The sequence below is a fragment of the Carboxylicivirga litoralis genome (genome assembly GCF_025499605.1).
Lineage (GTDB): Bacteria > Bacteroidota > Bacteroidia > Bacteroidales > Marinilabiliaceae > Carboxylicivirga > Carboxylicivirga litoralis.
Genome location: NZ_JAFMVC010000002.1, coordinates 345,174 through 402,844 on the forward strand (window position 1 = coordinate 345,174; position 57,671 = coordinate 402,844).

Sequence of the window (57,671 nt, forward strand, 5' to 3'; positions counted from 1 at the left end):
TTTGTGTATTAGGAGGCATGCCACCCGATTTACCGACCAGCTTACCATTAACAAATACTTCATCAGCATCATCGATGTTGCCTAATCGTAAAATTAAATCGTGGTCAGGGATAATATCCAGACGAATGGTTTTTCGGTACCAGGCAAAGCCGTTATAATCATTGTAGCCTTGCGATTCCCAACTGGCAGGTACACGTATATGTTGCCATTGACTATCGTCAAAGTCAGGGTTTTTCCATTGTTCATTATCGCCTATTGAAAACTTCCAGTTACCTTCAAGGTATTGTTCCTCCTGAAGAATCTGGGAGTTGACTAAAGCGCTGCCAGCTAGTAGCAGAATGGTTATCAGAGCGAAGTATTTTAGTGTTTTAGCGATCATAGTATTTATCGACGATTAAAAGTAAGGATTATCGGTAATTTTCCAAAAATCGTGAAAAAATCCAGGCGAATGGAGTTCTATTTTTCCACATGTTGGAAGTTAACAGGGAAACGAATCATTTTGCCCTGAAGCGATGAGTTAACCGCATAAATATCCTTGTCTTTCAAAGTGTCGGTTACATATTGCATCAACTGCTCGTCTTCACCAATTATTTTGTGGAAAATCAGTTTGTTGTCTTTATCAACTCTGAATTTAACTGTTACACTTTCGCAGCAGTCAGGTTTTAAATAATCAAAGCTAGGTCCGCGTAGTGATCTGCGCAATTCTTTGTTTAATTGCTTGCAACATTTTTTCATAGCTACTTCTTCTGGCGTGCGTGCCATAGTGGTTGTACTTAATCCGATTAAGATGAACAATACTGAAAAAAGATTTCTTGCTTTCATAATACAATTGTTTTTTGGTTAGTAAATCAATTACAAAAGCAAATGTAGAGGGGCGATAACACCGCATCGTCAAAAGGATGTCATCTGTTGTCATTAATTGTCATCAAATTGTCATGAATAATGTCGAATCGCTGAATTGTCGAACTGGTTAACTGTTTCCTGTTAGGGTACGTTATCACCTATCGTTTTCTAGTTCATTAGTTACTGTTTAAACCCGACAACTTCTAAACTCTTAAGTCCATTAGTAATTTTGCAGTTCATCAATTCACCAGTTTACCAGTTCGACAGAAATAACCAAGCAGTAAATTTCTTCTAACTACTGACTAGTCTATATCCCATCCCGTGCACGGTAATGATTATCTCCGGTTCATTGGGATTGTCTTCAATCTTTTGGCGGAGTTTAAGAATGAAATTATCAATGGTGCGCGCGGTTGGCTGAAAGTCGTAACCCCACACATTATCCAAAAGGCTGTCGCGACTAATAGTAGCGTTTTTGTGTTTAAGCAGGTATTGTAGTATTTCAAACTCTTTGCTGGTCATCTTTACTTGTTGCCCATCTACTGTTGCGGTGTAGGTGTCAAAATCAACGCTTAGCCGGCCAATTTCTATGTTGCTGGCTGCCGTGTTTGTTTCCTTCTTCTCAGTTCGGCGCAGAACAGCTTTGACGCGCGCTAATAATTCGCGCAAGCTAAAGGGCTTCGTTAGGTAGTCGTCGCCTCCTGATTCAAGACCAATAACTTTGTCAATTTCTTCGCCTTTGGCGGTTAAAAATATGATGGGCGTATCGTTGTTTTCGTGACGTACTTTTTTACATACATCAAAACCACTCATAAGTGGCAGCATCACATCCAGTAACACCAAATCGAAGTTGTTGTATAGTATTTTAACCAATCCTTCTTTTCCATCAGAAGCTGTATCTACTTCATAGCCTTCAAACTCAAGATTGTCTTTAATGCCCGATTGCATATCCGGCTCGTCCTCAACTATTAATATTCGCTTCATTGTTTGTTAAGTTTGTTGATTGGTAATAATATGCGGAAACAACTACCGTTTCCTTCTGTACTTTCCAGTTCAATTTTACCATTATGACCTTTGATAATGTGCATCACAATACTTAAGCCCAGGCCTGAACCTTTGGCATGGTGAGCTAATGCACCTTTAGTAACACGGTAAAACTTCTCAAAAATATGTTTTTGTTCTTTAGCCGATATGCCAAGGCCTTTATCAGCTACTTCAATGTATTGATACTGGCCTTTGGTACCTGTTGATAGCCTTATTTCTTTTACGTCAGCGCTGTATTTCATGGCGTTGTCAACCAGGTTAATCAAACTTTCGGTAATAGCTTGTTGGTCTCCATAAATAGGTTCAAGTCCATTGTTTGTATCAATATTAATGGCAAAGCCTCTTTCTTTAAAATGGTATTGATAATTATTTACCACTTCATCAACGATATCGTTTAGTTCAATGGTGGCGAAGGTCAGTTTTTGGCGTCCACTCTCAATGCGCGAGAAGTTAAGGATATTATTCACAATGCTCGATAAACGCTGCGTCTCACGATAAATAATGTCGTAGTATTTATTGCGCTTTGTTTCATCTTTAACACGACCCAACTGCAGTGTTTCAGCATACATACTTATCAGCGCCAATGGTGTTCTTATTTCGTGAGATACATTGGAGACAAAATCAGATTTCACTTTTGCCAAATGTAGTTCGCGTTTAACATTGCGGTAGAATAACCAGGCACCAACTATCAATAAAATATCAACCAGAATAAGCAATCCAATATTTTGGGTGGCACGTTTGTTGGCTAGTTCAGAGATGCTAATACCCACTGGTAAAATACCAAGGGAGTAATCTGGTAACAACCATATGGCTTGTTCTTTCACTACTTCGTCAGGGGCTTCATTCAATAGGCTGGATGCCATCAGTTCATTGGTTTTACTGTGGCGTACCACAATTACCAAGTCATCTCCAGCCGCCATTTGAATGCGCGGTGATAGCGCATTGCTGATAAAGTGCTGTGCATCCAATAACAGTATATTCAGATAGGTGGTTTTATCATTTTCAGTAATAAATACCAGCATGGTCAAATGCTTCTGGTATTCCAGGTCGATGCCAATCACTTTGCGGTAGCCACTTTTGATGTAACGTTTGAGCTGATCAATTTCCTTGGTATGTGCCAGCAGCTGATTGATAATTTCTCTTTTTAAGGTATCATTGGCAATAATAAACTTATCCAGTTTAAGAGAGGTAGAATCTATAGGATGCAACACAAAGGACTTAACATTCTGATTGTCATTAAGTTTTATTTCACTTGTACTAGCGTGATCCTTTAGATTGATATTTTTATAGACGTTGTCAATCCAGTTATTGGCGATATCATCAGTGTATTGATTGATGGAGAATAATACCGACTCTAGCTGTTTTGTGTAAATCGATTCAATCACTTCCTCCTGGTCATTTAGAGTTAATAACTCAATGGCCGTAAATAAGGAGGTTGGGATCACTAAAAGTAATCCAACAATTAACCAGGGTTTTATAATAAAGCGGTTTGACATTAATCTTTTTAATGGGTTTGGCAATAAAGTGTTTTAGTTATTAGTTGTAACAATTTAATCCGGCACTTTAATATGTTCCGGCTCTTCGTGCTGAAATTGTTTCATCTCGTCTATCACCAGTTGCATATCCTCCAAAAATACTTTGTTGCACCCTTTTTGCCTGGCAATTTCAAGGTAAGCTTCCATGGTTTCCACAGCACATACATCGGTTCCGGCAATCACAAAGGCTGGCCAGTCATGTTTTAGGCATTTATGTAATATGGCTTTCTGATCTTTCATTTTAATCCGTTTGACTTTAAAAGTACAAATTATTTTTAGCTGTTAGCTAATTGCTTTTTTTGAGTTCCATCTTCAAATGCGGAATCCCATCTTCCAAATACTCATCTGAGATAATTTCATAACCCAGACTCAGGTAAAATGCCTTCAGGTATTTTTGGGCACTAATCTGAATCACTTCTGCGTTCCAGTTGTCAAAAATCCATTGAGCGGCATCATGCATTATTTGTCTGGCTAATCCTTTAAAACGAAAATCTTTGTGTACTACCAAGCGACCAATGGATGTATGCGAGAAGCGCGTTCCTTCTGGTAACATTCTTGCATACCCAACCACTTGTTTATTTTCAATGGCAAAAAGGTGATAAGCCAGCTCATCATTGCCATCTAAATCATTATAAACACAATTTTGTTCCACTACAAAAATCTCGGCTCGTAGCTGAAGTGTGTTGTATAACTCTTTTAAATTTAATTCGTTAAAAGACTTGATTGTTATATTCATTTCTTATATTCATACTTAAATTAGCTTTTGAATATAAAATCTTTTAGCAGTGGACGCAACCTTAACCTCAAAAATTAGTCTAAGGCTTGGGGAATTGTATAACGACTTTGGAGCTGTTGGCACAGTTTATGATTAGCCAATGGACATTTAGTAAATAAGCATAACAATAATGGATAAAAGGTTTAAAGGTGTATCAGGTAAAATATATGCTATTGTCATATTATTGATAGCAACTAATTTCTTCCATGTTAGAGCTCAGGATCAATTTAAAGTAGATAGTCTATTAACAAAATACAATTCAAGTAACGAAACTGCTGATAAGGTAAACTTATTGATGAGATTAGCTCAAATGTATGAGCTTAATGATATTAAAAAGTGTTTTGAGTATGCTAATCAAGCTTACCTTGAATCGGAGGAATTAAAAAATTATGAAGTTAAAGCGCGTGCTTTAAGTTATATGGGTGTAGTTTTTTTGCGATCCGGCTCATATGATAAGGCGATGGAGATGTTTCTTCAGTCGAAAGCCGTGCTCAAAGAAAATGATGATGAAATGCGCGTTGTAGGACTGGAGCTCAATCTTGGTGCGGTGCATTTCGAACTGGAAGATTATGACGGTGCCTTGCAGCACTTTAATGAAGCCTTGCAGTTGAATTCAAAATTACTGGATGCCGGTATTGATATCTACATGAAGCAGATTCAGATATTTTACATCAATATTGGGAGTGTGTATCTGGAGAAGGGGAACTATTCGGCGGCCATTGAGTATTTTACCAAAGCACTGGATCAATCTCAAAAAAATAATGATTTAGAACAGCAGGGTATTGCCCACAATAATATGGCAGATGCCTATTTACGTCAAAAGCTATATGGTAAGGCGCATGCTCAGATGCTTGAGGCCCTGCAGGTTCGTCAGAAGGACAATAACCTGGTTGGCATAGCGAGCTCTTATAATTTGTTGACTAAATATTTTCTGGAGGTTGGAGAAGTAGACAGCGCACAGCAAGCCAATGATGAGGCTGTTAAATATGCTGAACGTGTTGAATCGTTAAGCTTTATGGAAGAAGCCTATGAGATGCAATCGCAAATATTAGAACTAAAAGGAGATTACAAAAAGGCCAATGCGTCGTTGAAAAAATACTACGATACAAAACGGCAAATTGTTAACGAATCGGTGGTTGAAAAAACAACCCGCTTGCAGTTGGAATATGATTTTAATGAGATGCGCGAAGAACGGGCAGAAGCCAACTACAGGCATATGGTTGCCATCTATTCTTTGCTTGGTATTGTAGCATTTTTACTGGTTGTTTTTGTGCTTTTGTATAACCTGTGGCGTAGCCGGGCTAAGCGTGTACATACCGAGAAAGAAAGCCTGGAGAAGGATTTGGAGTTGAAAAACAGGGAGTTGACAACCAATGTGATGTACTTGTTAAAGAAACACGAGCTTATTAATAATGTGTCGGAAAGGCTCTTAAGGTTGAAAACCAAAATGAAAACTGAAAATAAAGATGCCATTCAACGTATTATCTTTGATTTACAGGGAGGAGCCGAACCCGAAGTGTGGGAAGAGTTTGAGCTACGTTTCCAGAATGTACATACTGACTTTTATAAAAAACTGGAGAAAATAGCACCTGATTTAACACCATCGGAATTAAAGATATGTGCTTTCTTAAAGCTCAATATGAATTCAAAAGAGATATCAGCATTAATCCATCAGAGTACCAAAAGTGTGGAGGTTAAACGATCACGTATACGTAAGAAGTTAGGTTTAACCAATACTGATATCAACTTAATTAAGTATTTATCTGAGCTATAAATGCTGCCATATGTAGCTTTCTAATAGTTGGATTTCTCGTCGGATTGGCATTTGCAAATGAATTGGGCTTTCCTCTGTTCTCTCTCTCTATCTGCGATATTCCATATGATATCGAATAGTTGGTTGTTGCAGTCTGGGTTTTGCTTTAATTTCCTTTTTGTTGATGGATGCAAATGGGATTATCGACCTTCGTACACGGCGGTTATGACTTCGCCTTAAGAGAATCTGTTCAAATACGAATCTTGAATCATACCACAAGCAAACTCTGTTTTTAATTGTCGCTTTAATAGCCATAACTCCTGTTAAAATCCAACTATTTCACCTGTAAATCACTCTATAATGTAATGCAGAACTAAAGTTGTGTTGTTTGACGTAAGTAGTAGTTAGTCAGTATTATGGGTTATTGGAGAGTGGAAATATTACGGTGTGTAAAGGTAAAATAGCACTAACTCTATGGGGTGTTTTTACGATGATAGTAGTATCGCTGTGTTACAATAGTTTGTTCTCTTAATTCTAGCACTTAGATTGCAATATTCAAAAAAAGTTGTTCGGACAATTTTGCCAAAGCCATGAGAGCTTTTATATTTTTCGGGGAGAATGAAAGTATTAATCGGAGATGCGGCAAATGAAAATTGTATTAAGACGTTCGACTTAATTAAAAACCATTACAAATGAAACAAAAACTACTATTAAAACTCCATTTAGCCGTAATACTATTGGTTATGGCAGCTACTGCTGGGCATGCTCAACAGTTTATAGATGGGAAGTTAAAGGGGAAAGTGAGGGTGAAGCTGGAAGCATCGAGTCTTAAGTCATTCTCTAAGTTAAAATCAACTAAAGAAGGCATCGAAACGGGCATTGTGGCTTTTGATGCTGTTTCAGATCGCGTGGCCGCTAAAGGCATGAAACGGGTTATTCCTTATGCTGCTAAGTTTGAAGCGAAATATAGCCGTTATGGTTTGAATCAATGGTACGAAATTGAGTACGATACCGATTTTGACCCGCAGGAAGTGGCCAATGAGTATGCCAAGCTGGGGGAAGTGAAACATGCCGAAGTGATTCGTCAGGTATCTGTTGGCGATGTTCGTCCTGCCAGTGTATTTAGCTCATCACAGCTTAGTGAGATGCCTTTTGACGATCCGCGTTTGAAAGACCAATGGCATTACAAAAATGATGGAACCGTTTTGGATGGAGCTGTGGCCGGTGCCGATATTAACTTGTTTGAAGCCTGGCAACAACAAACCGGTTCACCCGACGTGGTGGTGGCCATTATCGATGGCGGAATTGATGTGCTTCATGAGGATTTAAAAGACGCCCTTTGGGTTAACGAAGCGGAGTTAAACGGTGAGAACGGCGTTGATGATGATGGTAATGGCTATATCGATGATATTTATGGCTATAACTTTGCTAAGGAACGAGCTGAAATTGAAGCCCATTTACACGGTACACACGTAGCAGGAACCGTTGGTGCCATTAACGGTAATGGCAAAGGCGTGAGCGGAGTGGCCGGAGGTGATGGCATTAATCCGGGTGTGAGGTTGATGTCCTGCCAGATTTTGGTTGAGGATGGAAATGCAGGAGGTATGGCAGAAGCACTTATTTATGCCGCTAATAATGGCGCCGTTATCTCCCAGAATTCGTGGGGATATGAAGATCCAGATGTATATGATCAGTTGACATTAGAGGCCATTGACTATTTTATTGCAGAGGCAGGGGCTTATCAGGATTCGCCAATGAAAGGCGGGGTAGCCATATTTGCAGCTGGTAATGAAGAGACCGAAGGTAAATTTTACCCGGGAGCTTATGAACCCACTGTAGCAGTTGCTGCCATAGACTATACCAACGAGCTGACTTATTACTCCAACTATGGCGAGTGGGTAGATGTATCGGCACCCGGTGGTGATTCTGGTTTAGGTGAAGCCGGCGCCATATTAAGTACACTTCCTAATAACTCCTACGGCTACTTGCAAGGTACCTCCATGGCTTGTCCACATGTTTCGGGTATTGCCGCCCTGGTAGTGTCTGAGTATGGTGGTTCCGATTTTACAGCCGATCGATTGAAGCGTCACCTGATTACTTCGGTTAATGATCTATCTCCTTATCTAACACCTAATCAGGTGGGCAAGGTAGGAAGTGGGTTTATTGATGCGGCAAAGGCTCTAAAGTCAGGCTCAGCCAGCAACCCACCGGCTCAGGTAAGCGATTTATTGGTGCGTACATCGCAGGATGAAGCACAGGTAGAATGGAGCATTGTGGCCGATGCGGATGATGAAATTGGTAGCTCGTATACCTTATATTGGAGCAAAAATGCTTTTGACGCCAGTTCACTGGCATCAGCCGCTTCTACCATAATAACGCGTTATTTTGCTCAGGTGGGCGATCGTGTTGAATATACGCTTGAAGATTTAGCGCCCAAAACCGATTACTATTTCGCGGTTAAAGCTTTTGACCGTTGGGGTAACGAGTCTGCCTTATCAGAAGTACAGGTGGTGGCTACCAATAATGGTCCATCCATGGAGGTGGTTGTGAATGAACCGGCTTTAAACATTGATGTCACGAGCAACTCTATTTCTAAGTCATCCATTCAGCTGAATAACAATGATGACGGTCTGTTAAAGTGGAGTTCATACATTGGTTTAGCAGCCACCGAGTTGGATGCGTATAACCTGGGAATCTATCAGCCGGTGAATGCGGCAAGAACCTTTGCGACCAATATTCAGGCCAGTTCTGTTGAAAGTTATGAAGTAGCAGAGGCGCCCGTAGCGATGGATATTGATGATCGTCTATCGCTTAAAAATTCAGGTTCTTATGTGTATATTGGAGAAGAAGATCTCAGCCTGACCAACTCGGCGGCAACTCGTTTCTATGTGGAAGAAGCGTTTAATGTGACCAACTTCTGGGTGGATCTGGATCTTGATCCGGAATACGGGCCGGCTACTGTTGAGTTTTACAAGGGACCACAAATACAGGATGCCCAGTTGATGACCTCGCAAACTTTTGAGTCGGTGGGATCTTATGCGATTGGCTATTATATTGAGATGGAAGAGCAGATTTACCTGGAACCCGACACCTATTACTGGGTGGTGGTGCATGCGCCTGCAGGTAACGATTACCCACTGGGTTTAACAAAAGAATCAGAGGAGCATTACTCAGAGGAGTGTTTATATAGTTCCAATGGAGGACAAACCTGGGAGTTTGTAAACGATGTTTATGGCGATACCGATGACTGGGTGTGGAGTTTAACCTTACGCAGCCTGTCGGCTCATCTGGGTGATTACATTACTTTAAGTCCTGCTGAAGGTGAAGTATCGGGTAATAGTAGTGAGACCCTGGAGCTAACAGTTGATGGAACTGCGCTTGTTGACGGAACATATACCGAGCATGTGATCTTTTCATCGAATGATACTCAAAATAAGCTGGTTAAGAAAACAATTACGATTGATGTCGATGGTCATGATCCAATACTTAAATCGCAGTCAATCATTGATTACGGTAATGTGTTTGTTGGCAAGAGTAAAACGTTGGATATCCAGGTTGTTAACGAAGGCTACGCCGGTTATTTATTAAGTAAATGGGATATCAAATCAGATAATGCTGATTTCGTTGTTAATAGCGTCAGCTCTGAATATGTGCCTGCACGCGGTGAAGCAACTGTTCGCATTTCGTTTACACCATCGGCAGCAGGGGCTCAGTATGCCAATATTGAGATGAATAATGGTGTTTATTCACATTCATTTAAACTGGCGGCTACAGCTGTTGATCCGGCGGAAGTCACCTTAACACCAGCTACGGCATCTATTGGAACCGGTTTAGCAGTTGGTGATGCAGTGGCACCTGTGTCATTTGATATAACAAACACCGGTAATTATCCGCTTAACTACATGATTCCGGCCTTTGCCGACGGTAACACGATTGAAGGACTGGAGCGTCCAGTCAACGAGTTTGGTTATTCGTACTCTTACGTTCTGGATCAGGGGCCTAGCTATCAGAATGTCATCGCCATAGAAAATGGCTGGAAAGACATTAGTGGGGCAAGCAATATTGTTGAGCAGTTGAAAGGGCCAAGCTTTGCTGTTGAAGTGGACTTAGGCTTTTCATTCCCTTTCTACGATCGTTTCTACGACAAGGTATGGATCAATGAACAAGGCGTACTAGTATTTGGCGACGATGGTGATGTTCGACTTAATAACTCTTATTATACTAACTTAAGTCGCTTAAGGGATATGGATATGATCTCAGCAGCTATGTTGGGAGCACAATTTGAGAGTCAGAATGCAGCAGTTTATTACGATCGCGCTGATGGAGAGTTCAGAGTTCATTATGAGTCTGTTCACCTTGACGGGCGTTTTGTGAATTTACAAATTGTACTGCATGCCGATGGTGACTTTGATATTCTGTTTCAACAGGTGGCAAGAGATAACGGCGAAAAACCAAACTACTTCGTTGGTATCACCGATAAGGTAAATGGGCAGCATGCTTATGCATCAAATAGTGAATATCCACTTTCGTTTGGTGTAAGTACCGACTATAATTCACATTTCCACTTCAAGCATCCTGGCGAAAACATGGTGGTTGCGGCAAGCAATGCCTATGGTACTTTGTTGCCCAATGAATCAGCAACCATTACTCTGGAGTTTGATACACAAAATGCCCTTCAGGGCGATGTATTCCAGCGTGTGCCTATTGTGAGCAATGATGTGAACACGCCAATGGCCATTTTTGAAGTGACCGCTAACTTTATTTCTGGAGGAAGTGCTGATTTGCAATTGCCAAAAGATACTGTTGATTTTGGCGAAGTATTAAAAACATCAGTAGTAGAGTTGCCTCTGCAAATTGTTAATAAAGGAACGGCGAGCGAAGATATTGTTAGCATTGAGTTCTCATCCACTGATTTTAGTACTACCAGTGTGACACCGTATGCAGTGGCTCCACGTCAATCAGTTTATTTGCCAATAGCTGTTAATACCACAACGGCTAAAGAGGCAACAGGGATTGCCACTATTACGTTTGAAGGAGGAACTGTTTTTGAAGTGGACCTGTTGGCAACCATTAATGAAAATCCAATCATTAGCGTGACACCAGCCGAGGGCTTTACAGAAACAGTGAATGCCCGTTCGACCAAGGACATTGATGTAACAATAGCTAATACGGGACTGGGACAATTGGAACTATCGGTATTACCAAACGACTGGTGTTATCCGGTGAGTGAAGGTTCGCAAGTAGGTGAAATAGATGATTACGACTATGTCTATTCAAAAGGCGGAGGTGCCGGCTGGGTTGATATTTTGGAAATTGCCAAAGAAACGAATCTGCTGGAGGAGTTCTGGTATGATGGCACGTTAACACCATATATTGCTGTTCCTTTAGGACATCCGTTCTATTATTATGGACAGGAATATAATACCATCTATATTAGTGCTATGGGCTGGGTCACATTCATTGAACCAGTTGATGTAACCAGTATATTTGATGCACCATTTGAGTTTCCGGCCGAAGATAAGTTTGCGGGAGCGTTAGCGCCACTGGTTGGACCACATAACAATGCGTCCCGCACCATACATGAAAACACAGGTATTTATTACCATCGTTTTGATGATATGTTTGTTGTTACCTTCCATCAGTTTGTTGATTTAACAGGGTCTATGAGTCAACCTTATAGTTTCCAGTTGGTGTTGCACGATAATGGACGTATCGATTTCAATTACAATCATCTTGATTTTATTCGGGTGTTTGGTGTTATTGGTTTCGAAAGCCCGGATCAGAAAGAAGGCCTGATCATGCATAACGACCTGTTTAGTGGAACATATGATCCGTTCTCCTATTCTATATTCCCGGTTAAGACAGAGGTTGTTGAGCCACAAAGTGAGACAGTGGTTAAGATGCGCATTGATACCAAAAACTTGTACGATGGCACTTATTCTTACGATTTACCTGTTATTAACAATTCGGTTGAATCACCTGAAGTGTACGTTCCTGTTGACCTGACTGTTGTTGGACAACCCGATATAACCGTTGAAAACATCGACTCAGAAGTGTGGTATGTTCAGGATTCGGTATATGTACAAGGGTTTAAGATTAAGAACGCAGGGACTAAAGCCATTCAATTGTCTTCATCGTCTACTATTGCGGATAGTGACCTGAAAGTGGAATTTTATTATCCGGCCGCGGGTAACGCAATGAATGGATATGCGGAGGGCTATGTGGCCTTGGACGATTTCATAGGGAATCAGCTATATGCGAAGTTGTTTTTTGGACAAACCCTCATCGAAGACGGTTCAGTGATGGAGCCGGGCGAAGTTTGGCAGTGCTATGTTACCTACTCACCAACCCAGGTTGGGTCGTCTGCAGCTTCGTCAACCATTTACGATGCTGATGGCAATGCCGCTGTGACCTGGACTGCTAATATTACAAGTTTGTTGCCACCGGCAGCCACTTTGGGTGACGATATCTATGTGATGGCGGATAATGAAAGCCATCAGGAAGTGCGCCAATTGGCAATTGGTAACGTGGAAGGCAACAGTACCTTGGAATGGAATGCTACTTTACGATTCAGTAGAGGCGAAGAAGCACCTGATGCGGCTTATGTAGCACCAATGGCCAACGTATCTGCCGATGTTTTAAAAGCAGCTTCTGCTCAGGATATGGCAGTGGGCGCATCAGCACAGTTAAAAGCAACAGCGGCATACAACAGAACATTGAAGCACACCGATGAGGAAGAAGTAGAGAATTGGCTGGGCTTTGGTTTTGCCAATGCCTTTACCTCTGGTACTAAATTTACGGTGCCCGATGATGGTTTCCTATTGTCACATGTGGAGACCTGGTATCGTCACGAAAGCCTGGCATCAGGTACTTTATACGTTGAGATTTTAGCCGGAGGCTCTTCTATTGAGCATGCCAGTGTGGTGGCAGAAGGTTCTTTGCAATATGAAGAGGAAGGCTACGGTGATGTAGGTAAGTTCTATACCATTGAATTAGATGAGCCTGTTTTCTTGTATCCTGGCGAAGATTTCTACGTGGTGATAAAATACCCATTGGGTGTTGGTAATCCACAAGGGAAAATTAACGATTATGCCAATGCGACAGAAGGACGTTACTTCTTCCAGTACGAAGGTGAATGGACTGATATTTATACCAGCCAGTTTTATGATAATGCTTACCTGGTGAGGGTGCATGAGTTAGAATTCAAGGAAATGACTTGGGTGAAGCTGGGCCAAAAACAAGGAACTGTTGAAGCTGGCCAAAGCTTTGATTTGGATATCACGTTCGATGCGTTATATGCACAGGAGTATGTTAATAATGCTGAGATTGTGATCACCACTAATGATCCAATCAACAAAGAGTTATCGGCAGAGCTTTATCTGTTGATGAATCAGGGACCTCGTATTAAGTATGTTGAAGGCAATGCCATGATCGAAGAGAATACGACTTCATTGATAAAGTTCTCGGTTAAAGACATGGAGCAAGATGATTATACAGTAAGTCTTGAATCCGCCGAAGAATGGATGGAAATGACCACCAACGCAGGAGGAGTGGTGGAAATAACCCTGACACCGGATTATTTTGCCCAGGGACTGCATGAAGTACAATTGTTAGGAACTGATGAGCATGGAGAAGCAACCAGCTTCATCTATCCATTAGAGGTTATTAATATTAATCGCGATCCTTATTTTACGCAGGGTGAGCTGAAAGATACCGTAATGGTGCTAGAGCACGGTGCGCATGAAATACCATTTGAGGAGTTGATTGCCGATTATGATATGGATGAAATGAGTTTCATTGTTAATCTAAGTAATGAGGAGGTGATTGACCTGTATGTAGGAGAGTCGGGTATTGTTTTAACGCCAACATCCATTGGAAATGTTGATTTAACGATTTCAGGTACCGATGAACATGGAGCTAAGTTAAATGGTACATATACTATTACAGTAGTCAACCGTACCGGATTTGATAGTGTTGAAGAAGGTGGTGTTGAAATATATCCGAACCCGGCTAATGATGTGATTAATCTGCGTTGGATGAACCAGAATGATGGAGATGTGAAAGTGCGTTTGATCAATGCAGCAGGCGCGGTTGTTGATGAAGCAGTTGTGATGGGTTCCCAGTATACATTTAATGTTGGTCATTTAACCAGCGGAGTGTACATGGTTGAAGTCGTTTCGGGCCATCAGTCTGTTGTAACCAAAGTAGTAAAACAATAAAGTAATAAGGGGATAAGTATTCATTATAACGGTAAGCGGACAGAGTCGCATAATTGATTCGACTCTGATTCGCCAACCGATAGTCAAGGATGAATATCTCAATAAAAAAGACAATATGAAACACTTAACGCGTATTTTATACATTTTGATGGCAGTCGTATTATTGGCATCTTGTGGTAGCGACGATGAGGGAGTTGACCTGACAAAGCCAACGGCCGATATTCGATTAACACGCGAAAGCGGCGTCTATAGCCCTGGTTCATCTATTCTGATTGATGCAGATTTTATGGATGATATAGCACTTAAAGAGTGCCAGGTGACCATTGCCAGCGCTCGTTCACTCAAAGGATGGGATACCGACTGGGATGTGGAAGCTGATAAGCTTAAGCTGTCAGGTACTGAATATTCACTCAGTGGCACACGTGTACTGGAAGATATACCTGTTGATATTTATTATGGCGATTACCAGTTATCATTTAAAGTACTGGACGAAGCCAATAACTATAGTATCTATACCATCGATATTGTTATTGAGTAAGCCTGATTATCAATCAAAGCTGTTTACTGATGAATTGATTGATTATTAATAATAGAGTAAGCCTGCAAGCGTTTTGTTTGCAGGCTTTTTTATTCGTTTCATCTGCCTTCAATAGCTTCAAAACGCTATTACATGAACGAATTTCATTTTTGGAGACCTTCATTAGTGTATGCCGGTGTTTTTGATTTGAAAAAAACAGGTCGAAAACGTTAAAAATATTGAATATAACCACTTCTTTTTTGTCAAAATACCAAAAGTAGAGAGGGTGTATTAAAATTCAGTATATCAGTCTTGTAGGTGTGAGGTGTAGTGCTGTTATTAAGTAGTTTACATGTGTATGAGCAGTAATTCTAAGGCTTAATTTCTTTGAGCAGTAGTATCACAGTGTTAAGAAATTTTAATGCCTGTTAACAAGCATCTATTTTGGCCGATAGAAATTAAACCGCCCAAATAAAAGACAGTTTTCAGAATTAAAATCCGTTCGATGGCTAAGAAGATAAAAGAAGAAGTCTCTGATAAGGAGTTGAAACAACTCATCGATCAGAATGAAACTCAAAAAGAAGCGCTGAAAAAAATATTGCAGGGCATGTCTAAAGAGGAGAAGAGTAAAAGATAAGAACATTTCAGTTCAATATAGATATCAATATTTTATTATGAAAAGAACATTACTAAACCATTTTCTGTTGTTGGTGATAAGCCTGTTTGCTTTTACAGGTGGAGTCACGGCACAAGAATTTGTAGATGGGAAGCAGCGCGGAGTAATTCGTGTGAAGATGAGTCCTGTCATACAGTCGAGTTTAAAAAGTATTAAATCAACACGCAGCGGAGGTGTTGAAACTGGCATTGTGGCTTTTGATGCCGTATCGAGCCAGGTAGCTGCCAATAATATGCAGCGCGTATTTCGTTACTCACCACGATTTGAGGAACGACACCAGGCAGCTGGTCTGCACCTTTGGTACGAGATCCAATTCGATAAAAATTTGGATCCCGCTGAAGTGGCGAATCAATACCGTCAGTTGCCTGAAGTGCAAAAAGCAACCATTATTCCGGAGGTCAACCTGATTGGTGCAGAGGGCACTACTGCCCCGGCAGTTTCGTCAGTTAGCAGTAGCTTTAATGACCCTCATCTTGGTAAACAATGGCATTATAATAATGATGGTTCGCAAAGCTGGGCTGAAGCCGGAGCTGATATTAACCTGGCCAAAGCCTGGGAAATTGAAACCGGTTCGTCTGATGTTATTGTGGCCATTATTGATGGTGGTGTGCAGGCTGACCATCCCGACTTGGAGGAGGCCATGTGGACAAATGATGCTGAGTTAAACGGTCTTGAGGGGATTGATGACGATGGTAATGGTTTTGTGGATGATATTTATGGTTACAATTTTTGCCTGGGGCAAGGAGAGTTGGTAACCCACTATCATGGGACTCACGTGGCAGGTACTGTGGGTGCTGTTAATAATAATAATACAGGAGTAGCTGGTATTGCCGGTGGTGATGGTAATAATCCAGGTGTTCGATTGATGAGCTGTCAGATCTTTACTGAAGACGGTGCAGCAGGAGGTTATGCCGAAGCCATTGTGTATGCGGCAGACATGGGTGCTGTGATTAGCCAAAACTCATGGGGATGGAGCTCGGATGGCTATTATGAAGAGTCTGTTTTAGAGGCCATCGATTACTTTAATGAGCAGGCGGGTTCCTATTCGGGCAGTCCAATGAAAGGTGGAGTATCCATTTTTGCAGCGGGTAACCTGGGCTATGAAATAGATATCTATCCGGCCGCCTACGAACCTTGTATTGCTGTGGCGTCTATGGGACCTGATTTTAAGCGGGCATCATATTCGGTTTATGCCGATTGGGTTGACATTACGGCGCCTGGGGGTAATACCAACTTAGCTCCGGAAGCAGGGGTATACAGTACTTATCGCGATGGAGCTTATAGCTATTTGCAGGGGACCTCAATGGCTTGTCCGCACGTGTCCGGTATTGCGGCGTTGGTAGTGTCTAAATATAGAGCGACCGATTTCACAGCTGACCAATTGAAACAACATTTGTTGACTTCTGTCCATGATATAGAACCTTACCTGACAGAAAAGACAGCCGGTAAAATGGGGAATGGCTACATAGATGCCTACATGGCATTGCAGTCAGGTGATGCCTCTGTAGTGCCTAATCGCATCAGTAGTTTTAGCATAGAAACGTCCCAGGATTTTGCGACATATACCTGGAATGTGCCAGCTGATGCTGATGATGAAAAGGCCGTTAGCTATAACCTCTATTGGAGCAAAGAACCATTTACAGAAGCCAACTTGCAATCGGCCGGTTCTAAGGTCGTGAATGCTTTCTTTGTTAATGTTGGCGATGAACTGATTAATACTGTGCAAAATCTTGATGCACAAACCGAATATTACTTTGCCATTAAGGCCTTCGACCGTTGGGGCAACGGTTCTGAACTATCGGATGTCATTATGGTGATGACCAATAGTGGACCGGAGATTGTGATGGGAGAAGAACTTAATGTAGACATTGATGTTCGTACACAGGCTACAAGCACTCAAACTTATTCTTTCGAGAATATAGGAGAAGGGGTGATGGATTGGCGTGCTCATATTGGTCTGGACAGTTTGTCACTGACTCCTTTTGCCAGTTCGTCAGTGGTGTATCCTAATTTTAACACCACACCTGTATTAACAGGTATTGGTTCTGAAGACCTGGTTGTAGACGGTAAAGTGGCGGCTCCATTCTATGAAGTTATCGACGAACGACTGAAATATGTGGAGTATTCAACGAATGCAACCAAGATTATTGGTGAAAACGATACAACCATCACTAACTCCGCTGCTACCTGGTATAAGGTAGAGGAGACAGAAGGTTATAACCTGACGCATATGTGGTTGAACCTGAAGGTTAATCCGGAAACAGGCCCTATTGTGGTGGAAGTTTGGAAAGGAACGGTATTGCGTGAAGCTGAATTGATCTCTTCACAAAATTATACAACAGAGACCGCCTACTGGACCTCTCACTATGTTGAACTAGAAGAGCAGATTCATTTTAACCAGGGTGATATCTTCTGGACCGTTGTGCATGTGCCATCGGGAAACCTATATCCATTAGGTATAGCTGAAGAACTCGAAGAAGAACAATCTGATCGTTGTTTTATGAGCTTCAATGGAGGTGCATCCTGGTCAACCTTAGCATCCGTAATTAATAAAGATAACTACGTGTGGTCATGGGTGATGCGAAGTACATTGGATGATATTGGTGATTATATTTCGATTGCACCAACTGAAGGTATTCTGGCCAGCAATGAGTCACAAGATATAACGGTTGATATTGATGCTAGCAATCTGATTGACGGCTATTATGAAGAAAACATAGTGGTGATATCCAATGACCCTAAAAACAAAGTTGCCAGGGGTAAAGTGAAGTTTACTGTTGATGGTCATGCTCCAGAACTTAATTCTGTAAAAACGGTTGATTTCGGAAATGTATTTGTCGATCAGCAAAAAACCTTTGATATTCAGGTTGTCAACAATGGTCTGAGAGGTTATCAGTTGTTAGAAAATGGATACACATCAAGCAATCCGGATATTTTTATTGCTGAAGGCGTTGTGAGTGGTGAAACCATTCCTGCGTTGGCTGACGGATGGGTACGACTGACTTTTGCACCTAATGCAGAAGGTACTTTTAATTCTACCGTGACATTAACGGATGAGCAGGGCTATACCTATTCATTTAGCGTTCATGGTATCGGTGTTATCCCGGCTAATATTGTGGTGGCCGATACTGAAACGGGCACCGATGAATACACAGTGCCAACGGATTTAACAGTAGGTGACGCCATAGCTAACCGCACTTTCACCATTACCAATGACGGCAAGTATCCACTACATTATAAAGTACCTAAGTTTGCACCAGAGTATGAAGTGGAAGGTTTGGTAAAGCCCATCAATAACTATGGCTATACCTACGATTATATGCTTACCGACCAACATCCGGAAGGTTCAACCACGGCCGATAAAATCGCAACACATAACTGGGTGGATATTAGTAGTACAGGTACGAAAATAGACGGTGAGTTACGTGGTCCGGCTTATGCCGTTGAGACAGAAATAGGTTTTTCATTCCCATTTCGCGACCGCTTTTACAATAAGGTGTGGATAAATGAGCAAGGCGCACTCATCTTTGGTGAGGAAGGTGATAAAAACCTGGATTGGGCCTCGGGTTCATCTTTGAATCCTAATTACCTGCGTGATTACGATATGATCACAGCGACCATGATGCGTCCAACCTACTCTGATAACTCTGCGATTTATTATCATCAGGAAGATGGTATGTTCCGCGTGTTTTATAAGAACATCAAGTTTGGAGGTACAAGTGTGGGCGTTGATTTACAGATTGTATTACATGCCAGTGGTGATGTGGATGTGTTGTTTTATAAATCAGTCTATGTGGCATCTTATCTGATAGGCATTGTGGATAAGGACAATGAGGATGTGGCCTTTATTCATAACAGCGATTATCCTGTTCTTTTCTCAAAGGGAACAACATCTAACTCTTATCACGATTATTTCCATTTCTACCACCCGGGCGAGAATATGATTTCGAACGTGACCAATCCATCGGGAACCGTTCAGCCGGGCGAAGCTGTAGAGCTTGAAGTGTCGTTTAATACAGAGAATGTGCTACAAGATGCGGTTTATGAACGATTGGCTATTGTGAGCAACGATCCGGATTTACCAGTGACAAAATACACGATCAATGCTAACTTCGTTGCGGGTGGAACTGCTCAGTTAGTAGCCGATGAGACCGATATTGATTTTGGTGATGTATTCAAAACGGATGAGGTGGAGCATATTACAACGCTCACTAACTCCGGAACAGCCGATATTCTGATTACAGATATTCAGTTTGGCGGCGCTGATTTGTTCAGTTGTTCCCGTATAGCGGATTTGCCAATTACAGTAAAAGCGCGTCAGTCGGTTCATATTCCGGTAAAAATCAATACAGGCATTCAGGCTGAAGTGGCTGCTGGTTTGTTGGAGGATGTGATGACGCTGACAGATGAAGCGGCTGTTAATTATACTGTTAATTTGACCGGTAATGTGGTGGAGAATCCGTTGATTCGAGTAACACCAGAAGCAGGTATCACACACACGATGAATGCCGGCGAAACTTTCGATACGCAAATCACGGTTTACAACGATGGCGATGGCGAGCTCGAATATGCTGTGGTACCTACGAACTGGTACTACCTGAAAAATGACTTAGGAGCAGCAACGTCTGAATTCAAAGAGTTTGACTATACCTTTGTGAAAGGCGATGGTGCCGGCTGGACTGATATAACAGAGTCAGCTGCCAGTTCGAATTTGGAGTCTAAGTTCCTGGATGATAACCTCACCTATTTCACCCTGCCCTTGAAGAATGAGTATATCTACTACGGTGAAACCTACAATACTTTGTACATTGGATTAATGGGATGGGTGTCCTTTATTGAACCAGGTGTGCAGTCGTGGCAAGAACGCCCGACTGAAACGCCACAGGATGACAATATTCCGGGGGCTATCTCTCCAATGGCAGCTTTCCATCTCCCATATTATTATTCGATTTCTCAGAAGCAAGGTTTGTATTACCAGGAAGAAGATGACAGACTGATTGTGTCATGGGAAGATTATGTGCCGGTAGCTGGTATTCGCAGTGAGTATAGCTTCCAGGTGATTATCCATCAAAATGGTAACATTGATTTTAATTACCGTAACCTGACTGAACCTAATGTGGCAGCCTTAATTGGTGTTGAGCATCCTAATCAGGCGGATGGCTTAATGATCTGGAGAGATTACATGCCATCGGGAATTGAATACATGTCATATACGGTTTCTCCGGTTGAAAAGAAGCGAGTGGCGCCAAATTCATCAGCAGTTGTTGATTTGACGCTGGATGCAAGCGATCTTTATGATGGGGTGTACACTTCAGACTTAGTCATTGTGAATAATACTGTTGGAGGACAGGCGGTTACTATCCCAGTTGAATTAACGGTTAATGGAGCGCCAAATGTAGAAGCGATTGGTAACGATGCCGGTTTGGTGTGGTATGTTGCAGGTGAAAGCTATGAAAAGGAATTCACCATCCGCAACACCGGAACCAAAACAGTTTATTTTGGTACTGAGGAATTAACAGGTTCTGATGAAATCAGTGTCAGCTACAGGCATGATCCTGTTTATTATAGAGGTATGGAGATTCTTGAAGCCGGATTAATACCTGTGGAGAACTTTGTTGGTCAAAAGGTGATTCAGACGGTTGGTCGCATGCAAGTAGAAGTAGCCGATGGTACTGAACTGGCACCCGGTGATTCATGGAACATGGTGTTACAATATACACCGGCGGCCCCAAGTGTGGCCACTGCTAACCTTAAGTTGATTGATGCCGATTTAGTGGAAGCACTCAATTGTATTTTAACGATTGAAAGCAAGATGCCACCGGCCATTACAGTAAGTGATGAGGTGGTAACGGTTAATGCCGATGTGGAAACCTATACAACATCGCGCGATTTAGTAATTGGCAACGTAAACGGTTCGGGTGATTTGGAATGGAACATTGAAATGGTGTTCAACCGTGGTAAAGAGATTGATATTGCTGCCCTTAATGAAGCCTTGCCTGCTACCAATAAAGCGGTGGAGCTTTCTCAGGGAGAAGCTGTTGAAAGAATTAATACCCTCAAAGCAGCTCAAGCCGTTGAATACAACCGCACTTTGGCCTATACCGATGCTGAATCCAAAGAAAATAATATTGGTTTTGGTGCAGGATTAGCCTTTATGTCTGGAACGAAGTTAAAAGCACCGGCTGATGGATTCTTACTATCCAATGTGGAAACTTTCTACATCCGCGAGTCGGTGTTGAGCGGTGTCATTACCGTTGAAATTCGAGCTGGTGGTAACAATATTAATGATGCCATTAAAATTGGTAAAGGACAGATTAGTTTGTCATACGATGAGCCGGATGCTACTGTTGGTGATTGGGTGAATGTGGAACTGGACGAGTCTGTTTACATCTATCCGAATGAAGCGTTCTATGTTATTTTCACTTATCCATTGGGTGTAACAAAGCCACAAGGTGTTGTCTATAGTGAGTATGATGACATCATCGACGACCGCTTTTTCTTTAACTATGAAGATGACTGGTTTGATATTGTCACTCAAAGTGGTGTGGATAATATGATGTACATGGTGCGTGCTCATGAAGAAAAGTACGAGCAGAAGACCTGGTTGTCGATTGATGCAGATCAAATGAGTGGTGTAACGGCTGTGGGACAAGAGTCGACCATTCAATTAAAATTTGATGCGGCTAATGCACAGGAATTGCGTAACAATGCAGAAGTGCTGATTCACAGCAATGATCCGTTGAATGAAACGATGTTAGTGGATGTGAACCTGTTGATGAACGAAGCACCAGTGGTGACTTTGGTTGAAGGCAATCAGAAGGTGGAAGAAACACACACTGAAACATTGCGTTTTGAAGTGAGCGATAACGAGGGCGATAGCTTCACTAACGAATGTATCACCGATGCTGAGTGGATTGCGTTTACTGATAATAACTCAGAAATAGTGGCAACACTAACACCGGGTTATGACGCTCAGGGCATACATCAAATTGAGATCATCTCTACCGATGAGCATGGCGTTAAGCTGAGTTCTATTTTTGATGTACAGGTAATTAATGTGAATCGTGCCCCTGAATTTGCAGGGGCAATAAACGATACCACAGTGGTGTTGGAACATGGTAACTTCGAAATTGAGTTTACTGAGGTTATCAATGATATCGATAATGACAAGATGACTTACACGTTTGAAGTAGCTAATGAGGACGTGTTAGAACTGATGTTAAGCGATAACAGGGCCGTTCTGAAACCAGTAACAATCGGTTCAACTGAGGTAAGCATCTCAGGACGCGATGAATACGGAGCACGCATCCAAACATCATATACCATTAATGTGGTTAACCGCACAGGTTTAGATGACAATCAGCTGGCAGGGGTTGAGGTGTATCCTAATCCGGCTCGCGATGTCATTAATATTACCTGGTTCGATAATGTGGAAGAAGCCAACATTCGTCTGATGAGTTCAACCGGTGAGTTGGTGATGCAGAAAATGGTAAGCAATTGGTCGTCTGAAACCCAATTGAATATTGGTCACTTAAACAGTGGTGTTTACATGCTGGAGTTAAAAGTGGATGACGAAGTGTTTGTACAAAAAGTAATTAAACAATAGTAGGCTAAAGGAAAAGGGTGGGAGCTCTAATCGCCGGGCAACCACCCTTTAACAAGAACTTAAAAGAGAACATTATGAAGTCATTACTAAATTATATAGCCATAGGGATATTGGCCATGTTTGCAGCTTGCAGTTCCGATAGCGATTCTGTGGATCTTGAAAAACCGACAGCGATTATTCAGTTAGAGAAAGAAGATGGAGTATATGGTCCGGGGCACAGTATCATTATCAATGCAAGTTTTATGGATAATGAAGCTTTAAAAGAATGCCAGGTGAGCATTGCCAGCCAGCGTTCTTTAAAAGGATGGGACACCGATTGGGATGTAGAGATGCATAAGATTAATTTATCAGGCACTGAGATGCAATTATCAGCAACACGCGTGTTGGAAGATATTCCCACCGATATATATTATGGCGATTACCAGCTATCTTTTAAGGTACTGGACGAAGCCAATAACTATAATATTTATACAATAGACATAACAATTCAATAATAGCATAAAGAGGAAAGGGTTATAACAGAAAGATTGCCGGAAACAACCCAATAACCCTGATTCTTATTTGTAACTACACTACAGATACTTGTTTTGCATGCCATGCAACGGCGTGGCATGTAAAACATTTGTGCTTAATCGAAGAGAAAATTGACACAGATAGTGAATATAAAAACAAAATTTATGAAACGTATTTTTAATGCGTTATTGTTCATGTTTATACTCGGTGTTGGGTTTGTTAACGCCCAAAATCAGACTGTTACAGGAACAATAACCGATGCAGCCGATGGTTCAGGAATACCGGGAGCCACCATTATGGTGAAAGGAACGACCGTAGGTACCATTACAATGATTGATGGTACATACACCTTAGAAGTTCCTGCTGATGCACAAACATTGGTTTACTCCTTTGTGGGTATGACAACACAGGAAGTAGCATATGTCGGTCAGGCAGTGATTAATATTGTATTAGAGACAGAATCCATCGGTGTTGAGGAAGTGGTCGTATCAGCTTATGGTACCAAAGGTAAAGTGGGGCTGAAAGGAGCTATTTCGGTAGTGGAAGCCAAAGACCTGGAGCAAATGCCAGTAGCCACTTTCGACCAGATGTTACAAGGTAAAACAACAGGTTTACATATCTCAACCGGTTCGGGGCAGCCTGGTTCGGGTAGTACAAAAGTACGTATCCGTGGTTCGGGTTCTATCACCAGTGGTAACGAGCCGTTGTATGTGGTGGATGGTGTGCCGATTGAAAGTGGCGCTTTCGCCTCGCTAAATGCCAACGACTTTGAAACCGTGAGTGTGCTGAAAGATGCTTCGTCAACAGCTATTTATGGTTCACGTGCCTCCAATGGTGTTATTTTAATCACCACCAAACGTGGTAAAGAGGGTAAAACACAGGTGAATGTACGTCACCAAACAGGTTTCTCAGTGAAAACACAAGAGAAATTTGATATGATGAATTCTACTGAAAAGTTGTGGTTCGAAGAAGTTGCCAAGAAAGGGCCGGGATGGGAACTAAGTCCATTAAACCCTAACTATAGCCGTTTATCACCTGAGGCACGTACTGCACAGGAAGCTGAATTGGCTCGTTTACGTGGTATTAAAACAAACTGGAGCGATATTGTTTTTCGCACTGGTAAAACAATGAGTAACGAAGTAAATTTCTCAGGTGGTAGCGAGAAAACACGTTTTTATGTGGCTTACCAAAATTATTACCAGGAAGGATTATCGGATCGTTCAGATATGCAACGTCATGCCGGTCGTTTAAACCTGGATCATAAGATATCGGATAAGGTGAAATTTGGAATGACCACATCGCTTGGTCAGTCAGAAATTAACCGTATCGAAAGTGAAGGTGGTATTGCCTTAATGAACCCCTTTGCAGCGGTTTATTTAGCGAACCCATGGGAAGAACCTTATGATGCTAACGGTAATCCGTCGCCGGGTTTTTATAGCTACACTAATCCACACTTGTCGGATGAAGACAATAGTAGTTTCTACAACCCATATAGTAAAACAGGTGCAAATATGTTGGATCAGATGAGCAAATCGACCAACAAAGCCGATGAAACCAAGTTTGTTGGGTCTTTTAACCTGACCTGGGATATCATCGATGGCTTATCAGCCAAAACTCAATATGGTATCGATTATCGGAATACCGTAGGTGAACGCTGGATTAGTCCTGATGCCTGGTCATCTCTTCAGTCAGGAGCGGGTGACCCCGATCGTCAGGGCTCGATTAGTGAGTCATACAACCGCCGTGTTGAGAAAACCTTCACCAATACACTTGATTATAAAAAAGTGATTGCTGAAAAACATTTGATTTCAGCTGTTATTGGTTCGGAATATATCAAGAACGATTATTTTAGTTTTGGGTTTACAGGCTATGGATTGGAAGAGAAATTACCTGAAACACCAGCGGGTATCACACCTGGAACAGCAGAAAATAACTTCATTCCGACTGTTGGTGGTTCAAAATCCGAAAGAGCTTTATTCTCTTTATTTTCGATGCTTAACTATACTTTAAACGATAAGTATACCTTTAGTGGTAGTTTACGTCGTGATGGTTCATCCGCTTTTGGTGCCAATTATCAGTACGCGGTTCTTTATTCAGCTGGTGTAACATGGGATATTACTCGTGAAAACTTTATGTCAGGCCTGTCTTGGGTTAATAACCTGAAGTTCCGTATTAGTTACGGTACAACCGGTAACCAGGGTGTTGGTAATTACGAGTCATACACGCTATGGACGAATAGTTCATATGTCGGTGATCCGGCCTATATGCTGGCACAAACAGGAGACCCTAATGTGAAGTGGGAGATTGGTCATAAGTTCAATGCCGGTTTTGATTATAACTTATTTGCTAACCGCTTAAGTGGTTCGTTGGATGTGTATAACGATATTACTTCTGACTTGTTTATCGTACAAAAGTTCTCGGCCTGGGATGGTGTTGTTGGTAATGCGAAACGTACCAATGCCGGTAAAGTGCGTAACCGGGGTATTGAATTCCTGGTTAACTACGATGTTATCAGAAACAGAAACCTTACATGGACGGTTGGTACTAACTTGTCGTATAATGACAATGAGATTCTGGATCTAGGTCAGGTAACTGAGTTTGAACAAGGAACATCCATTGTTCGTGAAGGACTGCCATTAGGCTCGCATTACATGGTAGAATGGGCTGGTGTTAATCCTGCTAACGGTAACGCTTTGTATTATACTAAAAACGGTGAGATTACAGAGAAATATAGTGCTGATGATAATGTGGCTGAGTTCGGTACTTCAAATCCTCCATTCACTGGCGGTATCAATACCTCATTAAGTTACAAAGGCATTGAGCTAAGTGCGCAGTTTACTTTTGCACAAGGTTTCTCACGATTTAATAACCAAACCTTCTTCCAGGAGAACCCCAACTTTGCACAGTTTAATATGTCAACAGCCATGTTAGATGTGTGGCAGCAACCAGGTGATGTAACCGAGATTCAGGGGGTACACTCGCAACGCGAATTTTCGTCAAAAGACATTGAAGATGCTTCATACATGCGTTTCCGTAACCTGATGATTGCTTATAACCTACCTAAAAACCTATTAGAGCGCAGTGGTTTTATCAGCAAGGTAAGGGTGTATGCACAGGGACAGAACTTGTTTACATGGACCAACTGGAGCGGTTTTGATCCGGAAGATAGTAACAACATTGCCAGCTATGAATATCCTACACCACGTGTTTTCTCTTTTGGTGTTGATGTGTCATTCTAAAAAAATAAGAGACAATGAAGATGATAAAAAGAAATATACTAGCAGGCCTGGCATTTTTAGCCTTTTTAGGAACGGCTTGTTCATTGGATTTAGAACCAATTGATTCGATTGGTGACAGCGCCGCTTTTCAAACCATCGAAGATTTAGAAAAGGGTGTGACAGGTGTGATGGCCACTATAGGCGGTCATGGTATTGTTGGGCAGGGAGATCGTGCCAGCGATGATTTACGCTATTCTTTATCGAACACAGGACAGGGAGTGCAAGTGCACAATTGGACCTATAACTCATCTACCACTGATTTAGCAGGTACCTGGAATGGTAATGCCGCTTTGGTTGACCGTGCTAACCGCATTATTGCTATTGCAGCAAAGTTCGATCAGGAAGATCCTACTGTGAAACGTATTATTGCTGAGTGTGTATTTCTGAGGGCCTATGCTCACTTCGAAATTGTGCGCTTATACTGTCCTAATTATGCAGCGGATGCCATTGGTATTCCTTACAAATTTGAATCAGCTGTCACCAATCCATCACGCTTAAAGCAAGGGGAGGTTTATCGATATGTATTAGCCGATATTGAAGCGTCTATTCCGGAATTGAATCAATATGCCGACCGCAATTATTGGGTAACGAAATCAGCTGCTTATGCCTTAAAAGCACGTGTGGCGCAGTATATGGGCGATTGGGATATGGCGATTGCCGCGGCTGACGAAGCTCAAGGTATCGGTGGCTTCAGGCTGGCTACACCTGCCGAGTTTCAAGGTGTTTGGGATGATGATGTAGCCGAAGACGTAGAGGTAATTTTTCGTGCTCGTCGCGAAAATGCCACTTTGGGCGATTATTATACACGGGCCAGCAATGGAGATATCTTCTTTCATCCCTCGTATGACTTGATGAATCAGTATTCAGCTGATGATATCCGTTACTATACGTATTTTGGCCAGAATGAGGATGGAAAGGATTTGGTTATTAAGCATGATGGACGACCGAACGATAAGTCGCACGTGGTTGATTTAAAGATTTTCCGCGTGTCTGAATTGCTACTGATTAAGGCTGAGGCCTATGTAAATAAAGGTATGAATGCAGAAGCAGAGACGGTATTAAACACATTGCGCGCGCAGCGCATTGTTTCGCCACAGCCATTGGATTTGTCAACACCTGAGTTGGCTTTAAAAGCAGTGCAAGACGAGCGTCGTCGTGAGTTAGCCTATGAAGGACACCGTTTTTATGATTTACGTCGCTGGAACCAGGGTATTGAGAGAAGCGCCGAAGATGCTCCGGGAAATACACTCACCACATTGGAAGCTGGCGATTACCGTTTTGTGTTCCCCATTCCGCAGGAAGAGATTTTTGCCAATGATAATATGAAGCAAAACGCAGGATATAGTAACTAAGGTTGATTTGTAAGATTCGGTGGGCCATGTTAAGGTCGTTGACCTGGCCTTTTCAGCCCATCAGATAAACAAAGGTTGGATTGATCATATAAGTAATGTTAATTGAATGAATCTTCCCCATAGCTTGTCCCGGATTAGACGGGAGGGAAGTGCCTGAAAGGCGATGGGGGAATTAGTTATTCTCCCCCTCAGACCTGCGGCCAGCTCCCCTAGGGGAGCATAGATTAGCCTATTATAATCAACATTTAAAACGAACAACAAATGAATTATATAACTAAAATAGCAGCTTCGTTAATGGCCGGGATACTCATCCTAAGCTCTTGTGGCGAAGTTGAAAAGCAGGATTTTAAAGATAGTGATGCCTATTTTGCTTTTGAAACCAGCAAATCGGTGATGCTCGAGAATGATATACGTACTTTGCGAATTCCCGTTTCTCTGGCTAAGAGCACTGGCATTGGCGAGGTGACTTTTGAAGTGGTGACCGAAGGATTTGATAACCCCGCTGTTGAAGGAGAAGACTTTACGGTGAAGACATCGAACAAAACAGTAGCTTTTGAAGGCGACTGGGTTAAGAACATAGAGATTAAAATGATTGATAACTATGTACGCGATGGTGATAAAAAATTCAAACTACTACTGAAAGATAATAATATTGGTGCCGGCATTGGTATGGCCAATAATGCCAATACAGAGCATATTATTACCATCAGCGATAATGAGCATCCATTGGCCGGACTAATCGGTTACGATTTCCAGGCCACAGAACAGTCTATAGCTACTGATGCCGATGGAATACAAATCGCTCCTTATACTCTGGATGTTGAGATTCGTCCGGATACTGTGGCTGGTCGCGACGATCGTTTATTGGTTAAAGGTTTGCTGGGTGTTCCGCAAGAGCTGTGCATGGTGTTTGACACCGAAACAGGGGTGGTATCTATGGAAGGTGAAAAGTATTACAATGTGATTGACCCTTATTTTGGCATTGCTATTGAGTTAACCTTTTATGGTTGGCACTACGGCGATTATGATGAAGAAAATGACAAGCCAACCATTGTGCGTGATTTAGTGACCGTAGGAACCTTCGATTTAGAGGCTCAGGAAATCATTTTTGATGCGGGTTACCTGGCTCAGATAACAGGCCCAAGTACACACCCTTATGTTGGATTGTCGTATACAACACTTATTATAGAGCACTGTCGTATTGCAAAGAAATAATACCTCATTTTAGATTCTTAATATATCATGGAAGGGGCTGCTCAACGGAGTGGCCCTTTTTTGTTGGTCAAACCACCTCTGGGCTCATTCCTAACCGTACTTTCCGCTTTAACGGAACAGGCTCTCCTTGGCAAGGAGGAGAATCTGTATAGTTTTAAATTAATTAATACCCCCTGTTCTACTTCAACTCAAAATAGTCGAAGGAATTGATCCCCCTATGGTAGGGGGACAGTTTGTTGATATCTTATAATATGCTATGGAATAGGGGGTGTTTATTTTATCCTAGCTGTAAATCCTTCTCCACCTTTTTAAGGAAGAGTACCACGTAGTGGGGAGGTGATTTTATAACAATTCTTCCACCTTTCAACGCTCATCCTTCGGGCCTTCATCGTACCTGCTACGGATCAACTACGCTCCCAGCGAGGTTGATCCCGAAGAAGACCCTTTGTTGTTAGGTAGCAGTTAGCTTACGAATCCTTAACAATGAGTATTGGATAATAACATTATGTGTGGGTTATTTGGCAAGCAATATCATTCGCTTAATTCGCACTCATTCTCCAATTCGCGTTATAAAAAAAAGGCCACTCAAATGAGCAGCCCCTTTACACAACTTAACCTATAATCTATATTTACTTAACCATAATCTTAGTGACCTTGGTACCTACTTTTAATAAGTACACACCAGGTTGTACGTTATAGTCTATTTGATTATTTGATACAATTCCTTTCTCAACCATGGCACCGGCAATGCTATATATTTCATATGCAGTACCTGGTTCAACCCCCGCTACATTAACATAGCCATATGATGGGTTTGGTGAAACGGTGATTGAATTATTGATTGCTCTTTCAATTGAAGTCGCTGTGCCTTTAGGGTCTAATACAAATAATTCAGTGCCATAGGAGTCTGTTTGTCCACTAAAATAAATTTTGTCATTAAAAACCGTTAATTTGGATGGACTCGAAACAGTATTGTTTACTAATTCAATAACAGAACCATTGGTTCTAAAAATACCAGCTGTTCTTGTTTCACCAACGTAACGATATCCAGCGTAATAAATCCATCCATCAGTATATTTAACCATGTCTGAAGGAGAGTGTGCACTAGCTGCACCTGTATTGTCTTGCTCTTTCGATAGAATTGTTAACTCCTCAGATCCATCATTTGTATAAGCGATCAACTGCACATTAATATCTGAACTATTCTCAGTGACTCTCGCAGAGCAATATAGGGTGTTTCCGTCAGAAAATAAAGGTGTTGGGCCATCTACTAGTATATCATTCAATAATGATATTTCGGTAGTTCCTTCTGTTGTTCCATTAGTGATTGCAAAGGCATATTTTGCCGTATTTCCATATTCATCAGGTTCAGCAAGAGTGATATGGGTTTTAAATACAACTTTTTCTCCAACCTTAATAAAGCTTGATATATTATCACTTCCACCAGTAATAAAATCTTTTAGAAGTACAGCGCCATTTGTAGCATCATAAATCATTAAGTTACGTTCTGTCTCACCTGTTGCTTGGGCATATGCAATAAACTGGTCTGTTCCAAAAGGAATGAAATCATTATTTGCAATTTCCCAACCATCTTGATTAAGTAGCAATGTTGCATCGCGGCTTGAACCATCCCATGAATATAGCTTGTTATCACTACCAACAAAATAAGCAACATTGTTATTGACAATCGGAGTCATTGACAGTTCAATATCAGCCACGTCAGTAATTGTACCTTCATCATAAGTGCAAATCTGAAAGATTGCAGCCGTTGATGCATCGGCTACTTTATCAGCAGAAAAGTAGACTTGCCCATTCATTACAAAGGAATAGTTGACACCTGCACCATAATGATGGTCATATACATTGCTCTTTGCATCAGTCTCATCTAGATCAACATTTGTGTTATATATCTCTGCAACCGGTGAATTAATGCCATCATACACATAAAGTTCATAGTCAGTTCCAGTCAGTAGCCATGTCTGAAAGGCGTTTCTTGCGTACCAATATGTGAAATTATTTACGGCCCCTTGATAATACAGATTTGTTCCATCTGTTACAATGTTATTAGGACTAGTTGATTCGGTGCCTGAATGAGTATCTTCGACAATTTCTACGGTTTGCCCCATCGCCCAACTACTGATGACGCACAAAAGAATAATTAAGTAATTTTTTTTCATGATGTTTTTTTTAGTGTAAATATGATGCATGCCAGGCATGCAAAATTGATAGTAGACCATGACCATTGTCATGTTTTGGCAATGTAAGTGGATGGATTGAATTGTTAATAGAAGTTAACACAGCATTAGTGCTGCAATGAAGGGTAGCTCCTTAGAGTTAGTACTTATGCACCTTAATGGGGGCATAGTAATACCACTCATTAAAAGCATAAGTAACAGTAAGAGAGTTTATAGGAATATTTATATACTACTTAAAGTAAACGAAGTGATTACCACAGATTTTTACTTAGACCTTTAATAGATGAAGGTGGTTTAGATTGGTTGCGTTGGGGTGTGATTTTTTTGTACCCCCTGTTCCATTTCATATTATAATAGTCGTATGTATTGGTCCCCCTATGGTAGGGGGACGAGTTATTAAACTGTTATAAGATACTGTGGGTTAGGGGATATTGTTATTCCCCAAAAAACCTTTGCGTCTCTGCGCCTCGTGTTGTTTTTTGTTGTTAAGTCTATTTTTGAATCCTGTACCCCCTGCTCTAGTTCATATTAAAAGTATCGTATGTATTGGTCCCCCTATGGCAGGGGGACGAGTTGCTATCATTTTATAAAATATTATGGATTAGGGGGTATGGAAAGATTGAGTTATATTTATTCTATGACCTACCATGAAATAAAAATGCTTGCCCGGAAGCTTCGTAATAACCCAACGCCATCGGAAGAAAAGCTATGGCGTTACATCCGTAAGAAACAACTGAAGAACTGTAGATTTTTGCGTCAATATCCAATAATATATCAGACGACGGGTAATTATCTGGCTTTTTATATCCCTGACTTTTATTGTGCTCGCAAGAAGCTGGTATTGGAATTAGATGGCAAAATTCACTTAAAGACTATAGAACGTGATGCTTTCAGAGACGATATATTGCGTGATTATGGATTGACTGTATTGCGGATAGAAAATAAAGAGCTTGATGATATTGACGAGGTATTGCACAAGATTGAATCGTATTTGTAAGATAAATACCCCCTGTTCCATTTCATATTAAAAGTATCGTATGGATTGGTCCACTACTATTTAGGGGACGAGATATTAAATTGTTATACGATGCTGTGGATTAGGGGGTGTTGTTATTCACAAAAAAAATCTCTTTATCTCTGCGTCTTCGTGTTGCATTTTATTGGTTTAGACTATTTTCGGGCTCTATAGCTTTTCAATATCGAGTAACTATATAAACCCAATGCTACCCAAATGGCGGTGAAGGCAACTTGTTTTTCCTGTGGAAAACCTTCATGATACATAAAAATGCCTAAGAACAGCATTAGGCTTGGCGCTACATACTGCATAAAACCAACCGAAGTTAAGGAAATGCGTTTAGCGCCCAGACCAAACCAGTAAAGAGGTAATGTGGTTACTGCACCAGCTGTTATCAGTAATAGATCTACTTTTAAACTTTCATTGAATAGATGACCATTTCCGGTGTATAGGCCCCAAACAATATAGGAGATGGCAAATGGGGTTAATACCATAGTTTCAATAGCTAAAGCTGGCATGGCCTGAATACCGCTCATCTTCTTTAATAAACCATACAGGCCAAACGATGCTGCCAGGTAAAGAGATATCCAAGGAAATTGTCCATAGTCAATTGTTAGATAAGTAACTGCCGATGCAGCCAGAATCAACGCTATTATCTGAATGGAATTAAGGCGTTCTTTCAGGAAGATGATACCTAATACAACATTAACTAAGGGTGTAATGTAGTAGCCTAAACTGGCTTCAATAATGTGGTTGATATTTACAGCATAGATGTATACACCCCAATTGCTTCCTACCAATAGGCCTGTTATAGCAAGTGTGCCAAGTGCTTTTTTATCTTGAAAGATGTATCTCAATTTGAACTGTCTCTTCCATGTTAGAAATAACATTACAAAAATTAGCGACCAAAATATGCGATGCGATAATATTTCCAAGGCAGGAATATGATTCAGCCACTTCCAATAGATGGGCAATAAACCCCAGGTTAAAAAGGCCAGAAACGTATAAAAGTAACCGCTTGTTTGCTCCTGATTCTGTGACATGTGCTTGAGTTTAGATGGCAAAGATAGATAAATAAGTCAGTAGTCAGTAGTGAGGTGTATGGCAGAAGTTCGATGTTGTTGAATTGATTAATTGTTGAATTGAAAAACTGAGAAATAAATATGCTGGTGAATTGAAAAACTGTCGAATCGAGAAATTGAAAACTCAGAACACTAAACAGAAAACTCTAAATCAACAACATCTCCGGACTCACTTCTCATCTCTCTTTTGTTATTCTTCTCCCGGACAATAATTCAATTGGTGAAATACCTGCTGTTTATAGTTACGTCCTATTGGTAGGTTTTTGTCGGCAATGGCAATGGTGGTGGCCGTGAAGCCGCTAATGTGGTTGATGGAAACGATAAAAGAGCGGTGGATACGCATAAACTGCTCTTCGTTCAGCATGTTTTCAATGGATGAAAGCGTTTGACGAGCTGTGATGGTACGGTCGGGCGTATGAATATTCACATAGTCTTTTAGGCTTTCAACATACATGATGTCTTTCAGCAATACCTTGTGTACCATTTTACCAGTGCGGATGTACATAAAATCATTCACATCGCAACTGGGCTTTGCCTGGTGTAGTTCAATATCGCGCGGCTGTTGATCAAAGAATTTATTAACGGCTTTAACGAAGCGGTCGAAGGAGATGGGCTTCATCAGGTAATCGACTATATCCAGCTCATAGCCTTCCAAGGCATATTCTTTAAAAGCGGTGGTCATAATCACTTTAGGCGGATTACGCAGCGAGCGAAGGAATTCCAGACCCGATAAGCCCGGCATATGAATATCCAGAAACAATAAATCAATCTTTTTAGTACGGAGGATATCAAATGCTTCAGCAGCTCGGTGGCACGTGGCAACAATATGCAGCGATTCCAGCTTTTCGATGTGACTTTTGATTACATCAACCGCTAAAGGTTCATCATCTATAATCAGGCAGTTAACTCGCATGGTTGGGTGTTTGGTTTATCTGTTTGATCCTTACTAAAACATCAAAAAAACCTTTATCAGTTTTAATGCTAAATTCATGTTGATTGGGATAAATGAGCGCCAGGCGCCTGCGTACATTGCTAATGCCCAGACCATCGCTGTAATTTTCAATAGGATGATTCAACGTGTTCTTTACCTGCATGATTAATTCATTTTCCTCGATGGTCAGCAATATCTGTATTTGCACCTCTTTATCACCTTGCGTTATGCCATGCTTAAAGCAATTTTCGATGATAGGCAATAAAAGCAAGGGGGCAATAACTTTATTGCCGGGCTCACCAATGCGTTTGTGCTCGATGTTTACAATGCTCTTGTCGTGCCGAATGCTTTGTAGCTCAATGTAATTAGTTAAGAAGGTTAATTCCTTCTTTAGCGGGACAAACTTCTCGCTGCATTCATATAACATATATCGCAGCAAGTCACTTAGCCCGATAACTACATCAGGCGCTTCGTCGGCCTTTTTCAAAGTGAGTGCATACAGGTTGTTAAGCGTATTAAATAAAAAATGCGGGTGAACTTGTGTTTTCAGAAAGTTAAGTTCTGCCTGTTGCTTTTGTGTTATCAGGTCTTGCTTTTTGTTTTGATCGATATACCAGACTTTAAATAACTTAATGGTGGCTGCCAAAGCCGGCACTTCGTAGTTGGTGAGTGCAGCCACAATGATTTTCTGCCAGTAAAAGATGGGAAAATCGCCTTCGAGACCATAAAGTGGTACATGGTAATAAGTCATCCAAATTAAGAAGCCATAAAAGAGCGAGTGTAATATGGTTAATCCAAAAAACTGGTAGTAGTGGCGTTTTAAAAGAAAAGGAATCACCAGGTAGATAAAGGTATAAGCACCAATCATCCTAACCGGCAGGAAATAGAGGTTAGACCGCAACTCAAAGGCATAGTTGTTATTGTATTCGCCATATGATAATGAATAGAATAAATACAGCGTAACCCAAAACACAACGTGCCACAACCAGCGGTGTTTAAATAATATATGCTCCTTGCTTTGCCCCATGCCAAACAGTTTTGCTTCTAAAAATATCAATAAGGAAGGGCAACTCCAACTCGTAGAGACAAAATGCAGTTATTATACGACTAACGACCTGATTTGACGGCTTTCGGACTTTCTCATGCATGTTTTGATTTGTTTGGCAGCACAAGCATGGCGTTTGTCTTTATAGAAAAGTTCACTGTCTTTTTCAATTTACATTAGCTGATGAAATTAAAAATCAGCGATATGCGTTTTTACATTGCGATAACTATTTTATTTATTTCAACAGTTCCTTTGTTTGCTCAGGCACCCGGATTAAACCGTGTTACGATTGATAAAACTGAACATCGTTTTGAAATAGATGGGTATTTGGATGAAGCTGGTTGGGCTAATGCGCGCCTGGTGGATGGTTTCTGGCAGCACTGGCCCAATGATACTATTCCGGCAGAAGCAAAAACAGAGGTGCGTATCACATACGATGATGATTATATTTATGTGGGAGCTGTTTGTTACGAAGAGAATCCGTCGCCGGTCATTTTATCGATGCGGCGCGATGATGAAGGCAATTACTGGCGCAGCGATGCTTTTTGTATAGCTATCGACCCCAATAACAATGATAAGAACGGTTATTTCTTTGGAATGAATGCCCGTGGTGTTCAGGTTGATGGCACACTGGCGCAGAGGGGAGCTAACCCTTATCTCGACCCATTTTGGGATGAGTTTTGGGAAGGCGAAGCACAAGTGACTAATGATGCATATGTCTATGAAATGGCAATTCCTTTTACTTCCGTTAAATTCAACGAAGACAAGAATGACTGGGGAATCAATTTTATCCGCAACGATATGCGGCGTGCAGCCTATGATATCTGGTCGTGTTTTCCCATGGCTTTTTCGGGGCTTGACTTTGGCTACAATGGCGAAGTTTCATTTAAAGATGAAGTGCCTGATGATAAAGGCGGGCAGTTTATTCTAATTCCTTCATTGTCGGGTGGTTTAGATAAAAACTTTGAAGATGATAAAGGTTGGGAAGGAACGATTACTGGCGGCCTGGATGCTAAGTGGGGGATTGGTTCCGATTTATCATTAGACCTGTCTGTTTATCCTGATTTTTCAACTGTGTACGTCGATAGGCAATACATTGATTTTTATCGTTTTGAATACTATTTGCCCGAGATGCGCTCTTTTTTTCTTGAGAATGGTGATCTGTTCTCGAGTTTTGGTTCCTATTCCGACCACACAACAGTAGCCAGCGATAATCGGATTAAACCGCTGTATACACGACGTATTGGAATGTATGATTGGGATTATGTGCCGATGATTTATGGAGCTCGGTTTTCGGGTAATGTGTCTGACGATGTGCGCATTGGCTTGCTCAACGTGAGTAACGAAGCCTATAAAGACCGGACATCACAAAACTACTCAGCGGCGTCGTTTCAATGGGGTGTGTTTAAGCGTTCGGCCATAAAAGGTGTTTTTACCAACCGGCAGGCTTTATACGATGATGTTAAATTCGACAAGGATGATTATAACCGCACGGCAGGATTGGAATTTGATTATATGAATGCCTCGGGTAGCTGGACAGGAAGCATTAAGTATCATTATAGTTTTAATCCTGAAAAGTACAGTAATGCGCATTTTGCCGGAGGAGAGCTCAATTACGCTTCTTCCAAATTAAGAGTGAACAATAAGCTTTACCAGGTGGGCGATAATTATATCGTTGATATGGGTTTTGTACCTCGTCTCTATCATAAAAACGATTTGAATGATACCGAATTCCGTCAGGGATTTACTGAGTTTACCAATTTTACCACTTATTTGTTCTATCCCGAAAGCGAGACATTCCTATACATGACACCGGGGCACCGAATTAGTTTATTTGCTAATCCCGATGGAGAAGTAAGTGATTACAACGGTACTTTAAACCTGTGGGGTGAGTTTGAAAGTCGTAGTGCCTTTAACCTGTTTTTCAACTATGAGAAAGCGACACTATTGGCTCCTCGCGATATACTGCACAATGATAAGCCTTTGGATGCCGGAGAATACAATTTCCAAAGTGGAGGTGTGCATTGGTCAAGTGACGCTCGCAAACCTTTGCATGTGGCTTCTACGTTTGAATATGGAAGTTTTTACAATGGAACGAAGACGAACGCATACTTAGGCATGAGTTATCGGCTTCAAACCTGGGGACGCTTACTCTTAGATTACAATTATTGTCGTCTCGATTTTCCCGAGCCACAGGGGTTGGAGAATTATCATCTGGTGGCTTTAACTTCTGAAGTAGCCCTTAAAAAAGATTTAAACTGGACCACCCTGGTACAATTCAATACACAAAAAGATAATATGAACATCAATAGTATGGTTCAGTGGCGATTCAGGCCCATGAGTGATTTTTTTATTGTTGTGAAAGATGATTTTGAAACCGGTTCTTTCAGTAATAAGCGTTTTCAGGTCAATTTTAAAATCAGGTATTGGTTAAGCTTGTGAATTAGTTAACTCCATATTATTGGGGTAAATATATGTGAGTGGCAGCAACGGCTGCCGGGTTTAATTTTGACGGTCTTCTTTTGTGGATTTTGAAGACAGGGATTGTTAAACATTATTTCAAATCAAATTCGAAAAACCTGTTCTCGTGGTGGAGAGCAGGTTTTTTTAATTGATGAGTTCATGAAAGAACATTCAACACTTCGCATAATTAAATTAACACTGAGATGCAAAGACACGGAGGTTGTTCTTCTTCTTTATAAAACTCAGTGACTTAGTACCTCTGTGTAATAATTTTTTAACAATTACAATGCATCAATTCTCATTTTGTCAATCACAAATAACCGGCAACTCCGGATGCTTGGCTAAATGGTACAATTCCTTGATCTGCGACTCTAAAATTCGATCTTCTGATAAAGGAGGGAGTTGGTTCAACGCAAACCAGCGAGCCTCTTCAATATCAAAGTTGCCTCTTAGTTCACCTCCTGTCACTTTGCACAGAAACATGATTTTATAAACATACCATGGCTGTGGCGGATGTGGGTGACAGCGTTTATCGTAGATAGCCAATACGCGATCGACCTTCGATTGCAGACCTGTTTCTTCTTCCACTTCCTTAACAACCACTTCCGATGGGCTGTGACCAATATCGGCCCAGCCTCCGGGGATTGACCACCGCCCGTCCATTACTTCTTTGGCTAATAAGATTTCATCCTTTTCATTTAAAATCAATGCTCTTACATCCACTTTGGGTGTCGGGTATTCTTTAGGTGGCAGGTAGAATTTGTCAAAGGTTTCAATAGGCTTATTGGCTATGGCAGCCATCAATTGCTGACTTAAATCAACAAGTTCCTGGTTGCGCTCTATTTCATATCCATTTTGAGCATATACCAAACCGGTTTCGGCCAATGCTTTAATCTTTTTGAAAGTATTTAAATAATCCATGTGTTTTAATTAGTCTTTTAAAAGTAGGTTTTTATTTTCAATTCGTTAAGTGATATTGTTCGTTTCAGGATATTCAAATACATCTTAACACACTTTATAATTTAAAATGATTGAACTGTTGCATATTTACCTACCTTTGTGGCCTATTTTAAAAGTTCGATTTTTGATTTTTCGCCGATTTAGTAAAAACTTCTAACCTTCAGGAGTTATCTACATTTCCAAATATTCAATTCTCTTCTTTTTTAATAATAGTGGTAATGACACGCCTCATGTGTCAGTGTTTAATTTTTAAATGTAATTACATGAATATTTTTATTGCGGGTTTAACCGATAATGTGTGGGATGAGGATTTGGTAGAATTATTTGAAGAGTACGGAGAAGTATCTTCAGCTAAGGTGATTAAGGATCGTGAAACTAAGAAGTCGAGAGGGTTTGGATTTGTTGAAATGCCGGATGATCAAGCTGCACGTAAGGCCATTCACGAACTTGACCGTGCTGAGTATGATGGAAAAATCATCAACATAAAAGAAGCCCGTCCAAAAGAAGGCGCACAGGGTGGCGGTAACCGAGGAGGCAACCGCGGTGGTAACCGTCGTCGTTAATTAAGATACTGATAGTCTTATATAACAAAGCCTGGGTAATTATAACTCAGGCTTTGTTGTATATTAAAGTCAAAAATCAATCAATTTGGTTCTCTGAGGCTTGCCTCGGGGTCAGCTTTTTTCTCCCCTGAATTTCAGAGGAGATGGCCGATTTATATCGGTCAGAGGGGTTGATAAAGAAAACCGAGTTTTCTCTATTTGTCTTTTTTGTGGAAGAAACTCACAATCTGCTTTAAATTCTCCGCTTGTGATGATAACTGTTCTGAGCTGGCCGCTAATTCTTCGCTCGAAGAAGCATTTTGTTGAGTAATTGTACTCAATTGCTGTATGGCCGAGTTAACCTGCTCTGCACCTTTCAACTGTTCGTTGCTCGATGATGAAATCTCTTCGACCAGCTCTGTGGTTTTCTGCACCTCGGGAGCTACGTGGTTCATCTGTTCACCAACTTTAGTGCTTAATTCAACACTACTGCTTGCCAGCTCAATAATCTCTTTAGCCGATAGCTTGCTGTTTTCTGCCAGTTTACGAACTTCGGTGGCCACTACTGCAAATCCTTTACCTTGTTCGCCTGCGCGTGCAGCCTCAACAGCCGCATTGAGCGATAGTATATTGGTTTGTTGAGCAATCTCATTAATCACATTGATTTTTTGTGCAATAGCATCACTGGCTTCAACCGAAGCTGAGGTTGATTGGTTCATGTCTTTGATATTGCGAAAGACCATCAGGGATGCCTGACGCGTATTGTTGGCATTCATGGCATTGTGCTCAATATTGCTCACCATCTCTTCCATGGTTGATGATACTTCTTCAACTGATGCAGCCTGCTCTGTAGCCGATTTTGATAATTGGGTTGATGTATCACTTACATGATGACTGGCACCGGCAATATCATTGGCTCCTTCGGTAATGTCGCTCACTACAGTATCCAGCTTCGCAATCATATTTCGTAAAGAGTTAGCCAACATACCCAATTCATCTTTTTGTTTAAAGGATACTGTGGCAGATAGATTTCCATCAGCCAATTGTTCTGCAAAGGCAACACATTCAGCGAGTGGTTTGGTAATAGAGCGGCTAATAGCCTGGATAATAAAAATCAGGATGGTTATGGCCACAATAAAAATGAGGCTCATATAAAGCACGTTTTCCACTACTAAGTCAGATATTTCTGATTTATAATAGGAAATAACGATGTATGCATCAATTTTCTCAATGTACTGGTAATACAACAACTTATCTTCACCTTCCCACACATATTCTATTTTGCCACTTTCCTTTTCCTGACTATGCATTTGCCTGAAGAAGTCAGCATCGCCCACATTAGAACCTTCTTGTGTTGGATGAATTAGAAAGTCTCCATCGCTGTTGATTAAAAATGGGTAGCCCGATTCAAGGTATTTTTTGCTGTTAAATACCTCTTTGATACCAGCCATGTTTTTTTCTCTCACTCCAACATACAAGATACCTTCAACCGAGCCATCAATAATGAGCGGCTCATAAGCTGTCAGGTACCAATCATCCACAACAAAGGCTCTACCAAAGAAACTTTCGCCGCCAAGTATTTTTTGTGCGACTGGTGAGTCATTGGATATAAAGGTATCGGTTGCTCGTTCACCATTCTTTTTTCGCACGTTAGTGGATATACGCAGAAAGCCTTGAGGTATTTTTTGAAAAACAGTAGCTGTTCCGCTAATCATTTCTCCCACTTCATCCACCAGATCGTACTGATGAAACATGTTTTGTTCCCCATGCAGCAATGTCGGTATAGAAAGAGGAAGTTCTTCACCACTTATCTGATTGATAGCGGTTACACTAATGGTATTGTCAGTGTCTAGTGCAAAATCTTTCAGAGAAGCAACCTTATTAATAACCCTGGCCCCAGAGTTAACAAAACCTTGTCGATCTGTAATTTGCACCTCAATCAAACGCTTCAGATCCTGCGTTTGCATGATTGAAGTGGTTTCCATCTCTGTGGTTATTTGACTATACTGTTTCGATGATGAATAAAAGCCAACAATAACCATTACTATAATCACAATTGCTCCCAAGAAATAATTCAAGCGCGGACCAATTCTGATGTCGCTCACAAATTTTAAACTAACCATAACACTATCCTATAACACGATTCACACTTACACGGGCTATCAGGTCTGATTAAAAGCAAACACAATTATGGGGTTATATTCAGTGCTTTACGCTCTTATTTTCGAATTGTTACGGAAAAGAGTCTAAAGCTGATAGAGTATTAGTCGTTTGTTTGGAACGAAACAGACACAAAAAAGCCCGAAGCTTTGCGCAACGGGCTATTCAGTATATTCGGAGCTTTGTTTAAGCTTTCGATTTTAAGATTAATTTATCGTATAAAAATAAGGCAACAACGGCACTAATTGCTATTCCTGCATATAGCATCCATATTTTTGAAGGGTTGTAATTCACCCAAATGAAATTGGTTAATTCTGAATTACTCATGCCCATTAGCTCAGCTGCTTTATTCCAATAATCGTTTTTAGTGAAGGTTTCTGATACCTCTGGGATATCTAATCCGCGTTTAGCAACTTCTTTACTAAGTAAATGTAGTTTTCCAGCTGCTTTGTCGTAAATATCTCCTGATACAACTCCAGCCAACTGGTGACCTACTGCAATAGGTAAAAAAGATGTTCCCATATACAAGGCTTTTTTATCAGCTGGAGCAATACTACCTACGTATTCAGTAAACTTAGGGCTACTGGCCATTTCACCAATACTAAAGATAAGCACACCAAGAATAACAAAGAAACTATTTTGGAAGGCAAACATCATTCCTACACCAATCGCCAATACAAAAATACCGCTCATCATGGCATTTAATGGTTTATAACGCATTACAATTCCGGAAATCCATATTTGGAAGATAATGATAAAGAAGGCATCAAAACTACCAATGGTAACAGCTGTAATGGTTCCTTCAGGTGTGCCAATACTTTCGGCCAACCAGGGCCAAACTGAGTGAAGTGCATTGTATAGGTTTGAAGTATCTACCCAATCATCTACAAAGACAGGGAATGCATAGTATAATTGATTGAATGCAGTCCAGAAAGCAACCATAATTAACAGGAACAATACATATTTGAAGTTGCTCAATGTAATACCGATGTTTCTTAATGATTGAATGAAAACTTGTCCTAAAGGTTCATTTTCATCATTTTCTTCTCTTCCTGGCTCTTTAAAGAAAAAGAACACGAAAATATAGTTGATGGAGATCGTAATCATAGAAATATAGAATACCCAATCCCAGCTTTTCTGGTAAATAGCACCTGCGATGAAAGGGCCGATAAAACCACCGATATTAATCATCATATAGAAAATACCAAAGCCAATGGATGAGGTTTCTGAAGTAGTAGTTTTTGAGATCATTGCTGATATGATTGGCTTAAATAAGGCACCAGCGACAGCTAAATAGATGTAGGCAGCAAAAACCAGAGAGAAGGAGTTAAAAGTAGCTACCATCCAGTAACCACTCACATACATGGCATATGATAGTATTAAAACTTTTTTATAACCAACACGGTCGGCAATGGCTCCGGTGAATAGTGGTAAAAGGTACAATAACATGGAACCGGTTCCCATGATGGCACCTTTTTCGGCAGAAGAAAAACCTAATGCTCCAGTGTCTTTAGAACCAACTAAATATAATGCAAAGGCCATGTAAAATCCATACCACGCCCATCTTTCAAACAGCTCCATTGTGTTGGATACCCAAAACACCTTTGGAAAGCTTTTAATTGTCTTAAATATTCCTGACATATCGTTTTTATTGGTTTATATTTTTCAGAAACGGCTAAAATAGTTTCTTTAGTGCATAAACCAAATGCTATTCGTCAGTTTGTGAAGAGAATGCTGTTTTTTGAGTGGCCAAATATGTTGTGGTAAAAATTAATTTTACGCGCTTTTCCATCAACTGGTAGTCGATTTTGTCGGGTGTGTCATCAGGTGTGTGGTAATCGTTATGCAATCCGCTGAAAAAACCCAAAACAGGAATGTTGTTTCGGTGAAAAGCATAATGATCGGACAATCGCAGAAAATTACCGAAGCCTTGAGACTTATTGTAATCGTATTGAATTTTTAGGGGGACATTCATGTTATTGGCCACATGCACTAAAGAGTCAAATTCAGGATAATGATTGTTTCCAATGGTATAGATGTAATTGTTTTTATGCGTCGAGTCAATGCGGCCTATCATATCGATATTCACATTGGCTTTAATATCAAATGAATGCTCTTGTGGGTGGTCGGCAAAATAGAAAGCTCCTAACAAGCCTTTTTCTTCACCCGAAGTACATAGAAAAATTAAATCTTTATTCAATTTACCTTTTAATGGAGCAAAGGCTTTTGCCAGTTCAATAACGGCAGCAGTTCCACTGGCATTATCATCAGCACCCACACATATGCCGTTGTAGCGTTCGCCAATATGATCGTAGTGCGCCGAAATGACAACAGCTGCTTTATTCGTTCCTTTGCCAGGCAGGTAGCCAACCACGTTGTTGGCATCGGCCAACTCAACTTTAAGTTGGCAGCCAATGGTCAATTTAGGAGTTGGTAAGTCTTTTATTTGTTGATGGCTTGTCAGGTGTTTCAGACTATCAAGTGGTTGATTAAAAAGTTTTTCGGTTAAGCTTTGATTTACAGCAAAAGCTTTTACCATTGATGAACTGAACATTGGCTCTTGAGTACCAATGGATGGTTGTTGATGAATGGCCTTAAATTTCTCAGATACTTGATTAAAAGCATTGCTGTCGGATTGATGAACCATCAATATAGCTATGGCTCCTTTTCTTTTTGTTTTGCTGGCAATGCCATACCAGCTTTTGAAATTTTCTATACTTGCAAAAGCAATTTTGCCATCCAAATCGATATGATTGATGATTGAGTCTGATCCATTTCCAATAAACACACACTTAGCTGTAATTTGAGGTTCAATTGGGGCTGAGCTTAAGTAAACAAAATCCTGGTACGTTTCGAAAGTATGATGTGCATCTGTTAAAGTGAATGTATGCCATTGCCAACTCCATAATCCTATGTTTTGTAAAAAGCATGTGTCGTTATAGGGTTGAAGGCCATTGAGTTTAAACTGTTCAACAATGTAGTGGGCTGCTTTTCTTTCTCCTTCTGTGGCTGTTCCGCGTCCCTCCAGACTATCAGATGCCAGGATGTAAACATGCTGTTGAAGGCTACTGTCTGATATATTGTTAAGGTACTTGGTTTTAAATTTTGGTGCTTGTGCATTGCTTAACACAAATGTCACTGAAAGCAAAAGAAAGAAAGCTGTTCTCATATGTAAGGTTTTTCAGAAGACTAAGAGTATAATTTCTAATATACTTATTTTTTAGACGCTATAAACGAAAAAAGCCGGCATTTCTGCCGGCTTAAATTTTATTTAAATCGATTTTAGAATCGTTTACCTATGCTAATACCAAAAGCATAAGCACTGTATTCCTCTTTAAAATCGTAAGTAAATACAGGCGTCAGTTCCCATCCTTTTTCAATAGCAACTTCGTATTCAATACCGGTTTTTAATACAAAAAAGGTTTCGGTATCGTGCTTTTTAAATTCCCATTCCATACCCGGGCCAGCGATAAGGCCAATACGTTTGGTAGGTTTGTATTTGCCTACTGCCGAAAGTACCACCACATTGTTACGTTCTAAGTCATCATGATTGTCGGTATGGATGTAATATTCATCCAGTTCCACATCGGCTATGATGCCTACATCCCATTTGTGGTTTAACGAATAATAATAATCAATGCCAATGGTAGGTACCCATTTACCTGTGCTTTCCTCATGCGTTTCGTGCTCATAAAAAGCAGAAGGGATGTGTGTAAACCCAGAGTAGAAGGCCACTTTGTGTTTCCCATGGTTGGTTTCATGCTCTCCTTTTTCGTGTTGCTCGACATGGTGGTGCTGAGCCATTGCATTCATAGTCAATGCAAGCATTACTAAAATGAAAATCTGTTTCATCTTAAAATTTAATTTGTTAGTTATGTATTGATAATAAAGCAGGGAGGGAGCGGGGTAATTGTTTAATATTTGTTTCCTAGAATAATACCGTTAATAAAACCATTGAGCAGCGCACTGCCTATATCTTTCGAGCCATGTGGATTAAAGCTATCACGTCGGCAGTTATTGCCAGTGTAATAAATGTCATTGCTTGGGTAATAAGCTTTGTAGGGTAAAACAACTTGACTCTGAGAAACCAAAACATTGTATTGCTCATACATGCCACGGTGATTGAAGATAAGGATTGGACGATTAGAATGGTGTATCTGTCCAGCGTTTAAATCGAGTTGAATAGGATAATACTTTAGCTTTAAATCAAGTGTTAACTCTGTGTTTTTTTGTATACTATCCAATTGCATCGAATATTGAGCATGGCCATTTATACAAATTATACAGATGGCAGCACTTAGCACAAACTTTATTTGCTTCATCAGTTGATGTAATGATTTTTATTGGGCGGCAAAGTTATGTATTATCTACTTAAATGCGATTATATTTGTTTCTTGCGTAAGGAATTAAAATCGATATAATAAAGCAGTTTAAATGATACGGTGTTGATTTGTGGACTATTACGGATGATTTCTATGTTATCAGCATAGTCGCTAACCATGTTATCTTCTTGAGCAAAAACTGAGTTTTTCCAGCCTAATGTCATTTCAGAACCAGGTGCAAATACCCATCGCAGTACCATGTCAACATTAAATGAATTGAAGTTACGGTCATGATTATCATCGTAGTCCGGGGCATCAATTAAAGTGCCATTGTCTTGTAACAGGTAAAAGGCTTTGTTTTCAGCTCCCGACCAATAATGACGTCCTCTCAATCGAAGGCTCAGCTTATTATTGAAAGTATAGGCCATCTCTAATACATTCTCTATGGTGTTTAAATCGCGTTGGGCAATAAATATGGAATCTTCAGCATCATTGCGGCTGACATATCCATAGTCATTGGTTTCCGGGCTGCACGAAAATTCATAGTCCAGAGCTAATTTTTGTCCAATACGCCAACCAAGGCCAAGTCCCATCCAATTGCCATACTGATTGCGGTCGGGTCGCTCAAAGCCTCCGAAATAGACATAACCAGAAAACTTTTTATTCCAGTCGCTGTGAACAAAAAAGTTGTAATTATACCCCTGTGGTTTGTATAAATATCGGTCTTCAACACGCGTCTCGTCATAGTTATGTTCCTCACTCATCCATTCAGCCCGAGCTTCAAAACCATAATTGTTCATAAAGCGCCATTCGGTGTATACCCCTAACTCTTGTGCTCTAAGATCCCATGGTTCCATCACCATATCATTTTTGAAATAAGCACGTGCCATCCCACTTTGAAAAATGCCAAATGGTTCAACTTGGTTTAACATCACGTAGGTGTCTGTATCAAATAAATTGTTACGCATTAAGAAACCCATGTCGTTGGGATTATAGTCTTTGTGGTAGGCTTCTTGTGAGATGCCAAATTGCCATTTGCCACTGTTTTTAGCTACTTCGACTTCGGCAAACCAACCTGTGGTTTTAGCAGTATCCACACGATGACTAACACCACCTTTCCCACTAATAGCATAGGTTAATGATCTGTCTCTAAACTGGAATTCGGTAGCCGTAACATTTGCCCCGAAAGAATGATCGTACATCGACATGTTGGTATTAATCAGGCTGATGTAGGAATTGTTTTTAAGCGATTGGTCGATGACCGAAACATTATAGTTGGTGAAAGGCTGAATGAGGAATTCCCTGGAGCTGTTTTTAATAGTATCTTTTATAGTCGCATGGGAGCTAAGCGACATGGCATTTAAAAAGCCAACCGCAAATCCATTTTTACTTCGACCCGATATTTTTGTGGCATTAATTAGTTGTGTTTCAGATGGTCGGTCACTGATGATTTCATTGTCAAGAAGTGTTTCATCAGCATCGCTTGAAAATTTAGGCCGGCTTCCTATTCGCCTTGAGTAGAAAACATCGCCGCGATCAAACAACTCCATACCTTCAGTGAAAAATTGGCGACGTTCAGCATAATATATTTCGTAAGGGCTCAAGTTAAGTTGGCGATCATCTGATTGAATCTGACCAAAATCGGGAATTAGCATCATGTCCAGCGTATAGCTTTCATTAATGCCGTATTTCATATCCAATCCTCCTTTGTAGGTAAAATCAGTTTTATCAATTTCTTCATTGTGCTCTACATAGGCCGCCAGGTAAGGAGAGAAGGATAAACGGGTAGGTGGTTGAATATCTTTAATACCAGTTAACTCACCTTGCTGATGAATCCATCCTGAGATATTACGATCGATGAAATTCCAGGTGTTATTAGAATTATAACGGCGTATATTACGAAAAATATTGATTCCCCAAAGGTGAACCGGTTGATCGGGAAACCGAAGTGCGGAGTACGGGATGCGCATCTCCACTATCCAACCTTTATCTGTAATTTGCGTTTTACTTTCCCACACGGCATCCCAGTTGCCATCCTCACGGTCACGATCACTTTTTATCGCTTTCATATCCGATTGAACACCAGCAGGTGTAATATAGAAGCCGTATGCTAATTGCCCCTCGTTATAAGGATCGATATAAACGCCAAAATAATCCGAGTTGCCAATGTTGTCTCTTTCAGTCAGGTAGTTGTAGATACTATCGGGTGCGTTGTCGTGTAACATGGCACCAACATAGATAGCTGTTTGGTCGTAAAAGAACCAAACTTCTGATTTTTGCATGGCTGGCCGGCCGTTATAGGGTTGAAGCTGCACAAAATCTGTGGCAGCTTGTCCTACCTGGTAAAATTCTTCATTGAGCAGGCCATCGATTTTTAAAGGAGAGGTGATATAGGTAGCGCTGACACTTTTCTTTTGTGCATACAATGTTGCTGATAAGAAGACTATCAACAAGATGTGTAGAAATTTCATGTGATTTAGTTAGTGTTTTCTCAAAACCTTAAAAATATTTAAAAATACAATTTTTAGAGGTTAACGGCATGTTAAAATACTGTATTAATTAATATTCAGTCCTTTCCTTACTGATTTATCGTTTTTACATCTCAAAAGTACACTTTCAAACATTGGGTTTTTACTATCTTTGAGGCTTCGTAAATAAATTAATGTAGAATAGCGTCTGGTAAGACAATAAATAAGTAATCAAATGAATTTTGTTGAAGAATTAAGATGGCGTGGCATGATTCACGATGTAATGCCGGGAACAGAAGAACAATTAGAGAAAGAACTGACGTCAGCTTATGTGGGTATTGACCCAACAGCAGATTCATTGCACATTGGTCACCTGGTGGGGGTGATGATGTTAAAACACTTTCAGGCATGTGGACATAAGCCCTTGGTTTTGGTTGGAGGTGCAACCGGAATGATTGGTGATCCATCGGGTAAGTCTCAGGAGCGTAATTTGTTAGATGAAGAATCGTTGCGTCATAACCAGGCGTGCTTGAAAAAACAATTGGCTTTATTTCTCGATTTTGATTCGTCGTTACCCAACGGTGCTGAATTAGTGAATAACTATGACTGGATGAAGGAGTTTACCTTCCTGGAGTTTATTCGTGATATTGGTAAGCACATCACGGTTAACTACATGATGGCGAAAGACTCGGTGAAGAAGCGTTTGGGTGAAGAGTCACGCGTGGGTATGTCATTTACAGAGTTTACTTACCAATTGGTTCAAGGTTTTGACTTCTTACACTTATACCGCGAGAAGAATTGTAAGTTACAGATGGGTGGTTCTGACCAGTGGGGTAACATTACCACCGGAACAGAATTGATTCGTCGTAAGGAGCGAGGTGAAGCTTTTGCCATGACTTGCCCTTTAATTACTAAAGCAGATGGTGGTAAATTTGGTAAGACAGAAAGCGGTAACGTATGGTTAGACCCTGAAAAAACCAGTCCATACCATTTCTACCAATTCTGGATGAATACTTCAGATTCAGATGCTGAGAAGTACATCAAGATATTTACCATGTTGACGAAAGATGATGTAGAAACCTTGGCCAAGGAACAGGCTGAAGCCCCTCACCTGCGTGCTATGCAAAAACGTTTGGCCGAAGAGGTAACGGTTATGGTTCATGGCAGAGAAGCCTATGATTCAGCTGTTGAAGCCTCTCAGATTTTATTTGGCAAGGCAACCACAGAAGCACTCCGCAAAATTGATGAGCAAACATTATTAGCTGTTTTTGAAGGAGTGCCTCAGTTCACTGTTGATAAGGCTTTGTTTGCAGAAGGCGTCAATGTGGTTGATTTGTTAGCCGAAAAAGCGACTGTGTTCCCATCAAAAGGTGAATTGCGCCGAACGATTAAAGGTGGTGGAATGAGTATTAACAAAGAAAAAGTAACGGATGCCGAATTGAGCGTTGACGCATCGGCTCTTCTAAATGATAAATACTTGTTGGTTCAAAAAGGCAAGAAGAATTACTTCTTAGTCATTGCACAATAACCAATTTAGCAGAAGGAATTGAAAGCAGGCAGTAATGTCTGCTTTTTTTATGTCTTAATTGCAAATGGTTTTTGGATTATCAGTGAGAACAATCTTAATCTAACAACCTTAATACTACTTAAACTCAAGGCCGATCAGTGAAATATCATCGAAGGCAGCACCTTCGTTTTCAATGCGATCAATAATTTTGCGAAGGCCTAAGAAATTGTGCTCCAAAGGATGGTTGTTGTTCATGATTTCTTCCACTTCTTCAGCTCCCGATTCTACCTGGTGCCCGTCGTCCAATTCAACTAAACCATCGGTAAAAGCCAATAGTTTTGACCCTTTAGGAATATGTACTTTTCCCACTTCAATAGAAGGTATAAAATCGAGCATGCCCAATCCAATGCAACCATCCTGAAGGTGTATCAGTTGCTGTTTACGAGCATCGTACAAAAGAGGAGGAAGGTGACCAGCATTCACATAGCTCAAGCGGCGTGTGATAAGGTTGTATCGGCCAATAAATAAGGTGATGAATTTCTCACTATTGGCACTTTCATTTACACGAGCATTTAACTGGTGAACCAGTTTTTTAAGATTGCAACTGTATGAAAATGAAGAGCGGATGACAGCCTGGAAATTAGACATAAGCATGGCTGCCGAAATACCTTTACCAGAAACATCGGCAATGCAAAAACCAATTTTATTGCGCGATAAACGAAAAACATCGTAATAATCACCACCAACACCCATGTGTGGTTGATAATAGGTATGGATATCGAGCTTGGAAGTCTTTGGTAATTGGTGTTTGCTGGGTACCAGTTGATTCTGGATGCGTGAAGCAAGCTCCATCTCCTTTTTAATCACCTCTTGTTCCAGTAATTCCTGCTGCATGCGTTTATTCTCAACAAACACAATGATCAGGTTAGAAATTATCTGAATGAGTTTAAGGTGCTTAATGGTTGGACTAATGCCTTGTTGTTCCTCTTCAATGTCACCAATCAACACATAACCAATGGCTTTATATCTGTGAAACAGCGGTATAACCGCATCAAACCCTTTTAAGTTGGGAGGGTGCGATAAAGTGATGCTTTCGATGGTTTCGTATTGCAAGAGGTCTTGCTCAACATCAATGCTGGCGGCCTCTTCATCAGTTACACCCGAGATAAGCAGATTTTTCCAAACATCGTTTGAAAAGGTGTAAACTAAAACTTTACCAACTTCAAGCTCTTCGCGTAGTAAAATTTCAAATTCTGAGAGTAGATCTTCAATACTATGGTCCTCATTAATAGTCTGCGCGATATCAAGGATAATATTTAATCTATCCTTGTATAAACGAAGCCTTTTCTTTTTCAATTGGGTAACCATAGAAGATAACTCTTTCCAACTAAGGTATTAAAAAAAACCTATAAAAGTCAGTATTTCTTGATGTCGGGTGTACTTAATAAATAAAAGCCCCTGCTATAAGTAGCCACTAAGTGTTTAGTTGCAAGCTTATAACAGGGAGATATTATTTAGAAATAAAATTACTTAACACGCTCGACATACGAGTTGTCAGAGGTATTAATTTTAATTTTATCACCAGTATTAATAAATAAAGGCACCATAATTTGAGCACCTGTAGTAACTGTAGCCGGTTTCAATGAGTTAGTTGATGAAGTATCACCTCTAACGCCAGGTTCTGTATATGTTACCTCAAATACTACGTTTGCAGGTAGGTTGACCATTAAAGGTGTTTCAGTATCGGCATGGTAAACTACTTCAACTTCCATTCCTTCGTTTAATAATGCAGTGTTATCAATCAAGCCTTCTTCGATAGGTACCTGCTCAAACGTTTCGGCGTTCATAAAATGATAACCCATATCATCTTTATAAAGGAATTGGTGTGGACGACGCTCTACACGTGCTTCGTTAACTTTTACACCTGCATTAAATGTATTTTCAATCACCTTACCGGTTGATACATTCTTAAGTTTTGTTCTTACAAACGCGGCTCCTTTTCCCGGCTTAACGTGCTGGAATTGTACAATGAAAAATAACTGTCCATTGTACTCAATGCACATACCGTTTCTAAAATCAGCTGTAGTTGCCATACTATTGAAATTGTGATTATTATTATCTTAAAAAACGCTGCAAAAATACACGAATTCGTGTAAAAAACGAATTGTATGACTTAAAAGCTGTCCATTTCAGTTATTTAGATGCTAATGTTGAACGCTACTGAATGGATGTTTTAGTCCTTTGAATTCGTATAGATTGCAGGTAAATGAACCAACAGCTAAATCAAAACGTACGCGCATAGGGATGCGATTTTTATCACGTGTAATCCATACATGCATATCATCTTCGGTTTTGAAAGACCTTCCAACCTCCGTTACGGGCGAAAACTTATAGCATTCAATTTTTCCGAAATCGGTTTTAATTACTTCGGTGCCCCGGTAACGGATCCGTAATGGAAAGTTTTCATCTGAGAAATAGGTCATGAATTCGATCACCTCACCAACCTCCAGTTGATCATTAAACTTATGGTTGCGAGCAAAATAAAAGGATGATAAAATATCCAGTATGCCCTCCTGAACTTGGTGTATACCTGATTTTTTCGAAAGTACTTGCGAAGAATCCCTAATGTATTCAACTTCGTTATAGTAGCGATATCTTCCTTCTCGAATGCTTCTTATGGCTTTTACGGGTTCGTTTGTTTCAATATCAATGAAGCTTTCGTAGCGGTCGCGTATTTTATACAGCACATCGGCTAAACCAACAGTTACCCCACGACCAATAACATGATGAACTGGGGTGCCATTGAATATGGAATCTTTTACTGTAAGAGTGGCTTTACCTCCAGTAACAATACCGTAATTCAAGGTGAAGACTAGCTTTTCTCCTCCCTGATAGGCCTGGTGAGAGGTTAAAGGGTATGGTGTAATAAATGCTGTATCTTTCTTCTCTTCCTGAGCTGCCATTATATTGCTGCAAAGAAGAAAACTGATCAGTATAATAGTAAGCTTTTGCATAAGCCTTGTTTTAGAGATTAAGTTAAGATTACTTACTCTATATGACAAACAAACGCTTAAAAATACTTATTGGTTTTCGGTTACAGCACTTTTTTCTTTGGTGTGGTCGCCACAAAATCTTTCAGGTAAAATGGTTCGAAATAGGCCACGTCTTCAAATTGCTTTTTGTTGTAGTAATTCTCAGCCAGTGGGGCCAGGTTTTTAGCTAATGGATGACAATCATCGACAAAAACAGCATTGTCATGTTTGATAACTTCTTTACACTTGTCGGCGCCATTTCCAAAGAAGATGACCTTGTTGCATTCCAGCCATTTTGAGAATGTTTCTTCATCAACAATCTTGGCAGAAATTTCTTCCTTTAAATTAAGTTGTGTATCAAAAATAGCGGTATACACTTCCATACGACGAGCATCCATTAGGGGACAAAAGACAACAGGTAAATCTGGTGAATTCCACTCCTTTATGCTCAAAGGTTGTGAGAGGATATGCATCGAATCGATGGCAATCAAGGGCTTATTGAGGGCATAGCAAATACCTTTGGCCGTTGAAACACCAATGCGGAGGCCGGTATAAGAACCAGGACCACTGCTTACGGCTACAGCATCTATATCTTTCATTTGTGGAGTAGAGTCTTGCGCAAACAGTTCTTCAATTAAAACTGTTAGGTTAGAGGCATGTGAATTAACCTGGAATAATTCTTTACATGCAACAACTTTTCCGTTCTCACTGTAGGCTACCGAACAAACGCCAGTAGATGTTTCAATACTCAATATCTTCGCCATATCCTTATTTTATGGCGCAAAAATAATAAATTGTTTTGAAGATAGTAATACTAATAAAATACGGATGTCATCTATTTCTCATTCTGAAATATAGATGACATCCGTTTCATAGACTTTAAAAATAAGCTGTCAGCTAATAGCCAATAGTTCATTTGTTAAAATGTAAATTACCTCCGGTCTTCCGTCTTCTGTCTCCGGTCTTCTATCTTCTACTTTCAATACTTAATCCTTCTTCTCCTCAAAGAGTTTATCAACTACCTGTACTGGACTTTCATTTTCTAGCTTACGCGAAATGGCCGAATAGGGACCACTAATAACTTCATCTTCTTCTGCTAAACCGTCCAAAATCTCAATGTATTTGGTGTTCTGTATGCCCGGTTTTACTTTCTTTTGAATGGCTTTCCCATCTTCGACTACAAATACCACCTCGATGCGATTGTCTTTATCTACATCAGCTTTAAGCGAATCTGTTTTTACCGAATCGGGGCGTGTAGTAACCGATTGTATAGGTATTGTTAGCGTATTGTAACAGGTGTTGGTTTGAATATCAACGGTAGCCGACATGCCCGGACGAAATGGGTAAATATTATCCACATCTTCCATGATTAGGTGCTTGTATGATTCAGGCAGAATTAAAACGCGAACTTCAAAATTGGTGATTTGGTCAGCACTGGTGCCTTGTGTTTTAGCCGAGTTGGCTATTTGGGTTACAACACCTTTAAACTGCTGTTTTAAATAGGCATCGACTTCAATTAAACAAGTGTCGTAATGACTTACGCGGATGATATCATTCTCGTTGACATCAACTAGCACTTCCATTTGGTGTAGGTTAGCTAAAGTCATCATTTCGGTACCTTCGAACTGGGCGGTTCCAACTACACGTTCTCCTTTTTCAACATTAAGACGAGAAATGGTTCCGTCCATCGGGGCATAGATAGTTGTTCGGTTCAGGTTGTCCTTGGCTTCTTTTAATGAAGCACGTGAGTTACGCAGTGCCGCTTTGGCCGATGCGCTATTGGCCTGGGCAATTTCATACTCCGATTCAATTTGTTCAAAATCTGACTGCGAAATGGTTTTATCCTCCCATAATTGCTTGTTACGTTCGTAGTTGAGTTCTTTTTGCTGAAGCTGAGCTTTAGCCTGTTGCAGGTTAGCCTCGGCCGATTTAACCGATGCTTCCATTTTTTCGTAATTACGCTCGTATATATCTGGTTGAATACGAGCTAATACCTGGCCGCTCTTAACTTCCTGACCTTCTTCCACTAAAAGCTCCAGTATTTCACCCGAAACATCGGAACTGATTTTGACTTCCACCATGGGTTTGATTTTACCATTGGCTGTGATGGCTTCGGTTAATGTGCGTAGCTGGGCTTTTTCAACCAGCACTTTTTCCTGGTACTCTTGTCCAATCCAGCCTTGTTTTTTACCAAGCACTAATACAATTAAAATAACAACAATTGCAACTATCGCAATAACAACAGGTCTCTTCATAGATTCAGTAATTTATCATGGCTAATTTAATAAATAAGTTGGTTAGTAATGCCGATTACGAATCAAAACGATGGATAAAAAAACAATCTGAGATTCTGTTTCGGTATTAACCTCCCGTTAATCGGGACAAGCTATAAAATAAGCAAAATGCCTTATCAATCATTTTGTTATTCATTTGTTATAAAGAGGCAGAAGTTTTGTCGAGAAAGAAAAAAACCGGATACTGAGTCAACAATATCCGGTGTATCAAAAAAATAAGGGTAAAAAGGGTATTATGAATCCTTATAGCTCAATTGGAATGCCTTTGTAGAAATCAAGAATCTTTGTTCTTAGGATATATTCGTACTTGGCTTGTAATAAGTCAGATTGCGCTCGTGTATAATCTGTTTTAGCTACATTGTAGTCAACTGAGTTAACGAGGCCAACGTTAAATTTCTTCTCTGTGTAACGGAATGATTCGGCAAATGAATTCACCGCTTCTTCACTTGAAAGGTATTTGTTATAAGAAGCAATAGCATCGGCATAAGCTTGTTGTATTTCTTTACGCAGGTTAAGTTTCTCGTTTTGAAGTTCGAAACTTGCGTCTTGATAGCCAATTTTTGCATTTTTAATAGCAGTTCTCGATTGCAATCCATTAAAAATTGGAATTCTTAATGAGATGCCGACATAACTATTTGAATTATCTTTAAACTGCTGTGAGAAATCAAAATCAGTTTGACTTTCAAGTTTAGTAACACTAGAGTTCCATCCTCCATTTAAATCAAGTGAGGGATACATTGAACCCTTTGCGATTTTTACATCATACTCGCTACTTTCAAGATTAAATTGAGAACTTTTTATCTCTGGCATAATATCTAAAGCTGCTTGATAGATTGATTGTGGCTGATCGGTTAAGAACTCTTGTAATTGAGGAATTTCTGGTTTCTGAATATCAAATTCAACAGGCTTTTCCAAATCAAGTAGCTGGGCAAGATTTAATAAAGAAATGCCTAAACTGTTTTCTTGCTGAGTAACATTAAGTGCTTCTTTTGCAGCTTGTGACTTAATCTCTAAATAGCTTCCCATGGCCTGACTGCCTGCATCAACTAACTTTTTTGTTCTTTCTGCTTGCAACATACTTGTTTCATATTGTTCTTTTGCAACGACTAAGAGCTCCTTGGCAAACAATACTTGTAAATATGCTGTTGTTATCTGTAATGTTATATCATTCTTTGTCTTTTCTAAATTTTGGAGAGATGCAGAGTATAGACTTCTTTGTTTCTTAACTTCATTCCTATTTGTTAATCCTTGTATAATCGGAACCTGAGTTGAAACGCCAAAATTACTTCTTTGTGTTGTTTCGTTGTTAAATGTATAATCATTTTGATCAAGAACGCGACCAAAGCCAAGGTTATAGCTTGAGCTGGCATTAAGATTTGGATATAAGTTTAAGCTTTTTTGTGTTTGCAGGTTCTTATTATATTCAGTGTTTAGTTTCTGTCGTTTTACAGTAATGTTATTTTCGTGAGCATACTCAATACACTCTTGCAGTGCCCACTGCTTCTTTTGGCCTTGCCATTCTATTTTCAAAGAATCCTGAGCTTGCATGTTGATTGCCATCAAACATAGGGTGGCAATAGCAATTATTGATTTCATCCGTATAATTTTTTTGATAGGTGTGAGCCTAAGTTTTCTCTTCTGGTTAATTTACCCGGTCGGTGCCGGGTATTTTAATTCTAAATGTATTAATAATTGTTTGAATTAATACAATACGCGTATATGTTGATTAACCAATCTGTGTAAATCCGCGTTATCTGCGGGGAATAAAACTAGTGCTAATTAACTTTTAGGAATCTTAATTTTGTCTTCTTTGCTGATTCCATCTGTAATTTCAATCTTAATGCCATCAGATAATCCTGTTGTAATCAGGCGCTTTTCAAATAATTGCTCGCCCGTTTGAATTTCAACAAATGCCGAATCGTTACTAAACGAAATAAGCTTCTCTTTAATGGCTAATACACTGTCGCGGCGATCCAATACAATATCGGCAGTGGCACTGTATCCGGCTCTTATAAATTGATTTTCTTTCAATGTAACAGCTGCTTTAATTTCAAACTGAATAGCGCCGTTTTCTTCTACGCCTTTGGGGGCAATTGATTCCAGTGTCGCATTGTATTCTTCATCTTCGATGGCTCCAATTGATAATAATAACGCCATGCCTTGCTTGATTTTACCCACTTCGGTCTCATCTACTTTTCCTTCAAAAACCATTTTGCCCATATCGGCCACCACAGCAATGGTAGTTCCATCATTGAAGGTATTACTTTTAATAACTGAATTACCTTCTTTAATAGGTACATCCAGAATCATACCGGTAATGGTAGAGCGAATT

Annotated in this window: 37 protein-coding genes (2 of these 37 cut by a window edge); 13 read left to right on the plus strand and 24 right to left on the minus strand. The window is 40.4% G+C overall.

Going from position 1 to position 57,671, the window contains the following annotated elements; genetic code table 11:
- The 6 genes from J1N10_RS03605 to J1N10_RS03630 all read right to left on the minus strand — a co-directional run.
- A protein-coding gene (locus J1N10_RS03605) for a beta galactosidase jelly roll domain-containing protein (protein WP_262325305.1) crosses the window boundary here: on the minus strand, window positions 1-379 show its 5' portion. 695 nt of this gene lie to the left of the window's left edge; the window shows 379 of its 1,074 coding nt (coding positions 1-379); the start codon lies at window positions 377-379; the stop codon falls past the left edge of the window.
- Window positions 380-456: 77 nt separating this feature from the next.
- Window positions 457-822: a hypothetical protein gene (locus J1N10_RS03610; RefSeq protein ID WP_262325306.1), complete on the minus strand. Its 366-nt coding sequence runs from the start codon at window positions 820-822 to the stop codon at window positions 457-459.
- Window positions 823-1,134: 312 nt separating this feature from the next.
- Window positions 1,135-1,824: a response regulator transcription factor gene (locus J1N10_RS03615; RefSeq protein WP_262325307.1), complete on the minus strand. Its 690-nt coding sequence runs from the start codon at window positions 1,822-1,824 to the stop codon at window positions 1,135-1,137.
- Window positions 1,821-3,380, minus strand: coding sequence for a sensor histidine kinase (locus tag J1N10_RS03620; protein ID WP_262325308.1), 1,560 nt, complete (start codon window positions 3,378-3,380; stop codon window positions 1,821-1,823). Before J1N10_RS03620 ends, J1N10_RS03615 begins: the two co-directional genes overlap by 4 nt.
- Before the next feature lie 54 nt (window positions 3,381-3,434).
- Window positions 3,435-3,659 carry a hypothetical protein gene (locus J1N10_RS03625; protein ID WP_262325309.1) on the minus strand — a complete coding sequence of 75 codons (225 nt, stop codon included), beginning with the start codon at window positions 3,657-3,659 and terminating at the stop codon, window positions 3,435-3,437.
- 46 nt (window positions 3,660-3,705) lie between these two features.
- Window positions 3,706-4,155, minus strand: coding sequence for a GNAT family N-acetyltransferase (locus tag J1N10_RS03630; RefSeq protein WP_262325310.1), 450 nt, complete (start codon window positions 4,153-4,155; stop codon window positions 3,706-3,708).
- Between the two features lie 169 nt (window positions 4,156-4,324).
- Here J1N10_RS03630 and J1N10_RS03635 point away from each other — a divergent pair, with 169 nt between their 5' ends.
- From J1N10_RS03635 to J1N10_RS03675, 9 genes are all read left to right on the plus strand, one after another.
- Window positions 4,325-5,968 (plus strand): tetratricopeptide repeat protein, encoded by a 1,644-nt coding sequence (locus tag J1N10_RS03635; protein ID WP_262325311.1) that lies wholly within the window; start codon window positions 4,325-4,327, stop codon window positions 5,966-5,968.
- 671 nt (window positions 5,969-6,639) lie between these two features.
- Window positions 6,640-14,166, plus strand: a complete 7,527-nt coding sequence (locus J1N10_RS03640) for a S8 family serine peptidase (protein ID WP_262325312.1) — start codon at window positions 6,640-6,642, stop codon at window positions 14,164-14,166.
- A 115-nt stretch (window positions 14,167-14,281) separates the two neighbouring features.
- The gene (locus tag J1N10_RS03645; RefSeq protein ID WP_262325313.1) at window positions 14,282-14,704 is read left to right on the plus strand and encodes a DUF4625 domain-containing protein; all 423 of its coding nucleotides are present in this window, start codon (window positions 14,282-14,284) and stop codon (window positions 14,702-14,704) included.
- Between the two features lie 484 nt (window positions 14,705-15,188).
- Window positions 15,189-15,320 (plus strand): hypothetical protein, encoded by a 132-nt coding sequence (locus tag J1N10_RS03650; protein WP_262325314.1) that lies wholly within the window; start codon window positions 15,189-15,191, stop codon window positions 15,318-15,320.
- A gap of 37 nt (window positions 15,321-15,357) precedes the next feature.
- Window positions 15,358-22,965 carry a subtilase family N-terminal domain-containing protein gene (locus J1N10_RS03655; RefSeq protein ID WP_262325315.1) on the plus strand — a complete coding sequence of 2,536 codons (7,608 nt, stop codon included), beginning with the start codon at window positions 15,358-15,360 and terminating at the stop codon, window positions 22,963-22,965.
- Between the two features lie 74 nt (window positions 22,966-23,039).
- Window positions 23,040-23,459, plus strand: a complete 420-nt coding sequence (locus J1N10_RS03660) for a DUF4625 domain-containing protein (RefSeq protein WP_262325316.1) — start codon at window positions 23,040-23,042, stop codon at window positions 23,457-23,459.
- 183 nt (window positions 23,460-23,642) lie between these two features.
- A complete protein-coding gene (locus J1N10_RS03665) occupies window positions 23,643-26,717 on the plus strand; it encodes a SusC/RagA family TonB-linked outer membrane protein (RefSeq protein WP_262325317.1) in 3,075 nt (1,024 codons plus the stop codon).
- A 14-nt stretch (window positions 26,718-26,731) separates the two neighbouring features.
- On the plus strand, window positions 26,732-28,108 hold the full coding sequence (locus tag J1N10_RS03670) for a RagB/SusD family nutrient uptake outer membrane protein (RefSeq protein WP_262325318.1): 1,377 nt from the start codon (window positions 26,732-26,734) through the stop codon (window positions 28,106-28,108).
- Window positions 28,109-28,369: 261 nt separating this feature from the next.
- Entirely contained in the window at window positions 28,370-29,323 is a 954-nt protein-coding gene (locus J1N10_RS03675) for a hypothetical protein (protein ID WP_262325319.1), read from the plus strand.
- A 629-nt stretch (window positions 29,324-29,952) separates the two neighbouring features.
- On the opposite strand, the gene J1N10_RS03680 is transcribed toward J1N10_RS03675, so the two are convergent.
- Complete coding sequence (locus J1N10_RS03680) at window positions 29,953-31,500, minus strand: T9SS type A sorting domain-containing protein (protein ID WP_262325320.1); 1,548 nt, start codon at window positions 31,498-31,500, stop codon at window positions 29,953-29,955.
- A gap of 628 nt (window positions 31,501-32,128) precedes the next feature.
- On the opposite strand from J1N10_RS03680, the gene J1N10_RS03685 reads away from it, so the two are divergent.
- Window positions 32,129-32,515, plus strand: coding sequence for an endonuclease domain-containing protein (locus J1N10_RS03685; protein ID WP_262325321.1), 387 nt, complete (start codon window positions 32,129-32,131; stop codon window positions 32,513-32,515).
- A gap of 173 nt (window positions 32,516-32,688) precedes the next feature.
- Here J1N10_RS03685 and rarD read toward each other — a convergent pair whose 3' ends face one another.
- The 3 genes from rarD to J1N10_RS03700 form a co-directional block, all read right to left on the minus strand.
- Window positions 32,689-33,576 (minus strand): EamA family transporter RarD, encoded by an 888-nt coding sequence (rarD, locus tag J1N10_RS03690; protein ID WP_262325322.1) that lies wholly within the window; start codon window positions 33,574-33,576, stop codon window positions 32,689-32,691.
- Window positions 33,577-33,805: 229 nt separating this feature from the next.
- The gene (locus tag J1N10_RS03695) at window positions 33,806-34,528 is read right to left on the minus strand and encodes a LytR/AlgR family response regulator transcription factor (protein WP_262325323.1); all 723 of its coding nucleotides are present in this window, start codon (window positions 34,526-34,528) and stop codon (window positions 33,806-33,808) included.
- Entirely contained in the window at window positions 34,518-35,573 is a 1,056-nt protein-coding gene (locus J1N10_RS03700) for a sensor histidine kinase (RefSeq protein ID WP_262325324.1), read from the minus strand. Before J1N10_RS03700 ends, J1N10_RS03695 begins: the two co-directional genes overlap by 11 nt.
- Before the next feature lie 222 nt (window positions 35,574-35,795).
- On the opposite strand from J1N10_RS03700, the gene J1N10_RS03705 reads away from it, so the two are divergent.
- Window positions 35,796-38,033, plus strand: coding sequence for a carbohydrate binding family 9 domain-containing protein (locus J1N10_RS03705; protein ID WP_262325325.1), 2,238 nt, complete (start codon window positions 35,796-35,798; stop codon window positions 38,031-38,033).
- Between the two features lie 327 nt (window positions 38,034-38,360).
- On the opposite strand, the gene J1N10_RS03710 is transcribed toward J1N10_RS03705, so the two are convergent.
- Window positions 38,361-38,975, minus strand: coding sequence for an NUDIX hydrolase (locus J1N10_RS03710; protein ID WP_262325326.1), 615 nt, complete (start codon window positions 38,973-38,975; stop codon window positions 38,361-38,363).
- Between the two features lie 302 nt (window positions 38,976-39,277).
- On the opposite strand from J1N10_RS03710, the gene J1N10_RS03715 reads away from it, so the two are divergent.
- A complete protein-coding gene (locus J1N10_RS03715; protein WP_262325327.1) occupies window positions 39,278-39,577 on the plus strand; it encodes an RNA recognition motif domain-containing protein in 300 nt (99 codons plus the stop codon).
- 194 nt (window positions 39,578-39,771) lie between these two features.
- Here J1N10_RS03715 and J1N10_RS03720 read toward each other — a convergent pair whose 3' ends face one another.
- The 6 genes from J1N10_RS03720 to J1N10_RS03745 form a co-directional block, all read right to left on the minus strand.
- Window positions 39,772-41,679 (minus strand): methyl-accepting chemotaxis protein, encoded by a 1,908-nt coding sequence (locus J1N10_RS03720; protein ID WP_262325328.1) that lies wholly within the window; start codon window positions 41,677-41,679, stop codon window positions 39,772-39,774.
- A 223-nt stretch (window positions 41,680-41,902) separates the two neighbouring features.
- The gene (locus tag J1N10_RS03725; protein ID WP_262325329.1) at window positions 41,903-43,357 is read right to left on the minus strand and encodes an MFS transporter; all 1,455 of its coding nucleotides are present in this window, start codon (window positions 43,355-43,357) and stop codon (window positions 41,903-41,905) included.
- Window positions 43,358-43,424: 67 nt separating this feature from the next.
- Complete coding sequence (locus J1N10_RS03730) at window positions 43,425-44,885, minus strand: M28 family metallopeptidase (protein WP_262325330.1); 1,461 nt, start codon at window positions 44,883-44,885, stop codon at window positions 43,425-43,427.
- A 113-nt stretch (window positions 44,886-44,998) separates the two neighbouring features.
- Window positions 44,999-45,568 carry a hypothetical protein gene (locus J1N10_RS03735; protein WP_262325331.1) on the minus strand — a complete coding sequence of 190 codons (570 nt, stop codon included), beginning with the start codon at window positions 45,566-45,568 and terminating at the stop codon, window positions 44,999-45,001.
- Between the two features lie 62 nt (window positions 45,569-45,630).
- A complete protein-coding gene (locus tag J1N10_RS03740) occupies window positions 45,631-46,038 on the minus strand; it encodes a hypothetical protein (RefSeq protein WP_262325332.1) in 408 nt (135 codons plus the stop codon).
- Between the two features lie 59 nt (window positions 46,039-46,097).
- Window positions 46,098-48,509 carry a carbohydrate binding family 9 domain-containing protein gene (locus tag J1N10_RS03745; protein ID WP_262325333.1) on the minus strand — a complete coding sequence of 804 codons (2,412 nt, stop codon included), beginning with the start codon at window positions 48,507-48,509 and terminating at the stop codon, window positions 46,098-46,100.
- 232 nt (window positions 48,510-48,741) lie between these two features.
- Here J1N10_RS03745 and tyrS point away from each other — a divergent pair, with 232 nt between their 5' ends.
- Entirely contained in the window at window positions 48,742-50,034 is a 1,293-nt protein-coding gene (gene tyrS / locus J1N10_RS03750; RefSeq protein ID WP_262325334.1) for a tyrosine--tRNA ligase, read from the plus strand.
- A 114-nt stretch (window positions 50,035-50,148) separates the two neighbouring features.
- On the opposite strand, the gene J1N10_RS03755 is transcribed toward tyrS, so the two are convergent.
- From J1N10_RS03755 to J1N10_RS03785, 7 genes are all read right to left on the minus strand, one after another.
- Window positions 50,149-51,381, minus strand: a complete 1,233-nt coding sequence (locus J1N10_RS03755; protein WP_262325335.1) for a PP2C family protein-serine/threonine phosphatase — start codon at window positions 51,379-51,381, stop codon at window positions 50,149-50,151.
- A gap of 158 nt (window positions 51,382-51,539) precedes the next feature.
- On the minus strand, window positions 51,540-52,106 hold the full coding sequence (gene efp, locus J1N10_RS03760) for an elongation factor P (RefSeq protein ID WP_262325336.1): 567 nt from the start codon (window positions 52,104-52,106) through the stop codon (window positions 51,540-51,542).
- 111 nt (window positions 52,107-52,217) lie between these two features.
- Window positions 52,218-53,027: a DUF3108 domain-containing protein gene (locus J1N10_RS03765; protein ID WP_262325337.1), complete on the minus strand. Its 810-nt coding sequence runs from the start codon at window positions 53,025-53,027 to the stop codon at window positions 52,218-52,220.
- An 80-nt stretch (window positions 53,028-53,107) separates the two neighbouring features.
- Window positions 53,108-53,809: a tRNA (adenosine(37)-N6)-threonylcarbamoyltransferase complex dimerization subunit type 1 TsaB gene (gene tsaB / locus J1N10_RS03770; RefSeq protein WP_262325338.1), complete on the minus strand. Its 702-nt coding sequence runs from the start codon at window positions 53,807-53,809 to the stop codon at window positions 53,108-53,110.
- Between the two features lie 222 nt (window positions 53,810-54,031).
- The gene (locus J1N10_RS03775) at window positions 54,032-55,300 is read right to left on the minus strand and encodes an efflux RND transporter periplasmic adaptor subunit (RefSeq protein WP_262325339.1); all 1,269 of its coding nucleotides are present in this window, start codon (window positions 55,298-55,300) and stop codon (window positions 54,032-54,034) included.
- 282 nt (window positions 55,301-55,582) lie between these two features.
- Entirely contained in the window at window positions 55,583-56,935 is a 1,353-nt protein-coding gene (locus J1N10_RS03780; RefSeq protein ID WP_262325340.1) for a TolC family protein, read from the minus strand.
- Window positions 56,936-57,118: 183 nt separating this feature from the next.
- On the minus strand, window positions 57,119-57,671 hold the 3' portion of the coding sequence (locus J1N10_RS03785) for an efflux RND transporter periplasmic adaptor subunit (protein WP_262325341.1). It continues 530 nt past the right edge of the window; only the last 553 of its 1,083 coding nucleotides appear in the window; its start codon lies off the right edge, out of view; it ends in the stop codon at window positions 57,119-57,121.

Coding starts and splice junctions, on each gene's coding strand:
- J1N10_RS03610 (WP_262325306.1), bottom strand. CDS start 822: ATGAAAGCAAGAAATCTTTTTTCAGTATTGTTCATCTTAATCGGATTA.
- J1N10_RS03615 (WP_262325307.1), bottom strand. CDS start 1,824: ATGAAGCGAATATTAATAGTTGAGGACGAGCCGGATATGCAATCGGGC.
- J1N10_RS03620 (WP_262325308.1), bottom strand. CDS start 3,380: ATGTCAAACCGCTTTATTATAAAACCCTGGTTAATTGTTGGATTACTT.
- J1N10_RS03625 (WP_262325309.1), bottom strand. CDS start 3,659: ATGAAAGATCAGAAAGCCATATTACATAAATGCCTAAAACATGACTGG.
- J1N10_RS03630 (WP_262325310.1), bottom strand. CDS start 4,155: ATGAATATAACAATCAAGTCTTTTAACGAATTAAATTTAAAAGAGTTA.
- J1N10_RS03635 (WP_262325311.1), top strand. CDS start 4,325: ATGGATAAAAGGTTTAAAGGTGTATCAGGTAAAATATATGCTATTGTC.
- J1N10_RS03640 (WP_262325312.1), top strand. CDS start 6,640: ATGAAACAAAAACTACTATTAAAACTCCATTTAGCCGTAATACTATTG.
- J1N10_RS03645 (WP_262325313.1), top strand. CDS start 14,282: ATGAAACACTTAACGCGTATTTTATACATTTTGATGGCAGTCGTATTA.
- J1N10_RS03650 (WP_262325314.1), top strand. CDS start 15,189: ATGGCTAAGAAGATAAAAGAAGAAGTCTCTGATAAGGAGTTGAAACAA.
- J1N10_RS03655 (WP_262325315.1), top strand. CDS start 15,358: ATGAAAAGAACATTACTAAACCATTTTCTGTTGTTGGTGATAAGCCTG.
- J1N10_RS03660 (WP_262325316.1), top strand. CDS start 23,040: ATGAAGTCATTACTAAATTATATAGCCATAGGGATATTGGCCATGTTT.
- J1N10_RS03665 (WP_262325317.1), top strand. CDS start 23,643: ATGAAACGTATTTTTAATGCGTTATTGTTCATGTTTATACTCGGTGTT.
- J1N10_RS03670 (WP_262325318.1), top strand. CDS start 26,732: ATGAAGATGATAAAAAGAAATATACTAGCAGGCCTGGCATTTTTAGCC.
- J1N10_RS03675 (WP_262325319.1), top strand. CDS start 28,370: ATGAATTATATAACTAAAATAGCAGCTTCGTTAATGGCCGGGATACTC.
- J1N10_RS03680 (WP_262325320.1), bottom strand. CDS start 31,500: ATGAAAAAAAATTACTTAATTATTCTTTTGTGCGTCATCAGTAGTTGG.
- J1N10_RS03685 (WP_262325321.1), top strand. CDS start 32,129: ATGGAAAGATTGAGTTATATTTATTCTATGACCTACCATGAAATAAAA.
- rarD (WP_262325322.1), bottom strand. CDS start 33,576: ATGTCACAGAATCAGGAGCAAACAAGCGGTTACTTTTATACGTTTCTG.
- J1N10_RS03695 (WP_262325323.1), bottom strand. CDS start 34,528: ATGCGAGTTAACTGCCTGATTATAGATGATGAACCTTTAGCGGTTGAT.
- J1N10_RS03700 (WP_262325324.1), bottom strand. CDS start 35,573: ATGGGGCAAAGCAAGGAGCATATATTATTTAAACACCGCTGGTTGTGG.
- J1N10_RS03705 (WP_262325325.1), top strand. CDS start 35,796: ATGCGTTTTTACATTGCGATAACTATTTTATTTATTTCAACAGTTCCT.
- J1N10_RS03710 (WP_262325326.1), bottom strand. CDS start 38,975: ATGGATTATTTAAATACTTTCAAAAAGATTAAAGCATTGGCCGAAACC.
- J1N10_RS03715 (WP_262325327.1), top strand. CDS start 39,278: ATGAATATTTTTATTGCGGGTTTAACCGATAATGTGTGGGATGAGGAT.
- J1N10_RS03720 (WP_262325328.1), bottom strand. CDS start 41,679: ATGGTTAGTTTAAAATTTGTGAGCGACATCAGAATTGGTCCGCGCTTG.
- J1N10_RS03725 (WP_262325329.1), bottom strand. CDS start 43,357: ATGTCAGGAATATTTAAGACAATTAAAAGCTTTCCAAAGGTGTTTTGG.
- J1N10_RS03730 (WP_262325330.1), bottom strand. CDS start 44,885: ATGAGAACAGCTTTCTTTCTTTTGCTTTCAGTGACATTTGTGTTAAGC.
- J1N10_RS03735 (WP_262325331.1), bottom strand. CDS start 45,568: ATGAAACAGATTTTCATTTTAGTAATGCTTGCATTGACTATGAATGCA.
- J1N10_RS03740 (WP_262325332.1), bottom strand. CDS start 46,038: ATGAAGCAAATAAAGTTTGTGCTAAGTGCTGCCATCTGTATAATTTGT.
- J1N10_RS03745 (WP_262325333.1), bottom strand. CDS start 48,509: ATGAAATTTCTACACATCTTGTTGATAGTCTTCTTATCAGCAACATTG.
- tyrS (WP_262325334.1), top strand. CDS start 48,742: ATGAATTTTGTTGAAGAATTAAGATGGCGTGGCATGATTCACGATGTA.
- J1N10_RS03755 (WP_262325335.1), bottom strand. CDS start 51,381: ATGGTTACCCAATTGAAAAAGAAAAGGCTTCGTTTATACAAGGATAGA.
- efp (WP_262325336.1), bottom strand. CDS start 52,106: ATGGCAACTACAGCTGATTTTAGAAACGGTATGTGCATTGAGTACAAT.
- J1N10_RS03765 (WP_262325337.1), bottom strand. CDS start 53,027: ATGCAAAAGCTTACTATTATACTGATCAGTTTTCTTCTTTGCAGCAAT.
- tsaB (WP_262325338.1), bottom strand. CDS start 53,809: ATGGCGAAGATATTGAGTATTGAAACATCTACTGGCGTTTGTTCGGTA.
- J1N10_RS03775 (WP_262325339.1), bottom strand. CDS start 55,300: ATGAAGAGACCTGTTGTTATTGCGATAGTTGCAATTGTTGTTATTTTA.
- J1N10_RS03780 (WP_262325340.1), bottom strand. CDS start 56,935: ATGAAATCAATAATTGCTATTGCCACCCTATGTTTGATGGCAATCAAC.